This is a genomic window from Pontibacillus salipaludis (genome assembly GCF_014642405.1).
Classification (GTDB): domain Bacteria; phylum Bacillota; class Bacilli; order Bacillales; family BH030062; genus Pontibacillus; species Pontibacillus salipaludis.
The window spans coordinates 57,672-114,537 of the sequence record NZ_BMIN01000009.1 but is presented as its reverse complement, the minus strand read 5'-3'; the positions used below and the strand labels follow the sequence as shown (position 1 = coordinate 114,537).

At 40.2% G+C, this 56,866-nt stretch carries 64 protein-coding genes and 1 riboswitch (2 of these 65 only partly in view); of the genes, 16 read left to right on the top strand and 48 right to left on the bottom strand.

The features are described 5' to 3' along the window. Both IEW76_RS11520 and IEW76_RS11515 read left to right on the top strand, forming a co-directional pair. Positions 1–406: the final stretch of a cytochrome P450 family protein gene (locus IEW76_RS11520; protein WP_188653963.1), read on the top strand. 782 nt of this gene lie to the left of the window's left edge; the window shows 406 of its 1,188 coding nt (coding positions 783–1,188); its start codon lies beyond the left edge, outside the window; its stop codon occupies positions 404–406. A 67-nt stretch (positions 407–473) separates the two neighbouring features. Then, on the top strand, positions 474–1,205 hold the full coding sequence (locus tag IEW76_RS11515; protein WP_188653962.1) for a class I SAM-dependent methyltransferase: 732 nt from the start codon (positions 474–476) through the stop codon (positions 1,203–1,205). Positions 1,206–1,242: 37 nt separating this feature from the next. Here IEW76_RS11515 and IEW76_RS11510 read toward each other — a convergent pair whose 3' ends face one another. From IEW76_RS11510 to IEW76_RS11500, 3 genes are all read right to left on the bottom strand, one after another. Continuing rightward, positions 1,243–2,151, bottom strand: a complete 909-nt coding sequence (locus IEW76_RS11510) for a cupin domain-containing protein (RefSeq protein WP_229721217.1) — start codon at positions 2,149–2,151, stop codon at positions 1,243–1,245. An 88-nt stretch (positions 2,152–2,239) separates the two neighbouring features. After that, the gene (gene nhaC / locus IEW76_RS11505; RefSeq protein ID WP_373285979.1) at positions 2,240–3,661 is read right to left on the bottom strand and encodes a Na+/H+ antiporter NhaC; all 1,422 of its coding nucleotides are present in this window, start codon (positions 3,659–3,661) and stop codon (positions 2,240–2,242) included. A 234-nt stretch (positions 3,662–3,895) separates the two neighbouring features. Then, positions 3,896–4,336 carry a hypothetical protein gene (locus tag IEW76_RS11500; protein ID WP_188653961.1) on the bottom strand — a complete coding sequence of 147 codons (441 nt, stop codon included), beginning with the start codon at positions 4,334–4,336 and terminating at the stop codon, positions 3,896–3,898. A 161-nt stretch (positions 4,337–4,497) separates the two neighbouring features. Here IEW76_RS11500 and IEW76_RS11495 point away from each other — a divergent pair, with 161 nt between their 5' ends. After that, positions 4,498–5,136, top strand: coding sequence for a YczE/YyaS/YitT family protein (locus IEW76_RS11495; protein ID WP_188653960.1), 639 nt, complete (start codon positions 4,498–4,500; stop codon positions 5,134–5,136). Positions 5,137–5,167: 31 nt separating this feature from the next. On the opposite strand, the gene IEW76_RS11490 is transcribed toward IEW76_RS11495, so the two are convergent. After that, complete coding sequence (locus IEW76_RS11490; RefSeq protein ID WP_188653958.1) at positions 5,168–5,710, bottom strand: GNAT family N-acetyltransferase; 543 nt, start codon at positions 5,708–5,710, stop codon at positions 5,168–5,170. Between the two features lie 123 nt (positions 5,711–5,833). Then, positions 5,834–5,948, top strand: a riboswitch (SAM riboswitch). A gap of 94 nt (positions 5,949–6,042) precedes the next feature. Here IEW76_RS11490 and IEW76_RS11485 point away from each other — a divergent pair. Then, the gene (locus IEW76_RS11485; protein WP_188653956.1) at positions 6,043–7,092 is read left to right on the top strand and encodes a homocysteine S-methyltransferase family protein; all 1,050 of its coding nucleotides are present in this window, start codon (positions 6,043–6,045) and stop codon (positions 7,090–7,092) included. A gap of 83 nt (positions 7,093–7,175) precedes the next feature. Here IEW76_RS11485 and IEW76_RS11480 read toward each other — a convergent pair whose 3' ends face one another. The 9 genes from IEW76_RS11480 to IEW76_RS11440 form a co-directional block, all read right to left on the bottom strand. Beyond that, the gene (locus IEW76_RS11480) at positions 7,176–7,547 is read right to left on the bottom strand and encodes a VOC family protein (RefSeq protein WP_188653954.1); all 372 of its coding nucleotides are present in this window, start codon (positions 7,545–7,547) and stop codon (positions 7,176–7,178) included. A gap of 138 nt (positions 7,548–7,685) precedes the next feature. Further along, positions 7,686–8,060 (bottom strand): VOC family protein, encoded by a 375-nt coding sequence (locus tag IEW76_RS11475; RefSeq protein ID WP_188653952.1) that lies wholly within the window; start codon positions 8,058–8,060, stop codon positions 7,686–7,688. Between the two features lie 401 nt (positions 8,061–8,461). Further along, positions 8,462–9,733, bottom strand: a complete 1,272-nt coding sequence (locus IEW76_RS11470; RefSeq protein ID WP_188653950.1) for an L-lactate MFS transporter — start codon at positions 9,731–9,733, stop codon at positions 8,462–8,464. Between the two features lie 494 nt (positions 9,734–10,227). After that, positions 10,228–10,566, bottom strand: a complete 339-nt coding sequence (locus tag IEW76_RS11465) for a hypothetical protein (RefSeq protein ID WP_188653948.1) — start codon at positions 10,564–10,566, stop codon at positions 10,228–10,230. A 106-nt stretch (positions 10,567–10,672) separates the two neighbouring features. Then, positions 10,673–11,113 carry a hypothetical protein gene (locus IEW76_RS11460; protein WP_188653946.1) on the bottom strand — a complete coding sequence of 147 codons (441 nt, stop codon included), beginning with the start codon at positions 11,111–11,113 and terminating at the stop codon, positions 10,673–10,675. Between the two features lie 187 nt (positions 11,114–11,300). Then, positions 11,301–11,570: a 2Fe-2S iron-sulfur cluster-binding protein gene (locus IEW76_RS11455; protein WP_188653944.1), complete on the bottom strand. Its 270-nt coding sequence runs from the start codon at positions 11,568–11,570 to the stop codon at positions 11,301–11,303. 97 nt (positions 11,571–11,667) lie between these two features. Continuing rightward, positions 11,668–13,593: an ATP-dependent DNA helicase gene (locus IEW76_RS11450; RefSeq protein ID WP_188653942.1), complete on the bottom strand. Its 1,926-nt coding sequence runs from the start codon at positions 13,591–13,593 to the stop codon at positions 11,668–11,670. A 75-nt stretch (positions 13,594–13,668) separates the two neighbouring features. Beyond that, complete coding sequence (locus IEW76_RS11445) at positions 13,669–14,472, bottom strand: metallophosphoesterase (RefSeq protein ID WP_188653940.1); 804 nt, start codon at positions 14,470–14,472, stop codon at positions 13,669–13,671. A 151-nt stretch (positions 14,473–14,623) separates the two neighbouring features. Continuing rightward, the gene (locus tag IEW76_RS11440) at positions 14,624–15,577 is read right to left on the bottom strand and encodes an LCP family protein (RefSeq protein ID WP_229721215.1); all 954 of its coding nucleotides are present in this window, start codon (positions 15,575–15,577) and stop codon (positions 14,624–14,626) included. Positions 15,578–15,833: 256 nt separating this feature from the next. Here IEW76_RS11440 and IEW76_RS11435 point away from each other — a divergent pair, with 256 nt between their 5' ends. Next, positions 15,834–16,640 (top strand): cupin domain-containing protein, encoded by an 807-nt coding sequence (locus tag IEW76_RS11435; protein WP_188654063.1) that lies wholly within the window; start codon positions 15,834–15,836, stop codon positions 16,638–16,640. Between the two features lie 138 nt (positions 16,641–16,778). Here IEW76_RS11435 and IEW76_RS11430 read toward each other — a convergent pair whose 3' ends face one another. Together IEW76_RS11430 and IEW76_RS11425 are read right to left on the bottom strand one after the other, a co-directional pair. Further along, positions 16,779–17,669, bottom strand: coding sequence for an RluA family pseudouridine synthase (locus IEW76_RS11430; protein ID WP_188653938.1), 891 nt, complete (start codon positions 17,667–17,669; stop codon positions 16,779–16,781). Positions 17,670–17,689: 20 nt separating this feature from the next. Next, positions 17,690–17,962 carry a hypothetical protein gene (locus tag IEW76_RS11425; protein WP_188653936.1) on the bottom strand — a complete coding sequence of 91 codons (273 nt, stop codon included), beginning with the start codon at positions 17,960–17,962 and terminating at the stop codon, positions 17,690–17,692. A gap of 147 nt (positions 17,963–18,109) precedes the next feature. Here IEW76_RS11425 and IEW76_RS11420 point away from each other — a divergent pair, with 147 nt between their 5' ends. Further along, complete coding sequence (locus tag IEW76_RS11420) at positions 18,110–18,967, top strand: STAS domain-containing protein (protein ID WP_188653934.1); 858 nt, start codon at positions 18,110–18,112, stop codon at positions 18,965–18,967. A gap of 101 nt (positions 18,968–19,068) precedes the next feature. Here IEW76_RS11420 and IEW76_RS11415 read toward each other — a convergent pair whose 3' ends face one another. From IEW76_RS11415 to IEW76_RS11370, 10 genes are all read right to left on the bottom strand, one after another. After that, positions 19,069–20,478, bottom strand: a complete 1,410-nt coding sequence (locus IEW76_RS11415; RefSeq protein WP_188653932.1) for a dihydrolipoyl dehydrogenase family protein — start codon at positions 20,476–20,478, stop codon at positions 19,069–19,071. Then, positions 20,479–21,729 carry a dihydrolipoamide acetyltransferase family protein gene (locus IEW76_RS11410; RefSeq protein ID WP_188653930.1) on the bottom strand — a complete coding sequence of 417 codons (1,251 nt, stop codon included), beginning with the start codon at positions 21,727–21,729 and terminating at the stop codon, positions 20,479–20,481. A 15-nt stretch (positions 21,730–21,744) separates the two neighbouring features. Continuing rightward, positions 21,745–22,740, bottom strand: a complete 996-nt coding sequence (locus IEW76_RS11405; protein WP_188653928.1) for an alpha-ketoacid dehydrogenase subunit beta — start codon at positions 22,738–22,740, stop codon at positions 21,745–21,747. Next, positions 22,740–23,810, bottom strand: a complete 1,071-nt coding sequence (pdhA, locus tag IEW76_RS11400) for a pyruvate dehydrogenase (acetyl-transferring) E1 component subunit alpha (protein ID WP_188653926.1) — start codon at positions 23,808–23,810, stop codon at positions 22,740–22,742. Before pdhA ends, IEW76_RS11405 begins: the two co-directional genes overlap by 1 nt. Before the next feature lie 13 nt (positions 23,811–23,823). After that, the gene (locus IEW76_RS11395; RefSeq protein ID WP_188653924.1) at positions 23,824–24,930 is read right to left on the bottom strand and encodes a Leu/Phe/Val dehydrogenase; all 1,107 of its coding nucleotides are present in this window, start codon (positions 24,928–24,930) and stop codon (positions 23,824–23,826) included. A 50-nt stretch (positions 24,931–24,980) separates the two neighbouring features. Continuing rightward, the gene (locus IEW76_RS11390) at positions 24,981–25,385 is read right to left on the bottom strand and encodes a thioesterase family protein (protein WP_188653922.1); all 405 of its coding nucleotides are present in this window, start codon (positions 25,383–25,385) and stop codon (positions 24,981–24,983) included. Positions 25,386–25,402: 17 nt separating this feature from the next. Continuing rightward, complete coding sequence (locus IEW76_RS11385) at positions 25,403–26,197, bottom strand: ABC transporter ATP-binding protein (RefSeq protein ID WP_188653920.1); 795 nt, start codon at positions 26,195–26,197, stop codon at positions 25,403–25,405. Between the two features lie 2 nt (positions 26,198–26,199). After that, on the bottom strand, positions 26,200–27,153 hold the full coding sequence (locus IEW76_RS11380) for an ABC transporter permease (RefSeq protein WP_373285980.1): 954 nt from the start codon (positions 27,151–27,153) through the stop codon (positions 26,200–26,202). A 134-nt stretch (positions 27,154–27,287) separates the two neighbouring features. Then, positions 27,288–28,328 carry an ABC transporter substrate-binding protein gene (locus IEW76_RS11375; protein WP_188653916.1) on the bottom strand — a complete coding sequence of 347 codons (1,041 nt, stop codon included), beginning with the start codon at positions 28,326–28,328 and terminating at the stop codon, positions 27,288–27,290. 722 nt (positions 28,329–29,050) lie between these two features. Next, complete coding sequence (locus IEW76_RS11370) at positions 29,051–30,022, bottom strand: NAD(P)H-dependent flavin oxidoreductase (protein ID WP_188653914.1); 972 nt, start codon at positions 30,020–30,022, stop codon at positions 29,051–29,053. 68 nt (positions 30,023–30,090) lie between these two features. Here IEW76_RS11370 and IEW76_RS11365 point away from each other — a divergent pair, with 68 nt between their 5' ends. Continuing rightward, positions 30,091–30,600, top strand: a complete 510-nt coding sequence (locus tag IEW76_RS11365) for a gamma carbonic anhydrase family protein (protein ID WP_188653913.1) — start codon at positions 30,091–30,093, stop codon at positions 30,598–30,600. A 76-nt stretch (positions 30,601–30,676) separates the two neighbouring features. Here IEW76_RS11365 and IEW76_RS11360 read toward each other — a convergent pair whose 3' ends face one another. Further along, a complete protein-coding gene (locus IEW76_RS11360; RefSeq protein ID WP_188653911.1) occupies positions 30,677–31,597 on the bottom strand; it encodes a GNAT family N-acetyltransferase in 921 nt (306 codons plus the stop codon). Positions 31,598–31,823: 226 nt separating this feature from the next. Between IEW76_RS11360 and IEW76_RS11355 the strand changes: the two genes are divergently transcribed. Further along, complete coding sequence (locus IEW76_RS11355) at positions 31,824–32,012, top strand: YjzC family protein (protein WP_188653909.1); 189 nt, start codon at positions 31,824–31,826, stop codon at positions 32,010–32,012. A 163-nt stretch (positions 32,013–32,175) separates the two neighbouring features. Further along, positions 32,176–32,364, top strand: coding sequence for a YjzC family protein (locus IEW76_RS11350; RefSeq protein ID WP_188653908.1), 189 nt, complete (start codon positions 32,176–32,178; stop codon positions 32,362–32,364). Positions 32,365–32,613: 249 nt separating this feature from the next. On the opposite strand, the gene IEW76_RS11345 is transcribed toward IEW76_RS11350, so the two are convergent. The 4 genes from IEW76_RS11345 to IEW76_RS11330 all read right to left on the bottom strand — a co-directional run bounded on the left by IEW76_RS11345 (position 32,614) and on the right by IEW76_RS11330 (position 34,557). After that, positions 32,614–33,168, bottom strand: coding sequence for a GNAT family N-acetyltransferase (locus IEW76_RS11345; protein ID WP_188653907.1), 555 nt, complete (start codon positions 33,166–33,168; stop codon positions 32,614–32,616). 24 nt (positions 33,169–33,192) lie between these two features. Beyond that, positions 33,193–33,591 carry a VOC family protein gene (locus IEW76_RS11340; RefSeq protein WP_188653906.1) on the bottom strand — a complete coding sequence of 133 codons (399 nt, stop codon included), beginning with the start codon at positions 33,589–33,591 and terminating at the stop codon, positions 33,193–33,195. Position 33,592: 1 nt separating this feature from the next. Then, entirely contained in the window at positions 33,593–33,949 is a 357-nt protein-coding gene (locus IEW76_RS11335) for a hypothetical protein (RefSeq protein ID WP_188653905.1), read from the bottom strand. Positions 33,950–34,083: 134 nt separating this feature from the next. Beyond that, complete coding sequence (locus tag IEW76_RS11330) at positions 34,084–34,557, bottom strand: hypothetical protein (protein ID WP_188653904.1); 474 nt, start codon at positions 34,555–34,557, stop codon at positions 34,084–34,086. 160 nt (positions 34,558–34,717) lie between these two features. Between IEW76_RS11330 and IEW76_RS11325 the strand changes: the two genes are divergently transcribed. Further along, positions 34,718–35,110 (top strand): hypothetical protein, encoded by a 393-nt coding sequence (locus IEW76_RS11325; RefSeq protein WP_188653903.1) that lies wholly within the window; start codon positions 34,718–34,720, stop codon positions 35,108–35,110. A gap of 13 nt (positions 35,111–35,123) precedes the next feature. Beyond that, positions 35,124–35,591, top strand: a complete 468-nt coding sequence (locus IEW76_RS11320) for a flavodoxin (RefSeq protein ID WP_188653901.1) — start codon at positions 35,124–35,126, stop codon at positions 35,589–35,591. 68 nt (positions 35,592–35,659) lie between these two features. Here IEW76_RS11320 and IEW76_RS11315 read toward each other — a convergent pair whose 3' ends face one another. Then, positions 35,660–35,959 carry a hypothetical protein gene (locus tag IEW76_RS11315; protein ID WP_188653899.1) on the bottom strand — a complete coding sequence of 100 codons (300 nt, stop codon included), beginning with the start codon at positions 35,957–35,959 and terminating at the stop codon, positions 35,660–35,662. Positions 35,960–36,063: 104 nt separating this feature from the next. Here IEW76_RS11315 and IEW76_RS11310 point away from each other — a divergent pair, with 104 nt between their 5' ends. Beyond that, positions 36,064–36,696, top strand: coding sequence for a hypothetical protein (locus IEW76_RS11310; protein ID WP_188653897.1), 633 nt, complete (start codon positions 36,064–36,066; stop codon positions 36,694–36,696). Positions 36,697–36,742: 46 nt separating this feature from the next. Here IEW76_RS11310 and IEW76_RS11305 read toward each other — a convergent pair whose 3' ends face one another. Continuing rightward, positions 36,743–37,762 carry a S66 family peptidase gene (locus tag IEW76_RS11305; protein WP_188653895.1) on the bottom strand — a complete coding sequence of 340 codons (1,020 nt, stop codon included), beginning with the start codon at positions 37,760–37,762 and terminating at the stop codon, positions 36,743–36,745. A gap of 169 nt (positions 37,763–37,931) precedes the next feature. Next, the gene (locus IEW76_RS11300; RefSeq protein WP_229721214.1) at positions 37,932–38,420 is read right to left on the bottom strand and encodes a GyrI-like domain-containing protein; all 489 of its coding nucleotides are present in this window, start codon (positions 38,418–38,420) and stop codon (positions 37,932–37,934) included. A gap of 231 nt (positions 38,421–38,651) precedes the next feature. On the opposite strand from IEW76_RS11300, the gene IEW76_RS11295 reads away from it, so the two are divergent. Next, positions 38,652–39,209, top strand: coding sequence for a hypothetical protein (locus IEW76_RS11295; protein WP_188653893.1), 558 nt, complete (start codon positions 38,652–38,654; stop codon positions 39,207–39,209). Between the two features lie 146 nt (positions 39,210–39,355). On the opposite strand, the gene IEW76_RS11290 is transcribed toward IEW76_RS11295, so the two are convergent. The 8 genes from IEW76_RS11290 to IEW76_RS11255 all read right to left on the bottom strand — a co-directional run bounded on the left by IEW76_RS11290 (position 39,356) and on the right by IEW76_RS11255 (position 46,702). After that, the gene (locus IEW76_RS11290) at positions 39,356–40,114 is read right to left on the bottom strand and encodes a hypothetical protein (RefSeq protein WP_188653891.1); all 759 of its coding nucleotides are present in this window, start codon (positions 40,112–40,114) and stop codon (positions 39,356–39,358) included. 348 nt (positions 40,115–40,462) lie between these two features. After that, on the bottom strand, positions 40,463–40,867 hold the full coding sequence (locus IEW76_RS11285; protein ID WP_188653889.1) for a YhfM domain-containing protein: 405 nt from the start codon (positions 40,865–40,867) through the stop codon (positions 40,463–40,465). A 28-nt stretch (positions 40,868–40,895) separates the two neighbouring features. Continuing rightward, a complete protein-coding gene (locus IEW76_RS11280; RefSeq protein WP_188653887.1) occupies positions 40,896–42,113 on the bottom strand; it encodes an MFS transporter in 1,218 nt (405 codons plus the stop codon). A gap of 13 nt (positions 42,114–42,126) precedes the next feature. Then, on the bottom strand, positions 42,127–42,516 hold the full coding sequence (locus tag IEW76_RS11275; RefSeq protein ID WP_188653885.1) for a VOC family protein: 390 nt from the start codon (positions 42,514–42,516) through the stop codon (positions 42,127–42,129). 138 nt (positions 42,517–42,654) lie between these two features. Beyond that, positions 42,655–43,392 carry an alpha/beta fold hydrolase gene (locus IEW76_RS11270; RefSeq protein WP_229721213.1) on the bottom strand — a complete coding sequence of 246 codons (738 nt, stop codon included), beginning with the start codon at positions 43,390–43,392 and terminating at the stop codon, positions 42,655–42,657. Between the two features lie 71 nt (positions 43,393–43,463). Next, on the bottom strand, positions 43,464–43,925 hold the full coding sequence (locus IEW76_RS11265; RefSeq protein ID WP_188653883.1) for a GNAT family N-acetyltransferase: 462 nt from the start codon (positions 43,923–43,925) through the stop codon (positions 43,464–43,466). Positions 43,926–43,974: 49 nt separating this feature from the next. Then, on the bottom strand, positions 43,975–44,454 hold the full coding sequence (locus IEW76_RS11260; protein ID WP_188653881.1) for a GyrI-like domain-containing protein: 480 nt from the start codon (positions 44,452–44,454) through the stop codon (positions 43,975–43,977). 262 nt (positions 44,455–44,716) lie between these two features. Then, positions 44,717–46,702 (bottom strand): penicillin-binding transpeptidase domain-containing protein, encoded by a 1,986-nt coding sequence (locus IEW76_RS11255; protein ID WP_188653879.1) that lies wholly within the window; start codon positions 46,700–46,702, stop codon positions 44,717–44,719. Between the two features lie 187 nt (positions 46,703–46,889). Here IEW76_RS11255 and rpiA point away from each other — a divergent pair, with 187 nt between their 5' ends. After that, complete coding sequence (gene rpiA / locus IEW76_RS11250) at positions 46,890–47,555, top strand: ribose 5-phosphate isomerase A (protein ID WP_188653877.1); 666 nt, start codon at positions 46,890–46,892, stop codon at positions 47,553–47,555. Between the two features lie 39 nt (positions 47,556–47,594). On the opposite strand, the gene IEW76_RS11245 is transcribed toward rpiA, so the two are convergent. Both IEW76_RS11245 and IEW76_RS11240 read right to left on the bottom strand, forming a co-directional pair. Beyond that, entirely contained in the window at positions 47,595–48,665 is a 1,071-nt protein-coding gene (locus IEW76_RS11245; RefSeq protein ID WP_188653875.1) for a mechanosensitive ion channel family protein, read from the bottom strand. Positions 48,666–49,320: 655 nt separating this feature from the next. Then, the gene (locus IEW76_RS11240; protein ID WP_188653873.1) at positions 49,321–49,656 is read right to left on the bottom strand and encodes a winged helix-turn-helix transcriptional regulator; all 336 of its coding nucleotides are present in this window, start codon (positions 49,654–49,656) and stop codon (positions 49,321–49,323) included. A gap of 131 nt (positions 49,657–49,787) precedes the next feature. Between IEW76_RS11240 and IEW76_RS11235 the strand changes: the two genes are divergently transcribed. Then, complete coding sequence (locus IEW76_RS11235) at positions 49,788–50,186, top strand: DoxX family protein (RefSeq protein ID WP_188653871.1); 399 nt, start codon at positions 49,788–49,790, stop codon at positions 50,184–50,186. Between the two features lie 90 nt (positions 50,187–50,276). Here the strand turns inward: IEW76_RS11235 and IEW76_RS11230 are convergent, their stop codons facing one another. From IEW76_RS11230 to IEW76_RS11215, 4 genes are all read right to left on the bottom strand, one after another. Then, positions 50,277–51,131 (bottom strand): VOC family protein, encoded by an 855-nt coding sequence (locus IEW76_RS11230; RefSeq protein WP_188653868.1) that lies wholly within the window; start codon positions 51,129–51,131, stop codon positions 50,277–50,279. Positions 51,132–51,467: 336 nt separating this feature from the next. Further along, positions 51,468–51,818: a VOC family protein gene (locus IEW76_RS11225; RefSeq protein WP_188653866.1), complete on the bottom strand. Its 351-nt coding sequence runs from the start codon at positions 51,816–51,818 to the stop codon at positions 51,468–51,470. Positions 51,819–52,168: 350 nt separating this feature from the next. Further along, entirely contained in the window at positions 52,169–52,468 is a 300-nt protein-coding gene (locus IEW76_RS11220) for a hypothetical protein (protein WP_229721212.1), read from the bottom strand. Between the two features lie 521 nt (positions 52,469–52,989). Beyond that, positions 52,990–53,892: an FAD-dependent oxidoreductase gene (locus IEW76_RS11215; RefSeq protein ID WP_188653862.1), complete on the bottom strand. Its 903-nt coding sequence runs from the start codon at positions 53,890–53,892 to the stop codon at positions 52,990–52,992. Positions 53,893–54,321: 429 nt separating this feature from the next. On the opposite strand from IEW76_RS11215, the gene IEW76_RS11210 reads away from it, so the two are divergent. Further along, positions 54,322–55,401, top strand: a complete 1,080-nt coding sequence (locus IEW76_RS11210) for an iron-containing alcohol dehydrogenase family protein (RefSeq protein ID WP_188653860.1) — start codon at positions 54,322–54,324, stop codon at positions 55,399–55,401. A 434-nt stretch (positions 55,402–55,835) separates the two neighbouring features. On the opposite strand, the gene amyS is transcribed toward IEW76_RS11210, so the two are convergent. Next, on the bottom strand, positions 55,836–56,866 hold the 3' portion of the coding sequence (amyS, locus tag IEW76_RS11205; protein ID WP_188653858.1) for an alpha-amylase. It continues 505 nt past the right edge of the window; only the last 1,031 of its 1,536 coding nucleotides appear in the window; its start codon lies off the right edge, out of view — the gene reads right to left on this strand; its stop codon occupies positions 55,836–55,838.

Below are 56,866 nucleotides of genomic sequence, written 5' to 3'. Positions count from 1 at the left end.
AGAAGACCACTCTTTGATTGAGAGCGCTATTGAAGAAGGGCTACGTTATTATAGTCCTGTCGACTTCTCAACGGCTCGCTGGGTAGAAGATGACCGTGAATTTCACGGCACGACTTTAAAACAGGGAGATGTGATCTTTGCTTCTTTAAGTTCAGCAAACAGGGATGAACAAAAGTTTGAGAACGCCTGCAGCTTCGACATAACTAGGCCCAATAATCAGCATGTAGCTTTTGGATTTGGGATTCACTTTTGTCTCGGTGCACCCCTTGCTAGATTAGAAGGGAAAATTGCGATTCAACATCTATTAACCGCTTGTCCAAACCTAAAGCTCGCCCCATACACAACCCCTACATGGCGAAAGATGTTTTTATTAAGGGGGTTAGAACAGCTTAACGTAACGTTATAAGCACTTAGAATGAAGTTCAGAGATTACCTGAACTTCTTTTTATGATTAAAACAAATGGAGGGATCGGATGGTTTATAATGGAACCAGCATTTATGATCAAGAATCGTTTTTTAATCAATTTATGGCTAGAAGAAACAGAGAAACAAGTCCCAATAATACAATGGAAACCCCAGTTATAACTGATCTAATAGATGCTGTTGAAGGTAAGCGTATTCTCGATCTCGGTTGTGGGGACGGTCGTTTTGGTTCTACACTGATCCAGCAGGAATGCGCTTTTTATGAAGGTGTTGACCCCTCATTAAACATGGTCCAAAAAGCAAAAGAAAGTTTACCAGAAGAACATTGTACGATTCATCTGTCCTCTATGGAAGATTGGGAGTTTAAAGATGAGCAATTTGAGATTGTCGTTTCACGTATGGCTCTTCACTATGTTGCAAACCTCTCTCCCATTGTTAAAAACATTTATCGATCCTTAAAAAACGGTGGACAATTCTTGTGTAGCGTCCAACACCCCGTTTTAACGTCACCTGTTGAAAGTGCAGCTTCAACTGGAAAACGATCAAACTGGACCGTTGATGACTATTTCAATCAAGGAGAACGTCAAGAACGCTGGATAAACGAACAAGTCATCAAGTACCACCGGACTACCGAAACGTATTTTCAGCTTCTAAAAAAAGCTGGATTTGCAATTGAAGATCTAAAAGAATGCGAGCCACAAAAAGAGCACTTCAAAAATGAAGAGGAATACAAACGAAGAAAACGAATCCCCCTCTTTCTTGTGTTCTCGTGTCGCAAATGAAAATGGTGCAGTGAAACGTCACTGCACCTATCATTATTTACCCTTCTGCTTCTATTGCATCTGCCTTCGTCTTATGCACCGTACCAAATGGATGTTCAGGTGGTGCATAAATAACATAAACCTTCATCGGTATGTCTCCGATATTTTTCACGTTGTGCCACTTTCCTGCTGGTACCATGATGGCAAAGTCATCCCCAACCTTTTGTTCAAACGTAAGCTGGTCTTTCGTGTCTCCCATCTGTACCAGGCCTTCCCCTTGCTCAAGTCGGATGAACTGATCTATATTGGGGTGAACTTCTAATCCAATGTCGCTTCCTGGCTGAATACTCATCAGCGTGACTTGAAAATGTTCTCCCGTCCAAAGAGCTGTACGGAACGTATCGTTTTCAAGAGTTGCCTTATTAATATCAATCACAAAAGGCTCCCCACCGTAATCTTGTAACGTCATTCGTGTTTCATCAAATGATAGTGCATGAAAGCGTTCAGCATTTTCTACCTCGTCATTACAAGCCCTTAAGAATAAATCGTGAACAGGCGAAAGATGAGATTGCTCATAATGTTCACGATACATCTCATAATTTTCAGATTGAATGTCATAGGCTTTACTTAAACCTTCTTCATAGGTACTAAATGAAATACGATTGATCTGATAAGTTGGACGATTCCCCGTAATCTCTGTATACAGATCTGTAAATCGATTCAAATGATCTTGCTCTTTCCTCAACGCGTGAACAATGTTTGTATAATCCGTTTCGCTAGGCGCGGCTTGCGCTAAGCGATTATAGAAGTCAACCGCTGTTGCCTCACCTTTTATTCCTGCTAACAGTGCTTCCGCTACGCGCTGGTTGCTCCGCATCATTTCATTTGTGCCGTATGAAGCATCATCTTGATATGGATCAATGTGAGAACCATAATACACATTCATCATCCCCTTCAAAAAATTCATCACCCCATCCTATGCAAAGTGCCCATAATTTGTACGACATTCGCATAAAAAAGGACTAAACCCTTAAATAGGCTTAGTCCTTATTTCGCTACATTGAAGACGACTGACCTGACTTCGATTCAATCTTATTCTTCACAATGCTAAAACCAATAATCGCAAAAATAATCGACAAAATCGGTGTAATGATATTAAAGAAAGCGTAAGGTGCATAAGAGAGTGTTTGAACACCTAGCGTCCCTGCTACAAAAACACCTCCTGTATTCCAAGGGACAAGCACACTTGTCACTGTCCCCCCATCCTCAACGGCTCGAGATAAATTCTTACGGTGAAGGTTATGCTTAGGATACACTTCTGCATACATACGAGCTGGTATAATAATGGAGATGTATTGCTCTGCCATCGATACATTCGTAAGGAATGATGTGAAAATTGTCGTCGGAATAAGCGCTCTACCGGAACGTATTAAACTGACAATGCCATCCATTAACCTCTCAAGCATCCCCATACCTTCTAATACGCCTCCAAAAATCATGGCTACAAGAGTAAGCGAGATCGTATACATCATGCTGCTTAATCCACCTTTATTAAGCAATTCACGAATCATATCATTATCTGTTTCTAACGAGAAACCATCATAAAGTGTGGTCACAGCAGTTCCCACTTGGTCTCCCTGGATCACAATCTGACAAAGAAATCCAAGAATAACTCCCACACTTAAAGCCGGCAATGCGGGAACTTTAAATAAAACAAGTATAATGACAACAAGAGGAACAAGAAGTAACCACGGAGAAATAAGAAAATGACTCTCTATGCTTGTCATAATCTCCTGTATTCGTCCCTCCTCGAAGCCACTTACAGAAAACTGTCTTCCTAAAAAGAAAAAGATGCAAAACGCAATTAGATAAGCTGGAATCGTAGTATAAAGCATATGTTTAATGTGTTCGAACAAGTTCACGTCTGCGATACCAGAAGCTAGGTTAGTCGTATCTGATAATGGAGACATCTTATCCCCCATGTATGCCCCTGAAATAATAGCCCCAGCGGTCATCGGCTCAGGGATTCCCATACTAATTCCAATACCCATACCTGCAACGCCCACTGTCGCCATTGTCGACCAAGAGCTACCGATTGATAAGGCAACGATTGTACAGAGGAGCATAATGGAGACGAGGAAGAATCCAGGTGATATTAGCTTAAGACCATAATAAATCAAACTTCCTACAATTCCCCCACCGATCCATGAACCAATAATCAGGCCTACTAAAATTAAAATGACGATAGCTGGTAACGATTTATGTATACCTTTATAATAACTATCTTCTATTGCTTCCCATGAATAACCATAAAGTAATGCAATAATAGAAGCTGAAAAAGCTCCTAACAATAAGGGTACATGAGGCGCCCCCTCATACTTAATGATCGTAAATCCCATCCCCACGATCATGATCAGTAACGGCAAAACCGCTACAAAAATCGGCATATCTTTCTTCGCATTTTCCAAACCACCCACTCCCTTCTTTTCATTACAATTTCTGAACTTTCCCTCATTTCCCTTTTAACTAAACTACCCATTTTCAAAATAAGGAAAAGGAACCATCTCAAACATTCATCCTTTTGATAAGAAGATAGTCCGTAAAAAATCGTACATAAAGGAAGGCATAAAGAAGTTAACGACAAATAAAAAAGGAGTGCAACAATTAAGTTACGAACTCCTATAAGTCTAGTTCATTGGCCATATAGCTTATTAAAAATGAGTAGATCTAGGCCCTAGTTGATCTACAAGAATCCCTTTTATTTGATTAAAAGAAACATCCGTTAATTTATCACGATAGATCGTCTCCTCTGACCCATCCATCATATTTAACGTCAGCATATCATTGTTAATCATTACCACATTATGGATCTGATTGTAATTTATTTGTTTGCTTTTTATTAAAGGAATTTGCGCGATTTCAAGACGATCTTCATGAAATTCAATATATGACTTCTTCCTTAGTGAATAATAGTAAAGGGCTTTTACCACACCAATAGTTAAAGTGCCCCCTAATAAAAGCTTATCACTTGAAGTAAGGCCCGATTGGAACAAAAGCAATAGGAACAAACTCACTACACCCAGAGAAGCATAGTAGAACAACACGTTATTACCTTTACGCTTCCAAGCTACACTTGATCCATACGGAAACATGATAACTCCCCCAAATTCGTTCTTTTCGTTATTTTATCAGAAAATTCTATCAAAATCCATAACTCTACTATTGTTTTTAGATTGACCCACTCTTTTTATACGTACTAGAATGGCTCAAGGTTAAAAGAGCCCCGATACTAAAGGAAAGACGAGGGTCAGCAATGGTATATCGCGTAAGTATTTATCTGTTAGGTATGTTGGTTAACTTTTTCGGTGTGGCACTACTTATTAAAGCCACTTTAGGTGCTGGATTTTGGACAGCATTATTTGTAGGTTTATCTGATCAACTCGGATTTACTGTTGGCATATGGTACGCGCTCTTTCAGTTTTTGTTTATCTTTGCCAATGGTTGGCTCATGAAACAAAAACCAGAACCGCGTGCCATAATACCTCTCGTATTAGAAAGCTTAATTCTCGATTTTTGGCTCGAGGTCGTTTTTCACGATTTCACATTGCTTCAAGCACCATTCTTATTGCAAATTGGAGCACTTACGCTTGGAATCACGCTTAGTGCAATTGGGGTTGGAATTTATATCCTCCCGGCTTTACCAAGAGCTCCAGTGGACCAGCTCTTCCTAGCTATCGCAAGCCGATTTACATTAAGCTTACGCCTTAGCCAAACACTTGTAGCGCTTACTACATCAACCTCCGCGCTCTTAATTGGAGGCCCTGTTGGGTTAGGCACTGCGGCTGGTGTACTATTCGCCGGTCCAATTATTCAGCTAACGTACAGTAGAGCATATCCTTATTATTATTTAATTCACCCACGCTATAAAAAGCGATACGAACTTGCTTTATAAAGAAAAGCGTCTGCAATTTGAGCAGGCGCTTTTATAAAAGCTTTTCTAATTGAAGATCTAACGGTTCTTTCTGATAGATTTCTTCGTTCATCTCTTGTGCTAATTTGCAGCCCACAGATTGATAGAAGCGTTGCGTTTCGACTGCAGGATGAGCACCAATATAAATTTTCTCGGCACCCAAATCTTTAGCGATCTCGCAACACTGATAAAATAATTGTTTCCCTATGCCTTCCCCGCGATAAGAATTTGAAACATGAATAAATGGGAGAGGCACATATTGATTCTTTGAACCAAATAAACGATTCTCTACATTTGCAAACCCTACTACTTGGTCTCCTACAAAGGCAGCTACTACACCTCCACCCTCATCGATACACTTTTTTAAATAAAGGGATATGTCTTTTTTCTGATCTACGCTCCAATCATCAATAAAAGAATCAGTCTTTATATTCACATCGGTTTGATTTGTTGTATACCAAACACTTTTAGTTTCTTGAAACCGATTGAATTCTATTAAAAATTTGTCATCGATCTCGTTAGCGCTTACATTCATTACTTGTAGTCTCCTTATCATGATCCATCCCTCCCACCTTATCTTACTACAAAAATAGAATCTTAACATTTTTCTGAAAAAGGATTGACGTTATAATTCTTACCCGTTATAATCCATATCAAGCTTTATTAATTAAATATCAAACTCTTATCCAGAGTGGCGGAGGGACTAGGCCCTGTGACGCCCGGCAACCTTTCAAGGATCGTCTTGAAAAAGGTGCTAATTCCTACAGATCGGTTATTGATCTGGCAGATAAGAGGAGGCCTTGTTACATACACCCTCTTCTTATTCCGGAAGAGGGTTTTCTTATGCCCTTTTCCTTATTACTTACTCCCTGAAAGGATTGATTAAACATGAAACGAACACTCGAACAACGATTACAAGATGGACCGGTTATTTGCGGTGAAGGCTATTTATTCGAATTGGAGCGTCGCGGCTACCTTCAAGCTGGATCCTTCGTACCGGAGGTTGCTCTTGATAACCCACAAGCATTAAAACAAACATACCGCGATTATATGAATGCAGGCTCTGACGTAGTTTTAGCCTTCACCTACAACGCTCATCGCGAGAAGATGCGTATTATCGGAAAAGAAGAGCTTTTAGAACCTCTTAATCGACAAGCAATCCGTCTGGCTAAAGAAGTCGCTCAAGAAAACCCGGTCGAAGAAGCGCTTGTGGCTGGGAATATTTCGAATACAAACCTTTTTGATCCTGAAGATGAGTCCTCAAAACAGGCCGTTCGCACAATGTTTGCCGAGATGATCTCATGGTGTAAAGAAGAGGGAGTAGATTTCGTAAACGGAGAAACATTCTACTACTATGAAGAAGCGCAAATCGCTCTTGAGGAAGTGCTCAAGCAAGACCTTCCTGCAGTTATTACACTGGGGGTTATGGGCGAGAATAAAATGCGTGATGGCTATGAAGTAGAAGAAGCTTGCCGTTTGCTTCAAGAACAAGGGGCTTTAGTCGTTGGGATGAACTGCTTCCGCGGACCTGCTACAATGCAACCTTATGTGGAAAAAATCCGCGAAGCGTGTGACGGATATGTAGCTGCACTACCTGTTCCATACCGCACGTCAGAAGAACACCCAACGTTCTTTAACCTACCAGATGGAGGTTGTGCATGTCACTTACCAACAGAAACCACCTTCCCAACTTCTCTTGACCCGCTTTACTGCAACCGTTACGAGATTGCAAGCTGGGCTAAAGATGCACTAGCTACAGGGGTCAATTACTTTGGGTTATGTTGCGGCGCTTCTCCAAGCATGCTTCGTGAAGTAGCAGAAACAGTAGGCCGCGAAGCGATTAATTCTAAATACTCTCCGGATATGGAAAAACACTTCCTATTCGGTTCAGACGACTCGTTGAAAAAGCATAATCAAACGTATCGTGTGAAAGCATAAGATTGTAAGAAAGGAGGAACAACCCACTTTCGAGTTTGTTCCTCCTTTTATAAGCCCATTGTTATAAATGCTGTTAAAGTCCATTATCTATGTTGATCAATGAGGATAGGATTCCCATCAGGATCTTCAATCGTAAAACTCCCTGGCCCTTCGCTCGTTTCATCTACTTCTGAAAGAATTTTAACTCCATTTTCTTTCAACTGTTTTTGGAGTTCTCTAACATCTGTGAACGAATCAAGTTCTTTAGCATCTTGATCCCATCCAGGATTAAAGGTTAGGATGTTTTTCTCGAACATGCCTTGGAAAAGTCCAATCACACAGTCACCATTCTTCATAATAACCCAATCTTGATCTGGCACCCCTCCAAGAGAATCGAACCCTAACGTTTCATAAAAAGCTTTAGATTTGTTGATGTCTTTTACAGTTAAGCTAATAGAAAATGCACCAAGCTCCATATAATATCCTCCTAATAATAGACTTTCTCCTAATTATCTTCGCCTTAAAAAGACAAAAACCTCTCATTCTATTTCAAAATAAGAGCATTTAAATTTAGGCTCTGTAAGGCCCACCTTTGCCATACAAGGAGGAAACCCTTACCAGTGGGCTTGAAGTTTATTACCATTTGGATCATAAAAGTGAAAATATGCATGACCATGATCTTCTTGTATATCCTCGACCTTAACTCCATTATGAATTAAGTGCAGATGAAATTTAGATAGTTCTGGGCTAGTAAAGCCGATACTAAAAGCTGCATCATTATTAATTGTAAAATGTGCAAATGTTTCATCCTCAGTTGGAACTAATATAAGTAAAAAAGATCCCTCATTTACTTTAAGAATAGCAAATGGATCTTCCGTAATGGTTACCAATTGAAGCCCTACTATATCTCTATACCATTGTGCAGATTGCTCTAAATCTTTTACAGGAATTCTAATATAATGAACTTGTTCAATAAATGAATGACCCATAATCTACCTCTTCCCCATTTTATCTGGTTTATCAAGTAATTCCTTCTTCATATCGATTTGTCCTTCCATTTATTGAAATAACTACTTTAATAAGAACACCCCCCACTCCTTGTAGCACTAAAGCACCTGTTCAACTAAATGATATTATCTTCGCCCTTCAGTCTTTTCACTTCTTTTTCTAAGAAATCAAGCCTCCTATGAACTCTGTAAAACAACGGAAGATAAGCAATCATAACAACAATTAACCATTCCATATGAAGATCACCCCTATTAAACTTTATACTTCCGTTTTATGAAAAAACGACAGCTGCTATTCAACAATCCCATCCCTAAGAAAAAAAGTTGCATCTCGTCGGTAAGACGCGATCCAACTTTACAATGCGGATGCTTTGGTTTCCTAATTAATAATTAACGGCTTCTTCTTGTTGCTGTTGTTTTAGATTCTTCTCAGTCTTTTTAATGTCTAATTTCATAAGAATGGAGACGACAAGCGCTAAGAATATTAAAGCAAGAAAAACGTAAAATACAGCAGTGTAACTATCTGTTCTAGCCCGAATTTGTGAAACAATCATAGGTCCAAATACGCCACCTAGAGACCATGTTGTTAACAAGTACCCATGAATGGCACCGAGTTGTTTCGTTCCAAACAAATCACCAATAAATGCAGGGAGATTAGAGAATCCTCCGCCGTAACAAGTAACAACGAGTAAAATGAGAAGCTGGAATAAGAAGATGTTTGTTGTAATCGGAAGCATGAAAAAAGCAACACTTTGTATTAAGAAAAAGATCATAAAAACATTAGGGCGGCCAATATAGTCTGAAGCTGTTGCCCAGCCAAGACGACCTCCACCATTAAACACACCCATAATTCCGACCATCGTGGCTGCTGCACCGGCTGATAACCCTACAACTTCTTGGGCCATTGGCGAAGCAACTGAAATCATCATAATCCCTGCTGTCGTATTAATAAGCATCATTGTCCATAGCAGCCAGAACCGCTTTGTTTTAACCGCTTCTTTTGAAGTCAATTGTTGTAAATCTTTTTTATAAACTTTATTCCCAGAGGCCATATTTTGTTTCATAGAAGCTGGCATCCAGCCTTCTGGGGGTGGGGCTATGTAAGAAGCACCTAATGTAATAAAAATAAAGTAAGCTGCACCTAATACGTAAAATGTATTAGATATTCCAATTGCGGTCATTAAGTTGGCTGCAACGGGCGCTGTAATGAGAGCTCCTGTACCAAAACCAAGTACCGCTAATCCGGTTGCTAAACCTCTTCGGTCAGGGAACCATTTCACAAGAGTTGATACGGGTGAAATATAACCAATGCCAAGCCCAAGTCCACTTGCTAATCCGTAGGACAATAGGAAAAATGGAAGTGAATCAATCGCGATCGCAACCCCTGAACCGGCTTGTCCTAATCCAAACAAAACACCAGCCAGAATTGCTGATTTTCTTGGACCATTTTTTTCTACAAACTTCCCAAACAATGCTGCGGATGAACCGGCCAATGCCATCATAATAGTAAATGCAATCGTTACTTGAGTTGGGGTCCAGCCCATTTGTTCACTTACGGGGGTGGTATATACGCTATATGCGTAGGCACCTCCGATGGAAAGATGGATGGAAATAGCTGATAAAGCAATTAACCATCTGTTTTTCATTGCTTGCATAGTATGTACCTCCTTCACTCTTTTTTGTAAGCGCATTCACAAAAAGGATACAACGAGTGGCGAAAAAAATCAAACTATTTTAAATTTTCCGACATTAATGAAGGGTAAAGTATAGTATTTAAGAGATGACAAAGTCTTGCTAAACCATGCTTTTATAGTGTGAATGATGGTTTCTTAACATTTTATTTGGTATAAAAACAACCTATAAAAAGGCTATTTGAAGCGTTTAGGTAGATAGTTGCCGACTTTAGGAAAGGGTTTATTCAATTATCGGGCAGTCTTGAGGGATAAAGAGTTTCGGAAATGGTTCCGTTAGAATGGAGGCATGGAAAACAGCTCGCTTTCCGTGGGTAAGATTATTCATAGCCTATAAAACATTGATATAAGATAAAGAATAAACCAAACCCCATGTGGGATTTGGTCTACTGATTAGTATAGTATTCCTTACATTTTCTACACCATAATGGAACCAATTATAAGTTATTGCTTTTCCGCTAATAATCTTTCTTAAAAGCATCCAACATCAAATAACCTAAAACCACTCCTGCAATGGTTGTAAGCGTAGGATGACCTACTAAAATGAGGTCAGGCATTCGCATTCCTTCCCCATATGGGGTGAGAGGCAAAGTGGACCAAACAACGATCACTAGAGCAGGCACTCCAACAGCCAAGCCTCTAATCCAGTCAAACGTCCAAGGCGTTCGTGCCATAACTTCTAAAATAAATTTAGGAAGGCGTAAAAGAACACCGATCCCAACAGGAAAAAGTGCAGCAAATAGCAGTGATGCAGCAGGGCGTTCATACGTAACCTTAAACTCTTCCTGTAAAGCCATTTCATAACTCTTCCCTAAGTAAATAATCAACCCAATCGCAAGCGTCCAAACAAAATAATACCCAAAAAGCTGCTTATTCCGAATACATATCCCCCTCCTCTACCATTTACATCAATCTGGTTCCCCATAGATTATTTAAAAGAATGATATAAAGGGTGAATGCTCCCGTTATGACCATAAACGTACTCGGAATCACTCGTAACGTTTTATTCCTACGCAGGGCTATGACAAAAACTAGGAAGGCACATAAAGCAACCCCATAATAAACAAAAATGATTGAATAATAAGTGAAGGGACCCAGAAAAAGACTAAGAACGAAAAACTGTAAAATAAAAGCAAAAAACGAACCCGCAATCCATTTTCTCTCGTCTTTAATCTCCCAAATGGACTTAATAGACAGAACAAAAACACATAACACAACTGTCCCAAGTAGCCATTCATAAATGAAAAACATCTCTTCGTAGCTCACAGAGAGAAAATAGCCCAATATGAACAAAGGAATCATCGCCACTAATAAGTAAGCCATTCCCTTGAAACTAGCAGTCATTCATAGCTCACCCCTTTATCATCCATATTTTAACACACGAAAATTATGAGTACATCTCATAACCCTTAACGGAAACAGTCTCTCGAATCTTCATTACCCCTCTCTCTATTCTTCAATAAACAAAAAAGAGCACCAGATCTTCTACAATCTGATACTCCCCCTACTTAAACCTATTGTAGTTATGTACCTATTTAAGCGGAACAGTCTGACAAGCTAAGCGATAGCCTTCTTCAAGCTCGCCATCTAGCTTCTCATGTTCCTTTGGTGTTGGCTTGTTTACTACTTCTTCTCCATTAAGTAGCTCTACGCGGCAACGGGTACAGTTTCCTTTTTGGCATTTGTAATCTAGAGGCACATCTTGTTCAAAAGCTGATGCTAAAAGGGATTGTCCCTTTACAGGCTGAATAGAAAATTCCTCATCTTGCTGTTTTACACGAATCATCATTTGATCCATCATAACCTTCCTTTCTATAACACATGTCTCTATTATTGTACGCATAAACACAGAGCATAACAAGAAAAGGAGGGGGAGATTGACTCCCTCCCCCTTTCATTTAGCTCCACTGAATTGGTGTTGGTGCTATGCCTTCAATTTCTTTACCGATTACTTCGTACTGCTCTGGGGTTAGCCATACATGCACAGAACCCTGATCTTCATGCCCACGAATTAAGCGCCCGATTCCCTGACGCATACGTAGAAGCATGTACGGAAGATCGACTTCTTGCATCGCATCCGCTGCGTGGTTACGCTTCGCATCAAAGACAGGGTCTTTTGGTGGGAATGGTAGAGACGAGATCATAACCTGAGAAAGCGCCTCACCTGGTACATCCAAACCTTCCCAAAGGTGATAAGAGCATAAGACTGTCGCGTGATCTTGCTGGAACGTCTGGACCGTTTCACTTATCTCCCTGTCTCCTTCATATAGCATAGGGAAAGAGAAGGATTGACGATCTGCCCAAGCTCTGAAACGATTCATTTCTTCTAGAGAAGAGAACAATATTAACGTCTTTCCTGCCTGGTGCTCTAAATGAGCCTTCATGTTCTCCCACTTCTCTTCTTCCCCTTGGTCAAGATGGCCGTTCATCTTCATTTGTTCCTCGTAATCAAACGGCGATTCCACCGTGAAGGAGAGATAATTCTTGATACCGAGACTTCCTGCGATATAAGAGAAGTCTTTCTGACGAGAAAGAGTGGCAGATGAGAATAAGAATGGAATGTTCTGACTAAACACTTCTTTCTCTAAAACATCTTCAACAAGGCGTGGCATAATGACTAATGAACTGTCTTCATGGTTTGTCTCAAGCCAGAAGATCCCTTTATTATCTTTTAGTAGAATCGCTAATCCATAAGAGAAGAACTCCAAGTATTCTTCTATAATCTTCACATTATAGTCATCCATTAAGAAGAGTTCGGAATCAAAGACGAGCTGTTCAAGCAAGCTGTGCACTTTCTTGTTCATCTGTTCTGCCAAATCAATCATTTCTTTCGAACGAGGAACTTCATGTCGGTTTGAACCTTCTACTTCAGAACTCGTGTCGCGAAGAATGTCAAACCACTTGTCGTGCATTTCTAGAATATCTTCAATCAAAAGAAGGGATTCTTCCCGAATATCCTGATTTAAGTATTCCGTTAGAACACTTGTAAGAGTCTTCGAGTTAAAGCGATACGTTAACGCCTTTTGAGCAGCAAACTCAAGTAAGTGCCCTTCGTCAAATATCACGCTACTTGCTTCTGGTAAGAGTGGAAGCTGCCCTTCACGCTTTCTAGAATCCTTCGTCCATACATGCTCCATATAGAAATCATGTGAACAGATAATTAGGTCAGACGAATGACGATAGTATTGACGATTTAACGTTTGACCACAGCGGTGACGCCAATCACACGTTGAACACTGCTGAAGAGGATCCCAGGAGATAGCTTCCCATTTCTCATTCGATACCCACGGATATTCTTTTCGATCTCCGTACCGTTCGAACTTCTGCATAGAAGCATCACCACCGAAAACAAATTCAGGAATAGAATCATACACATCCAGAATATCTTCGTCCTCTGTAGTTTCCTCAAGCTTATCTAGCTTCTTCACACAAACGTATTGTTCGCGTGCTTTCGCAAGACGCACATCTACATTTAATCCAAGTGCTTCTTCTAGCTTCTCAATGTCTCCGCCTTTTTTGACAAGTTGTTCAATCAGCGTTTCATCCGCACATGAAATAATAGCCGGCTTATTCATATAACGGGCATAGCAAATCGCATAAAGCAAGTATACAAACGTTTTTCCCGTTCCTACTCCCGCTTCTGCGAAGATGGTTTGCTTATTCTTGAAGGCCTGTTCTACCTGGAACGCCATATAAATTTGTTCGTCCCGAAGTTCATAACCTTGATCTGGTAATATGTCGTAAAAAACATCTCCAATATAATCACCTAACACATCAAAGAATGTATCTTCCTTGGAGATTTCAAATGGAAGGGTTTGTGTCATCGTATTCTCCTCTTACCCTTTTTAGAGGGTGAAAATTTATTGCAGCATTCCTTATCATATCAGTTTTTTTGCTGCTCATGAATATTTTTTTACTGAACGAAGGGTATGGACCGTCACTTCGCTCCGTACAAAGAAGCGAATATTCCACCTTGACTGGCCAATTCCTTTAGAAATATAAAAAGAACCATGCTCATGATCATGCTTGCCTTGATATATCCCTTGTTTAGCTAGTTGTCCCATATTCTTAATCTTAAAAAAGTATGGAATGTTAACCTGTTTCCCGTGTAAATGTCCGCATACAAGCATCGTAAACGAGTGCTTTACTTTAAGCAACACATCAGGATCATGGGTGAGGACCAGTACATCTTTCTTATCATTTCCTAAAAAGGAGAAACTTTTCTCAGGATCGTGGTATCCTTGGGCATGATCATCCACTCCGACAATCACAACGTCATCTTTTTCGACAAATTCATTCTTCAATAAGTGAATCCCGTGTTGGTTAATTAGATCTTCAAGACCTTTAACATCATCTATATCACGGTCGTGATTACCAAGGACTGCATATGTTTCAACACCTGATTCCTCTATAAGTTGCAAGAACGGTTTAAGAGTTTCGAATTCTTTCTCAGATTGATCAATATAATCTCCTGTTAAGAATATATAATCAGGTTGTTCAGCATGAATAAGAGCCTTAATATTAGCAAGAGAAACACGCATGTGTCGAATATGTAAATCACTTATTTGCAAAATCTTCTTATTCGTATTCCCTTCCCAATCTACCCGCTCAACTTTCAACCATTTCGTTGGTAAGATGAAAAAAACTTCCCATGCAAGCAGAAAGAAGATTACACCAGCTAGTATCCAGGTTATCAAAGTCATCCTCCGCACCTCTTTTGCTTTAAGATTACTAATTCCCCATCCCTTCCCTCATTTCCTTTCTTCTATAGAATATTTTATGTAGGAAGTTAAGAGCAATCACGAAAAAGATGCCCGCCGGAAACGGACATCTTCTTTCTATACCCTATTTGAGCTATTCCAAAAACGACTGTAATGCTTCTCTCGTTTTCTCTTCATCATGGGACAAAACCGCACCTTCTCCTGGCACACGCAAATTTGAATATCCTACATCTTTTGGAATGGTCAGCGTCTCAAAATCATCCGGAGTGTTCAATAGAAAGTCCGTTCCAAACCCTAATATCGAAGTTGTACCCATATTCGTCTTGACGTATGGTTGAATCGCCCCAAGTGCTCGTGGCAATCGTGCTAAGCCGGTGAACGAAACAAATTCCTCCTTGAGCGCTTTCAAGACCTTCTGCTGGCGCTCAACTCTCATTAAATCTCCATAAGAGTCATTACGGAACCGAGCATAACCAAGCAATTCCTTCCCATCTAGGGTCTGTTCCCCCGCTTTTAGATCTATCGTTTGAACACCGTCTTTATAATACATATCCTTCTCAACAGTAATCGGTACACCATCAGGAGCAATTGTATTAACGATGCTGACAAATCCGTTGAAATCAATAATAGAATAGTATTCAAGATCTACCCCGAAATTCTCTTGAATCGTCTGCCTCATCAACTCAGGACCACCTATCGCAAAGGCAGCATTAAGCTTTTTATATCCATAACCTGGGATGTTCACATATGTGTCCCTCATTAAAGAAACAAGCTTTAACTGATTATTATCAGTATCATATTGGCCGATCATAATTGTATCTGAACGAGTTGTTTCTTCTCCACGCTGATCAATGCCTAATAAAAGCACATTCGTCTTTCCTTCTGGACTCTCTGTTCCTTCAAAGGGTTCATCCCCATAACTTTCATTCATACCAGGAGCATCTTCATTTGCTCCCCTCAGCCCAGCTGTATATTCATATAAGATATAAGCACCTATTAGGACGAAGAAAATAAAAAAACCTAACACGATTCTCCTCGTCCGTTTTCTGCGCTTCGCTCTTCTCGTAGTAAAACGTTTCTCTTCCACCCATGACTCCCCTTCCGCCCATTCAGCAGAATAGTATAGTAGGATTGATGTCTAATATGTACAAGTTCTCTCTTAATCCTATTTTCTATCTAGTGGCATTATACCATAATGAAAAAAATCGCAAATCAACTATTTCATCAAGGGCTACCTCAGTTTCTTTTCGATGACTTGTTACTTATCTCGAAAAACAATACAAAGTACATATTTCTCCTAAGCGCATAGGATATTCGTATATCTTGCGGAGGTGTTTGTGAATATGTACTATAACCCTAACCCGTATCCTTATTACGGGCCCTATTATGTGAGTGCCCCTCAGTATTATGGAAGACAGCCCACGGTGTTCCCCAATGAAGGATACCTCAATAGAGTGCATTCACCTAACAATCTTGTTTTAAAAGATTACGGACCAAATCCATATGTTGTAAATATCAATGATGCTACCTTACAAAATAATACGTTCCGGACTGCTTTATGGACTGGAGAAAATTTGCAGGTAACTTTAATGAGTATTGATGTTGGCGATGATATCGGTTTAGAAATTCATCCAAATGTTGATCAATTTTTACGTATTGAAGAAGGGCAAGGACTTGTTCAAATGGGAAAGAATAAAGATAATTTAACCTTTGAGAAAATGGCCTATGATGATTTCGCAATAATGATTCCTGCAGGTACATGGCATAATGTTACGAACACGGGGAATACCCCGTTAAAACTCTATTCGATCTACGCCCCGCCTAATCATCCATTTGGTACTGTTCATAATACGAAAGCCGATGCCATGGCTATGGAGCAGGGTAACGGTTCTGAAAATGGAAGCGGAACAACAATGATTTCAGGGAAAACTCCTGATGAGTGGATTCAGCATACAGAGTATCTCGTGAACGAAGGATTAGAGGATGTAAAAAGAGGAATTAATGCTCTCCATATTCTTCAAGAATTTATACTAATGGGCGTTCTGGTTGGAAAAGGGTATTCACCTGAGGAAGCCTATGAAACAGTAGAAGAATGGGAACGCGCAGGAGAATCTAAACTTTTACAACAGAGCAAAGCAATGCGATGGTAAGAATGACATACTTGTTATCTCCGTAAAGAAAATCATCATTTAACTAAATCATTCAAACAAAAAAGTATGTAGTGTAGGTTACTTAAAAACCTACACCACATACTTTATTTACGTACATTTTCTTATCACTACAAAAATTCACTCAAAGATAGGCGGTTCATCTATAAATGGCGCTTCGCTTGTAATCGTTTCGCCTGTAAATGGATGAGGGAACGTAAGTGAAGCTGCATGCAATGCCTGGCGTGGTGCTGCATTCTTCTTCCCTCCATATAGGGAATCGCCTAGAAGCGGATGACCAATGTGACTCATATGAACACGTATTTGGTGGGTTCTTCCGGTTTTCAAGAAAAGCTTTACAAGTGTCGCATTCTTTTCTTTTAGATAGCCATGCACTTCGTAATCCGTAACTGCAGATTGCCCTTTAGGAGAAACGCGTTTTCTAGTTGCATGGTGACGGTCTTTTCCAATAGCTTGATCAATCGTCCCTTTTTTCTTAGAAACCAAGCCATGAACAAGAGCAAGATAAGCACGTTTAACTTTTCGTTCTTCTAGCAAACGGTCCATAATGGAACCTGCTATTCTGTGCTTCGCAAACAATACCGCACCCGTTGTGTCACGATCTAGACGGTGAATATGGCGAACATTGGTATGAGGACCACAGTGATGAGTAACCGCATTTAATAAGGTACCTGTCTGTCCCTTTTCATTAGGATGAGTATCCACCCCTGCTGGTTTGTTAGCTACTAAAATATGGTCGTCTTCAAACAAGATCTGTACATTCTTCTTGTCTGGGATTACATCAGATTCTTCATGGATGAAAACTTGAGCCTCTAAATAATCTCCTTCTGCAAGTGTCTCACTCCAACGTTTTTGCTCGTTGTTAACGAGGACCCCTTTGTTCATACGAATCTGATGAAGCTGCTTTTTGGGGATTTCCCATACGTCTCGTAACAAGGCTTCAATTGTGTAACCGTTCCATTTTGATGGAACTTCAAGTCCCATCCAATTCTCTCTTTTGTCTAGTTGCATTGTATATTCCTCGCAATGATTTATTTTAACGAATGAAAGGTTTGTATCAATTCGTCAGGTGCATGCTTCACGTTATAAGAGAAGACTCCTTTGTTCGTGTGTAAATATAAAAACCCGTACAACTCAGCCGTACTTCTGTAAGACATATCGAAAACATGTTGTAAGTCAAACACATTTTGATTAGTTGTTATCTTGTCTTCTGATAGTTCAAGATAACACTCTTCTTCCTGATAGAGCTGCTGTCCATTTTCGATAGACCGGGTCACGCAATAATAGGGATGACGATAGAGCATAATTCCTCCTCTTGAAACTGCACTTTGTCCCGATTGTACCACAATAAGAACGACCGCTCTAATTTCCTTACGTAATGAGAGTTTAGAATTGCGTATAGCCACCTATTGAATTACGATAAAGGTAATAAGCTTTAGGAGATGATGAAGATGAGACAAGAGCTTGAATATATTAGAGAGAAAATTTTAAACAATAAAACAGAGCTCGCTCACGCTATTGAAGCTTTAGAAGCAGATGACTTTGTAAATTCATTAAAATCAGTAGACTTACCATACGATGAATTCATGACAATGCGAGAAGAACTATTTGAAATAATAGCTGATTCCCTTATAGAAGATTCAGAGCATTCATTAAAGCGATCAAAAGAATGGGCAGAAAGAGTCGGACACCAATGTCTTGAAATTGGTGTGCCCCTAAATGAGTCAATACGTAGCATGGCCTTTTTCCGCACAGTCATTTGGAACGCATTTGAAAGTGATTTGGAAGAACAGAAATTCTCAGCTATTACGATACTTGATGTGAGCAAATACATTAACCCCTTATTAGACGAAGTAAGTTACACTTTTAGTAGATTGATCGTCCAAGATCACCAGAAAACAATGAATATAGCTCAACTTGCAATGGAAGAACTATCTGTACCAGTCGTGCCCATAACAAAAGGCGTAGCCATTCTCCCATTAATAGGCGAGATCGATACTCATCGTGCTAAGTTAATCATGGAATCCACACTGAAACATAGTACAGACGATCAGCTCGATTACTTAATTATTGATGTATCTGGCGTCCCAATGATTGATACTATGGTAGCCAATAACATTTTTAGTATCATTCAAGCGTTAACGATTATGGGAGTTGAAGCTAGTATAACGGGAATGAGACCAGAGATCGCTCAAACTGTTATTAGCCTCGGTATCAACTTTAAAGACATTAACAGCTATGCCAATATGCAACAAGCACTTGAGAAGATCGGATTCACCCACGAAAGCCAATTACAAACGAAAACATAATAGTTGTAGAAATAAAAACGGGTACCTGCCTTTCTTTCCTCAATGAACGAAAGAAGACAAGCACCCGTTTTATTTTTCTGTAACAAGAGTAGAGAGAATTTCTATTTAACATTCGCTTCCTTTGCTCGTTTAATCTCCGTTTCAATCATTGTTATAGACTCATTGTAGCTAGGATGCGGATAATGAGGGAAAAAAAGATCCTCATCACGAGCTGCCATCTCTAATGCCACAGTTCCCGTTGATATTAACTCAACTGCACCAGCACCAAAGGCATGAAAACCTAAAACAACATCGGTATCATCCTGTATAATGAGTTTAATAAAGCCTTCACGTTTTCCATGGATCGTTGCATATCCATTTCCTCCATAACCAAACTGACCAACGCGAACGTTTAAATCCTTTTCCAATGCTTCTTGTTCTGTCATCCCTACTGAAGCAATTGGCGGAAGAGTATGGGCTACTAAAGGAATGAAGGTAGGGTCAAACTCAGCAGGGATCCCTCCCATTGTCTTAGCTACCACCTCTGCTTGCTTAATGGCTTTGACAGCAAGAGACGGACCAGTTGTTACATCACCAATCGCATAGATGTTTTCTATGGATGTACGCATCCCGGCATCTGTAGAGAGAAACCCCTTTTCCATTTTCATTCTTAAACGATCTACACCTAGATCACTCAGGTTCGGCTCAATTCCAAAAGAAATGAACGCATGAGTCGCTTCGATGTGAACGTCTTCTCCTTTTTGTCGGAGCATCCCGACCACTTTCTCACCATCAACATCAATGCTTTTTAAAGAAGCTTCCGTGTAAACTTTGACCTTCTGTTTCTTAAGAACTCGTTTTAACTCTCGGTTAATAGAAGAATCATACACAAAGTCAGACTTCTCTTCTTCTAGAACAAGGGATACGCTGGCTCCAAACTGCCTAAATGTCATCGCAGCTTCAAGAGCAATATAGTCACTACCATATATGAGAAGGTGTTTAGGCACTTCTTCTAACCGATAGAGGGAGTGGCCTGTCAGGATACGCTTTCCGTCAGCTTTTATTTCATTAGGGATAAAGGGACGACCACCTGTGGCAATAACAGCGTGATTAAAATGATAGACATCGAATTGATGACCATGGTCAACCCCAATACGGTCCTCTGATAAGAAAGAAGCGTGCCCTTCTATAATCTCAACTTTGTTGGCTTTACATAAAGCTTCTACCCCTTTACGTAGATTGCCAACAACCTTCCCCCTGTAAGATTGAAGCCCGTTTAGATCGAAGGACGCCTCCCCCATTTGTATCCCGTAGTTACTCATAGTAGCAACTTCTGATAGCTTCGTTGCACTAGTTGAGAACAGCTTAGAAGGTATGCAACCTTCGTTCAGGCAGATACCTCCAAGATTTCCTTTTTCGATTAGGGTGACGTGGAAGCCTTGTTTAGCCGCATGAATAGCAGCATTATATCCTCCTGGGCCTCCCCCGATAATCACAACATCTCGTTGTTCTGCAATTTCCCCGACTACCATTTATACCAGCTCCAACATTAGTGTATTCGGATGTTCCATTAGCTGCACCAAACGGTTTGAGAATGCTACGGCTGTGCCTCCATCTGCCACACGATGGTCGAATGTGAACGATAGATTCATCATTGAACGAATGACGATCTCGTCGTTCACAACAGCTGGACGCTTCTTCGTTTTATGAAGGGCAAGAAGACCTGTTTCAGGGTGATTTATGATAGGTGTGGCACCTGTACTCCCTTTAAGAGGGCCTACATTACTAATCGTAAATGTACCACCAGAAATATCAGCCATCGTTAATTGATTAGAAAGAGCCTTTTCCGTTAGTACTTTCATTTCCCTATGAATCTCTGTAATCGATTTTGACTCAACGTTACGCAATACAGGTACAATTAACCCATCTTCTGTATCTACTGCAAGTCCAATATTGTGAGTATCTTTCAACTCAATTACTTCTTCTTGCTCGTTTAACGTCGCGTTAAAGATCGGGAAATCCTTTAGCGCTACAGACACAGCCTTAATATAAAACGCCGCTATTGAAAAGGACTCTCCTTGCTCTTTACACTCCGCCCTCCATTCCATTGCGTTTGTCACATCTACTTCTTCAAACTGTGTGCAATGAGCAATAGTATGCAAAGAGTGAGTCATCTTCTTGGCAATTTGTTTCCGGCGACCTTTAAATGGAATAGTTTGCTGTGAAGAAGGGGCTGTCACTTCTCCTGATTGCGCCTCTTCTACTTTTTTCTCCGGTGCAGCATCAGCTACTGCTAAGGCCTGTTTAGAAGTCTCTCCGTTCATATAACTCATCACATCTTCATCCAAAATACGGCCACCTGGTCCTGTACCTTCTACCTGATCAATATCCACCCCATTATCCCGAGCGATCTTTCTCGTATAAGGAGCAGCCAGGACACGATCACTGCGTTTTGGTATGTGGAATGTATGTGTTTCTTGCTTATTTGATTGCTCAGATTTCTCAGATTTCTCTATTTTATTTTCCTTTTTACCTTTCGATGGGGCTCCCGCTAACTCTATTTCCAAAACCGTTGTTCCAACTTTAATGGTTTCCCCTAACTCGACAAGAATTTTACCAACTGTTCCTGCACCAGGAGATGGTATCTCAGCCGTCATCTTATCGGTTTGCACTTCTACAAGCGGCTCATCCGAAGTGACTGTATCACCTGGCTTAACAAAGAAGTGAAGGACCTCTGCTTCTGTCATTCCTTCACCAATATCGTGTAACTTTACTTCGACCATGCATAGTCCCTCCTTTTAGAACGAAATAACTTTTTCGATAGATTTTATAACCCGTTCAGGGGTAGGTAAGTAATGATCTTCATAAGCAAAGAATGGTACAGGCGTGTCAAAACCTGTCACCCGTTCGATCGGTGCTTTCTGATAAAGGAAAGAGGTATCATTAATTACAGAGATGACATCGTTTGCTACACCACTAGTGGCGTGTGCTTCTTGAACAATCACAGTACGCCCTGTTTTTTGAACGGATTCTGCGATAAGGTCTTGATCAAGGGGATAAAGGGTCCTAAGATCGATTAAATCACAATATACACCCTTCCCTTCCATCTGCTTCACAGCTTTCTCAGCAACAGGAACCATGGCTCCCCAGGCAATGACAGTTACATCCTCACCTTCTGCTAGACGCTTTCCTTTCCCAATCTCCACGGTATATTTATCCTCAGGCACTTCTTCACGGGACGAACGATAATTTCGCATTGGTTCCATAAATAAAACCGGATCAGGATCTTCAATGCTCGCAATTAAGAGCCCTTTCGCATCATAAGGGGATGAAGGACAAACGACTTTAATACCTGGCATATGAGTAAATAATGCTTCTACTGAATCAGAGTGAATCTCAGGTGCTCTTACACCCGCCCCGTACGGAGCACGTATGACCATCGGCACAGAGTAATGGCCCATTGTACGCGCCCTTATCCTTGAAGCATGGGTCATAATTTGTTCATAAGCAGGGTAAACAAAGCCAAGGAATTGAATTTCTACTATTGGAAGGAAACCGTTAATGGCCATACCGATTGCTGCACCTGTAAAACCCGCTTCACTTAGAGGGGTATCTATGACACGGTCTTCACCAAATTCAGCTTGCAACCCATCTGTCGCTCGGAATACACCGCCATTCTTCCCTACGTCTTCTCCCATGACAAGTACTTCTTCTTTCTCACGAAGCATGGTACGCATGCCATCCGTAACCGCCTGGACAAGTGTCAACGTATTCGTTCCTACAGTTGTCTGCATTATTGATCCCCTCTTTCCATATGTGCAACATAGTCCTTCTTCTGCTTCTCGATTGTCCACGTCGGACTTTCAAATACATAATCAAAAATAACGTTCACATCAGCCGGAGGGAGGTTTTCCATATCCTCAATAGCTAGATCAATCTCCTGTGCCACCTCTTCTTTAATACCCGTCACCCATTCCTCATCCCAGAGGCCAGCTTGCTTCATATATAATTCAAGCCTTGCAACAGGGTCTTTAGAAGCCCTGCGATCTTCACTTTCCTGTTGTTCACGATATTTCGTCGGATCATCAGCTGTTGTATGAGCACCATATCGCCATGTCACCGCTTCGATTAACGTTGGACCTTCTCCATTTCTCGCTCGATCAATGGCACGATTCATTTCTGTATAGACGGCGATAATATCATTTCCATCTACACGAACTCCCGGTATATCATAGCTCACTGACTTTTGAGCAATGGTTTTTGAGTTCATTTGTTTATGAATCGGAACAGAAATGGCATAATTATTATTTTGATTAAAGAACACCACTGGCGACTTTAGGACACTCGCCACATTTAAGCCTTCATGAAAGTCACCTTCAGAGGTAGCCCCATCTCCGAAATAGGCAACGGCAATGTTGTCCGTTCCTTTTCGCTTCTCGGCATAAGCTGCTCCAGCTGCATGAGGTAAATGCGTGGCAATAGGGACACTTGGTGGAAAGATATGCAACCCTTCAGGTGGCACACATCCTTCATTTCGACCATTCCAATACGTTAGAATCGTCTTCAATGAATGACCGAACGTCATCGTAGCCCCGTGGTCACGGTAGGTCGGGAACAACCAATCCGTCTTTCGTAAAGACATGGCACTCCCTACTTGAGCAGCTTCCTGGCCTTCAAATGGAGCATAAGTACCGATTCGCCCCTGTCGCTGCAAACTAATAGCTTTTCGGTCAAAGGTTCTAATCCTCACCATATTTCTGTACATGTTACGTATGACATCTTCCGTTATGAGTTCTTGGTCAATTTCCTTCACAAGATTTCCTTTCTCATCAATCCATTGAATCATTGGAAATTGTTCTTCCATGTCTCTCTCCTCCTTATGTACGTACATTCCATTTTGGACGCTTACCATGTGAGAAAAAGCTGTTTCTTCTAGTCCTTGCTTCCATTCGTTCTCTGCAGAACAAGTCGGCTGCTTCTGAGGTTGGAATATGATGAAGTTCAGCGTTCTGGTAGATTGATAGCAATGAATTATAGATACTCTTCGTCTTCTGTAAGACTCGCTCTTTATTTGGTTCATACAACTCATCGGCTACTTGTATTAAACCACCACTGTTCACAATGTAATCCGGTGCATAGAGAATCCCTTTTTGATGTAACACTTGGCCATGCCGTTCTTCTAAAAGCTGATTGTTAGCAGAACCCACAATTCCTTTAAATTTAAAGCTTTCAATCGTTGAGTCATTAATAATTCCACCAAACGCGCAAGGTACGAAGAGGTCAGCATCAACACGGTAGATGTCTTCTCCCCTGACAACTTGAACAGTAGCATTATGTTTGTTTGCTTTCTCAACCAAATCAGCAATGGCTTGTTGATTAATATCAGATACGTATAAATGAGCACCTTCTTCAATCAGGCGAGCAGCTACTTTACTACCTACTTTACCAAGGCCTTGAATGGCGTATGTTTTACCTGTTAAATCCTCTGTACCAAAGAGCGCTCGATTCGTAGCCTGAAGTCCGTATATAACTCCAAGAGCTGTTGGAACAGAAGAGTCACCGCTCCCACCATACTCTTCTGGCACACCTACAATGCAGTTCGTTTCTTTTAAGGAATGAATAAAATCTTCCGGCAATGTCCCCATATCGGTTCCAGTGTAAAACCTACCATTCAAGGACTCTACAAACTGGCCAAATGCTCGGAACAGTTCAGGTGATTTATCTTTCTCGGGATCACCTATTATGACGGACTTTCCTCCACCAAAATCTACGTCTGAAGCTGCACATTTATAGGTCATGCCTTTCGATAAACGGAGGACATCTTGAAGGGCATCATCGACACTTTCGTATGGTTGCATGCGGCATCCTCCAAGCGCTGGACCAAGCGTTGTGTCGTGAATGGCGATAATGGCTTTTAAGCCAGTTGCGGGATCATTACAAAAGACGACTTGTTCGTGCTCAGTGAACTTCTCAAACAAATCCATCTCTCCCACCCCTTTTTCTCTCTTATCTAATTCAGAAAACGTTTTCATTTTTATGCGTTCGACACTAGGCTTGCTTCTATTCGCTCCTTTATTTGTTCTTTAGGTAGAATCGCCTGTGTCACTTCCCCCTTTCCGATCAATCCTTTTTCATTACGAGCTTCAACCTCCGTGATTACTAAATGATTCTTTAACGCCGTAACGGTTGCTTTCACAGTTATTGTTGTATCTACTGCGGTAGGCGCAACGTGCTTCACGGTTACAGAGGCCCCAATCCCTTCTTCATGATCTTCTAAGTATGGTAGAATAATCTGCCTTGCAGCCCACTCCATGTGATAAACCATAGAGACGGTGGAATAGGCAGGGTGCACAACACGCCCTTCAAATTGAGCAACCATGTCTGATGTAACAGTGTCTGTTATTTCAGCCGTTTGCCCAATGGATAAACCTTCCTTCATGGTTCCTCCCCCCTTTCTTAAGATAATAGAGCGCGGTCATTCACCATTTGTTCTCCGCGAATCTTCTGGAATTCTTCAAGGAGCGTCTCAATGGTTAACTCTTTCTTCTCTTCCTCTGAAACTTCTAAAATGATTTGCCCCTTATCCATCATGATAAGACGATTGCCAAGATCAAGAGCCTGCTGCATGTTATGGGTTACCATTAATGTAGTTAGATGATATTTTTCAACAATTTCGCTGGTTAGATTGGTAATGAGTTCAGCTCTTGATGGGTCTAAGGCTGCTGTATGCTCATCCAGGAGAAGAATAGATGGTTCTGTAAACGTAGCCATAAGTAAAGACAACGCCTGACGTTCCCCACCTGATAGAAGGCCTACCTTTGCATTCAAACGATCTTCCAGACCTAGATGAAGACTTTCGAGAGATTCTTTAAAAAACGCCTTCCGCTTCTTCGTCACACCCCTCTTTAAGGTTCGCTTCTTATTCCTGGCATAGGCAATAGCAAGATTCTCTTCAATCGTCATTTCAGGCGCTGTACCAGCCATTGGATCCTGAAAAACTCGGCCGATCAGTTTTGATCGTTTGTATTCTGGAAAAGGAGTCACGTTTGTATCTTGGATCGTTACTGTTCCGATATCAGGTGAAAGAGCGCCAGAAATTACATTCATCAATGTCGATTTTCCAGCACCGTTACTTCCAATTACAGTGACAAAATCTCCAGGTTTTAAGGACAGATCAATATGTTCTAGAGCTATTTTCTCGTCAAGTGTGCCTTCATTAAAAACTTTATGGACATGATTTAATTCAAGCAACGTTACTCATCCTTTCCGGCTGATGCCATTTGGACTGTGGCCATACGTTCGGCATTTTTCTTTTTCTTAAGCTGGCGCGCTTTCTGGTTATCTATGATCTTAGGTAATACAAGCGCAATAATGACAATACTTGCTGTAATAAGCTTCATATCACTTGTTTTTAAGAAATCAGCACGTAGAGCAAGGGTAACGACAATACGATACACAATCGCTCCACCAATAACAGCTAAAGTCGTTCTAGCAATCGACTTTGTACCAAATAACGCTTCTCCGATAATAACGGATGCAAGTCCGATAATAATCATCCCAATCCCCATGCCGACATCAGCAAAAGAAGTCAATTGAGCGATTAATGCTCCTGAAAAAGCAACTAGAGCGTTTGATAGACCAAGTCCTAAAATGATGAACAAATCCGTATTTGCTGAGAAGCTTCGAATCATTTTCTTGTTGTTACCGGTAGCACGAATGGCAAGACCTACTTCTGTTTTTAAGAAGCGATCGGTTAACCATTTAATAAAGAACGTAACCACAATCATAAAGAAGAAAATGCCCCACGTTTTTGGTAAGAACTCTCCCCAACCAACCATATTAAATAAAGCATTAAACGGAGCATTTAAACCAAGGCTATCCCACCATCCTGAAACAATGTCTAGCCCAGATTCTTGATTCAACAAAGCTACGTTTGATTTACCCATGATTCGAATATTGATTGAATAAAGCGCAATCATCATTAAGATTCCTGATAATAAGGGATTAATTTTTCCTTTTGTATGTAACAATCCTGTTACACAACCAGCAATGAACCCAGCTATAAACGCTATAATCGTTGCTAAGAATGGATTGTATCCATTAAAGATTAGAATGGCGGCTACTGCAGCCCCCGTTACAAAGCTTCCATCAACAGTCAGATCAGGAAAGTCTAACACGCGGAAGGATAAGTACACTCCAAGCGCCATAATCGCATAAATAATTCCAGATTCAAAAGCACCAAATATCGCAAATGGCACGACCTTCACCCTCTCTCCATTTTCATAAAAGGGCCCAGTGCGCTAGTTTAAGTTAGTTCACTGGGCCCATCCCAAATCAAATGTTACTCTACAAATTCAGCCTTCTCTTCCCATTCAGGTTTAATCTCAACACCTTGCTCCTCTGCTGCTGTTTTGTTCATAACAAGCTTTAAGTTCCCAGGCACTTCAGGTGCAATGGAAGAAATCTCAGCTTCACCTTTGAGCACTTTAGCAGCCATTTCGCCTGATTGGTAGCCAATGTCATAATAATCAAACCCATATGCTGCAAGAGCTCCACGCTCAACAGAGTCAAACTCTCCAGCCACAACAGGAATATCTTGATCATTCGCGACAGAAATAACTGACTCAAGGGCAGATACAACCGTGTTATCCGTAATTATATAGAAGACGTCTGCTTTTCCTACAAGCGCTTCAGCTGCTTGCTGTACTTCAGCTGATGTAGAAACAGAACGCTCTACAATTTCAAGGTCTGTACCTTCCATTGCTTTCTTAACAAGGTCAATCTGGGCAATAGAGTTTTGCTCTCCAGAGTTATAAATCATTCCTACTTTCTTAGCACCAAGCTCGTTACTAATAAAGTCCACTGTGCTCGGAATGGCTTCAGGATGGTTATCAGTTGTACCTGTAATATTCCCTCCTGCTTCATCCATAGATGGGACGAGTTCAGCTCCAACCGGATCAGAAACAGATGTAAAGATGATCGGAATATCAGGCGTCGCATTTAGCGCTCCTTGCGCACTCGGAGTAGAGTTTGCAAAGATCAGATCCATTTGATCCCCGACAAAATTTGTCGCGATTGTTTGGTTATTGGACTGATCCCCTTGAGCTATTTGAACATCATATTCTGCATTAACACCAGCGTCATCCATTGCTGTCTTAAACCCTTCAAAAGCTGCATCAAGAGATGGGTGTTCTACAATTTGTGTAACACCAATCTGATACGTCTCTCCATCAGAAGTCGCATCACCGGAAGTTTCTTCTGTATCTGTTGTGTCTTCCGTTTCCCCAGAGTCACTTTCTGTCTCTTCATCTGACCCGCAAGCGGCTAAAACGAGTAAACTCCCTAACATCATGAGCATCAACAACCAACTTATCTTTTTCATTGAACTCCCCTTCCCATTAGTCCCTTAATATTTATGTAAGACTTAGATGTTTTGAAACCGTTTACATTTTAATCGAGAAAAAAAGTTGTCTTGAAATCATATGATAAACAACACAGACAACGTATTTATAACGTAATAGTATCGGACCCCCGTTAATTTGTCAATAAATTTTCAAAAAATTAAAATTACTCTTATAATTCAACGTAATAAAGGATTTTTCTTCTACCTCAAAGATTTTAGAGTCTAATTTTATAACCACCAACAAACGCTAAAACTATCATTTGTAATACCATTTCAATCTGTAGCAGTATGAAGTTGAGAGCATGATGTTTCCGTTTGCTCATATTGAGAATAAGGTGGTTGGAGTCTCCCAGTTTCCGGGCCCACCTTTTCCCTTATTAGGGTGAGCGGAAACAAGCCATGTATGAAGAAACAAGATTACTTAGCGGGCCCTCGACCATTAACCTAATTAACAAAAGGACTTGCTCGGGGAGTGCGTGACTCCCGCGGGAAAAGGAGCCTAAGGGAGACCCCACAGAGAGCGTCACGAGCGAGGAGACTTCCCAGCTCCCCTCAGGAAAGCAAGTTGTCCCCGAGCAAGGCCAACCACTCATCAAACATAACGGTCCATTCCGGTTAAAGCAACGCAACTTCTAATCTCTCCCTATTCTTGAAGATTACTAAAAACAAAAAAAAACAGATAAGCTAATGGCTCATCTGTTTTACGTCGTTTCTCGTTTAGTTAGGGGATAAGCGGCAGAAAGATTGTGAAAGCGAGCGGTTGCTTCTTCCATCATAGTTACAAAGAGATCCTCTACGGTTGGAAGGTGGTGAATCATCCCTGATACTTGCCCTCCGTTAATGAACCCTTGATCAAGCTTCCCTTCTAAGGCGCCTATTTTATGATAATGCTCGGAGGTGAGACGTTTAAAGTCTTCCTCTTCAATACCTTTCTCCTCAAGAGAAAGTAATTGACCTGCGTACGGCGTTTTCATTACACGTCGAACCTTTCCAATACTCCGTCCTACAATTACTGTCTGTAGATCATCGGCACCTAAAAGTGTCTCTTTATAGGCTTTATGCATAGGAGAGTCAGCAGTGGCAATGAGTCTTGTCCCCATTTGCACACCACTAGCCCCAAGAGTAAGCATAGCTGCTAACCCACGCCCATCCCCTATGCCTCCTGCTGCAACCACAGGTACAGAAACCGCGTCAACGATTTGAGGAATTAAGGTAAGTGTAGTCGTTTCAAAATTTGAGTTAATGCCCGCAGCTTCGTAACCTTCTGCCACGATGACATCTGCTCCTGCTGCTTCTGCTTTAAGAGCTTGCCGCACAGACGCAACAACTGCGATCACCTTCACACCATGTTCATGAAAGTAAGGGATAAAAGGAGCAGGGTTTCCAGCTGAGAGTGATACTATAGAGAGCTTCTCTTTAACGACTAATTCAATCATTTCATCTCTATAAGGGGTTACATTTAATGGGATGTTTAAAGCAATAGGTCGTTTTGTGATCGCTTTCAAATCTTGCAAGATCTTCTTAACTTCTGACAGCTCCATCGTACCAACTCCAACAGTACCTAACCCACCAGCTTCACTTACTGCAGCAGATAGCGGAGCATTACTTACATTGCCCATCCCTCCTTGAAGAATAGGATATTGGATATTTAATAAACGACAAAGATCATTCATCTCATTTTCACCTCGTTACAAAAATGTTATACTTTTCATAAAGTTAACACAATTTGAGGAGGAATGGAATGCTTTATAAATACCTAAACGATTTCCCTAAAGTTGATCGTAGTGTATTTGTAGCCCCTGGTGCTCACATTATAGGAGATGTAGAAATCGAAGAAGAATCAAGCATTTGGTTTAATGCAGTCTTAAGAGGAGATGAAGCTCCTATTCGCATTGGGAAGCGAACGAGTATACAAGACAATTCTACATGTCACCTATATGAAGGTTCCCCCTTAACGGTTGGTGATGAAGTTACTGTTGGTCACAATGTCGTCCTCCACGGTTGTACCATCGGCAATCGATCAATTGTTGGTATGGGCTCTACCATTTTAGATGGTGCAGAGATTGGAGAAGAATGTATCATTGGTGCGAATTCCTTAGTACCTCCCGGAAAAACCTACCCTCCCCGTTCGCTAATTATAGGCTCACCCGCTAAAGTCATTCGCGAGCTAAACGAAGAAGACCTTAAACTCATACAGCTCTCAATTGATTCGTATGTTGAAAAAGGGAAGCAATATAAGTACCAAATGTAACCTTTAAATAGAACTCCCCTACATTCTGAAGGCTTTCTACTTTAAATAGTTTACCTCCAGGGGAGTTGAACCTACTTTAGGTGTGTTTATTTTCTTTATTGCGCCTCTCCTCATAAACAGTCAGTAAGTCATCTACTCTTATCCCGTTTATAGTCATACCATCTAACTGGCTATCGACAATTTTCAAATCTCTTAAATCAGATTGTTCAATCGTACCTTCTCTTAAATCACATTTCTTGAAGGAAATGGACATACCTCCCTCGCCTAAATCTGTACTATTAAAATGAACACCGCCTAATGAAACAAATTCAAACTTACTACGAGCTAAATTCAAATCAGCAAACGATGCTTGTGTGAAGTTGATATTTTGAAATTCAGCTTGTCCCATGTTGCAGTTTGTGTAATGGATCTGTTCTAGATTACTATTACTAATAGAAGCCTTCGCAAGGTTAGCTCCATAGACTACTGCGCCTTGCAATTCAAGGTGTTCATATAGTTTGTTAAGATTAGAGGTTTCTTCAGCAGCTACTCGTTTCTCATAACAACATTCATTGTCTGCTTCAAATACTCGCTTATAACCATGACTCTCATAAAATTGCAAATTACCCTTTTGCCTGCTGGAAGTTTCTAACTCCCATATACGTATTCCTTTGTACTCCTCTTCTATAAATCTCATAACCTTGGAACCGATGCCTTGTCCTTGTAGAAGTGGTGTAATAAATATACGGTCTACTCTTCCAAACGTTTGTCTTGTTATAGTCAGGATCACTCCACCTTGTATCGAGCCATCTACTATTACTTTATAAGTCTGTAACTTTTCTATTGAGTAGCGCATTCTTTCTACTGATGTATAGCCCGGTGGTTGGATATTGAAGTCAATTGTTTCCTTTTCCTTTGATAGCCATCTCCTTGCCTCTTCATCAAAAGTTCGCTTCATAACTTCTGTTAAACAACTCGCGTCTTCCAATGTCGCCTTTACTACTTTAACCTCTTTCATTTCATATCTCCCCACATAACTAAAATAATTACTTCCTATTATTTCAAAGTAAAACTAAAAAGCAATAGGATTAGTTGAAAACTAGCGTACTGTACCCCTATACGTTCCTTCTTTCCTATATTTTATAAAAATAGCAATTAAATGTGTTTTTCTTGTTTATAGTTGGATGATTCTGGCTATATACTAGTGTAACCATAATTACCAATAAAAAGGAGATGAGAAATGAATGGCTGATCGTTACAAGACAGGAGAAAAGGTACCAGAGAACGGTACTTACGAATTTGATGGACTTGCTGACACGAACGGAAACGGCGCTCCTACTGAAGAAGAAAAGCACGTTAGTCTAGAAAGTGGAGAAACATTCCCTCCATTACGTTCTAGTAAAGAAGCTGCTTACTGGAAGAAGTCTAACTAAGAAATAGTTGCTCGTTTGCTAATTTGAAAAGACTTGCCTATTTTGTTTGAAGTACATGAATATTATTCCGGAATATTAAACCACACCTTCAACTGTAAGGCGTGTTCAGAAGAGGATCGAGCACCCTATGGTTGCAATAAATATTCTTAAAGGAGAGATTCAAATGGCTAACCGTTACAAGACAGGAGAAAAAGTACCTGAGAATGGAACTTACAAATTCGATGGACTGACAGATGGTCGTAAGAACGCAAACCCAACTGAGGATGAGAAACATATTAGTTTAGAAAGCGGACAAACGTTCCCTCCACTAAGCTCAAGCAACGCTGCAGCTTACTGGACAAAATCTAATTAAGAATACACAACAAACCCTGCCTAAAATTAGGCAGGGTTTTCTTTTTTATCCTTAGTTTTTGACTATCTTCGATTTTTGGTATATAAATAGTCAGTGTTTTTATGTGTGAAGAACTCCGAAACGTTGTAGAAGATAAATAGAAAAACGACTCCCAATACTCCAGCTACTTTATAATACCCTGTATATAAAAGGACTAAAGTCGTTAGTAAAAGTCCTAACCATAAGCCCCAAAATACGACCCTTACGGCTTTATGCATGTATATCTCCCCTTTTTACTTCTTCAAGTAAAAGGCCATACATATAAGTATCATGAGCAACGCCATTCTGAACCATATATTTTCTTAACACGCCTTCTTTTTGGAAACCTAGTTTCTCTAGCAATTGATTAGAAGGTTCATTTTCCAAGAAAACTACTGCTCCAATTCGGTTTAGATTCATCTTCTCAAACCCGTATGTGATTATACTATTTATAGCCTCTGTCATGTAGCCCTGGTGCCAGAAATCCGGATGGAGCTCATAGCCAATTTCAGCTCGCTGATATTGAGGTAACCACGCATTATATCCAATTGTGCCGATTAGCCCAGGAGAATCCTTACGTTCAATCCCCCACCTTATTCCACGCTTGGACTTAAAATTTGTAGCAAATAGCTCTACTAATCGCTGTGCCTGCTCAATACTCGCCATGTTATCCTGACCATAGAACTGAGTAACTTTATCTTTAGAGAAGCAGTCGAACAACGCTTGGCTATCCTTGTCTTCAATCTCTCTTAACCGAAGTCGGTCTGTTTCAATTGCAGGGAACATCCCTTCACCTCATATTAGATTATTCTATTCTGGAGCAACTAGCTCTACTTTTATCCGATCTGGGTCTTCAAAGTAAACCGCATAATAATCTTCTCCCCCAGCATAGGGATGTTTATCTTCATAGAGAATCGAAATACCCTTTTCACGCAAATTTATTGTCATACGATCTACTTGTTCTTTAGAAGTAGCATGAAAAGCAAGGTGGTTTAGTCCTACTCGACACCTGTGGTAAGGAATATCCTTGTAACGCTCTTCCGCCTGCACAAACACAAGGTATGTATCACCGAGTTTATAACTCTGGCCGCTATCCCAATTTTGATAAATTTCATACCCTAACTCCCCAAGGAACCATCCCCAGAACTTTTTAGAATCTTCGAGGTTAGATACATAGAGTTCAATATGATGGAGCAATCCCTTTTTCAAATTACATCACCTCCCGATCTCGTTTCGCATGCCAAAATGTATCAACAAGTGAGATTACAACCACAACCCACAAAAAGGGATCATAGAATGATAGGCCACTTGCTGATTGTCCACCTATACTAGTGAAAAATGCTAGAAGAGCAACAATGTATACCGTAAACCCAACTTCCCACACATTATTGCTCCTTTTATTCCGTTCCCCTTTCCTCATGAAGAGGCTAATCACAATTAACATGCTATAACTAACAAGTAGCAACCACTTAACCCATAAGAATCCAACCTCATTTGACAGGAAGAAATCATAGGTAAGTAATCCGGTCAGAATGAAAATAAACGTCAACTCGATTACTCGATTCACTTTCCACTCCCCTTTACACTAAATTAGCTACTATACTAATTTCTACTGATCTCACTAAACACCTTCCAAACTATGACAAATTTAGATAAAAATGAAGTCACCCTATGTATAGAGTGACTTCGTTCTTATTTCAATTAGGCAACATGTAGAATATGGTGCTCTCCTGTTGTCAGATTTACGTATTCCACACTTGTGGGTTTGGCCTGAAACATATGCTCACTGCACAAAATGGCTTTCTGAGCATAGTCTTCGAGAGCATGAGAACTACATTCTACGAAGAATTTCCTAAACCTTACCTGTTTATTCTCATGGCTAATGACGGTATGATCCAATCGAAACGTCTTTCTATTGCTTGGATTTACCCCTTTCCATAAAGGACAATACCACGCATGTTTATCCTGATAAAAATCGGTTTGCTGCAATAAATGATCAATAATTTGAGCAAAAGCAATATAATCACAGCCAGACTTAAAGAAGGTATTCTTTCCTATTTCTTGCTGCTTTTCGTGCACTATATGTAATATCGAAGAAGTCGTTCTTTGATTAACAGGAAGCAGGTATATTTCATAGATGATGTGGTTAACAAATTTCTGGTACTCCAGTGTCATTCGTCCCACTCCTCTCATTTTTAGCTTTATTATGTCATAATTGAAAATAATTATCAATATCAATTAAGTGTTGACGATGAGAATTGCTTTCATTTATACTCAGTTTAATAAGTGATAACCATTATCATTTAACTATACCCTTTTTGAAAGGAGTTCCAATATGGAATCTACATTTCTTGTAACGAAGTCATTTAAACATAAAGTAGATTGTTTTTGCTCCTCCAAACATCACAAGAATACGATCCCTTTTCAACGCGGCGACCGTATAGAACTCACAGAAGATATTAAAAACGTAGAGCCACTTGGTTGGTATGTGCGCATCGTTGTAAATGAATCTTACCAAGTTTATGTACATATTGATGATCTTGAAGAGTTTCACGACCAAAAGCTGATCCGTTCTGAAATGGATCTTGAACTAGAATATAACTACTACTCATATAAAGTGAATGCATCCTTGGATCATAAAGATCAAGAACGGTTCATGTACTATGTCCAAAAGCTAGAAGACGTAAACTATGTGCTAACCAAAACGTTAGCCAAAACTTCATCTTAAAGGAGCTGTGAATATGGCATCCATTTTAATTGCATATGCCAGTATGTCTGGTAACACTGAAGAAATAGCCGATCATATTATGAGCGTGTTCGAGGATTATGAACACTCCGTAACGCTCGATGAAATGGAAGAACTTGAACCTCAAGATCTATTAAATTATGATGCTGTCTTGTTAGGTTCTTACACATGGGGAGATGGTGACCTTCCTTATGAAGTAGAAGAATTCTATGAAGAAATGGAAGAACTTGATTTAGCAGGCCTTCCTGCTGCATCTTTCGGATCTGGGGATACCTCTTATCCTAAGTTCTGTGAGGCTGTAAATTTATTTGAAAATCGGCTTCAGGATTGTGGAGCTCGCATCGTTCAGGAAGGATTCAAAATAGAAATGGCGTTAAATGTTAAAGAGGATTATGAACGGTGTACAGCTTTTGCCCGTACATTTCTCGATAACATGAATAGTCCAAATCGTATAGCTACCTAAAAAAAGCGCAATGCTTCTTTTAAATGTCCTTTATAAAGGCACATTAAACCTTAAGCATTGCGCATCTTCTAGAAGTATTTCTTACATGTAGCACAATATGGGTCCCCATTTCCGCGCTTTTGTTTCCCGGAGCATGTCGGGCACTGAATGTAAAAACTATTAGCATTTGCTACACTAGCAAAACCGCCTCGGAAAAAGTTCTTCATCCCACCCTCTATTTTTCCAAAAAGGAGAAATGGAATTCCAATCGAACATCCTAACAAGATACAAATAAGTAAGATCGCCATGCTTTCTTCTTCCCTCCCCACGGTTTGTAAGCGCATTCTCACCTCAATCATATCATTTAACTTCCATTTTTTACTATGCATTAGTTTCAATAAATCCTATATGACTTCAAAAAAACGAAAGAAAATAAAAGAAATGTTTTCCTCTTCTACGTTTGTGAAACACCTATTAATAAAGGAGGAAAAATATGAAAAAGGTAGTAGCTTTATTGGTACTTGCGCTTCCGTTGATAGGGTGTGCAGCAAATGAAGAAGAAGGACAGAAGGAAAGCACACAAATGTCAGAAGAGCACCAGGCAAATAAGGAGAAGAAAGAAACGATTAGCTCACAAGATGATACGGAAAACACTAGTAAAGAGAACGCATCAAAAAACACAAACGATAGCGGCTCATCAGAAAGTAATACTAGTGATCAGCCTACCCTTTCTAAAAAGGAAGCTAAACAAGTAGCACTCGATTATGAAGAAGCCATTACACATACGATTAAGGTCATGGAAGATGACAATGAGGAGAACGACTATACATCTACGTCAGAAATTACATCCTATTATAAAGAAACGATGGCAGAAGAATTAGCTACGTCTAATGCAGAGGAATTGTTTTGGACCAGGGATGGGAAGTTCCAAGTAAAGCCTAGAGACGGAGGGTTAACACTGCAACCCGAACAACCATTTACGCTCAATGAACTCGGAGATCAAACTTATGAAATTGTGCAAGAAAGAAATAATGAACTAATCGGCCATATAAAGGCGCATTTCAAACTAACCCACAATGGGAATCGGTGGGTCATGCAAGAGGTTACTCGAGAAGAACTCCAATAAAGCTAGCACAAGGTGTGCTAGCTTTTGTAAACATGAGGAATGCAAGCTATGGTTTGAATGTCTGAATAATAGTGCCCGCTCCACTCTGAACACTAACTTTCGCATAGGCTCCATTCACAAGGGTCAATTGAGGCGGAACGTGCCCACAGTCTATATCATAGATAACAGGAACATCTAACTCGTCAGCCAACTCCTGATACACATCTAGGACCTCATAATTCCCTACAGGGTGATTAGCAGGACTTCTCCCAAAAAGAATACCAGATATACGATTAAACCAGCCCGCTAGCTTCATTTGAGTAAGCGTTCTTCGTAGATCTGTCGTGGAAAGCTGACAATTCTCAAAATACCAAAGAATCGGCTCAGAACCGATTAGCTCTTGTTGGAAGTACTCTACTTTATCAAATGGAGTTCCCACTAAGTGACGTACAACATCGATACAGCCACCTAGTAACCGCCCCTCCACTTTGACCGGAGTACCGGTTACTGTTTTCCATTCTGTAGATTCCGTTAAATGAAAAATATGTGGAGTTGGATTTTCGAAATCCCACTCTTTCTGATAGTAATCAGAAGAATACTGTGTAACGGATCCTCCCTTTTCAGTCGTTAACACGTCAATCCATCTGCTAGTGGTAGGGTCTGACTCTTCCCCTCGCAAATCAACAAGATTCGTTCCATGAGCTGTTGCGACCCCTGTTTTCAACGTAATCGCTAATAAAAGAAGGCTTGTGTCTGAGTAGCCAAGCATCCATTTTGATGGTAACCCCTCAAACTGAATGTACTCGAGCGTTTCGATTAAGAGTTCCCCTCCCCAAGGCGGGATGATCACATCCACGCTATCGTCTCTGATCATAGCATTAAATTCTTGCGACCTTTCTACTGCAGAGGCTGATCGCGCCTTATCCTGTGTCCAGGCCGTTTGGCCAAAGACCATTGTTTTACCGTTTTTCTTCATCTTTTCTTCTGCTTGTTGTAAAAGGGGATGAAGCTCTTCTGGCACACCTGAAGATGGTGCAGTCACTCCAATTGTATATGTATCCTCGGTTAGATGTGGATATGAGATCATGTGGAACCCTCTCTTCCATTTTTAGCTAATACTAACAGAAGATTGATAGAGGATCTAGTAAAAGCTTATAACGTAATAGGGGCCTGGTTCCCTGGCCCTTTCTTATGATAGCCGATACTATCTTTCATTAAATCAATCTCCATATTCATCGGTTACCTCCTTCCTCTACTTATTGTAGCCGAATCGGTACCCATACCTCTTCTTCAGCTTCAGCATCCTCCGGGTGATAACCTTCTTGCAAACGTTCAAAATGAGGTCTGTCATCAATCACATAAGGAGACTCAGGCAACCACGTTTCATAGATGTAAGTTAATGTTCTCATAAATGTGCTGGCTGGACCTTTGTGAATAAAAACAGCATACTTCCCTTCAGGAAGCGTGAAGACTTCCATAGAAGAAGGAATATGTTTAAGTTCTGAAACTTCAACTAATGTATATTTCGTAAAATTCGTATCAGGATCCACATCGCTGAACGAGAAAAGAAACGGATACACTTGGAGTGAGTAAAAACATGGATCAATTCGGTTGTGTATTTGATGTCTTTCAGGCATAAACGAACGCCATAACTCTGCAGTGCGATCCTCCTGGAACGACATGATCATGCTTTTGCCTACTAAATGTTTCTTTTTAATATCAAGTATTTTCGGTTCTATGTGCATTTCCTCCTTAGAACCATGTTTCTGATAGTAACTATCTCTTGTTAAACATGGGACTTCACTTAAATCGTTTCCCTAAAAAAAATTTACGATCAACTTCTATAAAAGTTCCAGTCTTTTTATTCATGAAGAGCTTCTGGTTAGCAAAATGTTTTTAATAGATTACAAAGCACATAAATTCATTGGAATTATATGTTAATATAAGATGATACAACTAAATAAGGGGATGAGATAGTGAGATTAGGAACTGGCATTCTGTTTATGACCTTCATGTTACTGCTTAGCGCCTGTTCTTCACAATCAAGTGGAGTTACGGATTCTTTTGACGAGCAAGTAAATGAAGAACTTGGGACTGAAGTATTTATACCTGAATATAAAGAGTACCCCATTACATCAGCACAAATTGTTTCTGCGCCAACTGGTGATGCTAAAAATCTAGCTGTGGTTTACTCTAGAAACAAAGGGACATTGATGGATGAGGAATTTATTGATGATTACGAAAAAGATATGGGGTCAAACGTAGTATATGGCTTATACGATGGAGAGCCTTGGCTATTTAGAATAACGTATAGTAACGTTAAAACAACAATCAGCACCGATGATACCGAAATGAAGAATATAAATGGAGTAGATGTTCGATTTAGTGAAAGTAAGGTTAAGGATGAAGAGGTAGTACTCATGTTTTTTAACGTAGAGGAAGGATCTTATTCCATTGAGTTTGTATTGAGAGAAGGATTAACGAAAGATAAAGCATTTGGAATTGCTGAATCCATAATCAAGAAAACAACGTAAAGTTCGAGCACTCAGCCCAACAAGTGGTCTGGACATCTATAATAGAATCATAAAAAAGAGGCTAATTCCTATACGAATGGCCTCTTTTGATTATAGAATTGTATTCCCGTCATTCACGAACCCTCTGTTACAAGATACGGCTTTTCTTATACTTGCTCAGGCTCTGACTCGTGAGAAAAGAATAGATAAAGAGCAGCAAGTGTTATAAAAGTGAGCAATATATATTGAATAGAAGCAATAACTAATCCTACTCCCACAAAGGTAATCAGACTATAAGAAATCGCTCGCTTCTGACGCGCAGTGCCCGTTCTATACCCATGAATAATAGCCAGTATAGCAGTTATAGCAATTAAAGTCCCTCCAAGAATGAAGGTTCCATCCTTGTGCGTGACATCCATTACAGTAATGATCCCAATCATAAACCCAGTAATGTCAAAAGTTGAAGTACTCTCGGTACCAAACGCATAATGAGTGCTCATAATCGATAAGAATAAAAGTCCAGTAAACATCACCACATATGCGTGACCCAAAGAGACCGCAATCATTAACATGACCAACAGAACTCCAGAAATTACTTTTGTACCATTAGTTGAAATTTTATTTGCCATGTGAACCGCAGACATTACAAATAAGAACCATATAATTGTTAATGGAATCGTAACAAATTGTAATGACAGCTCCTCATTTAATAGAGGGAAAAACATATAATCTAGTTGAATATTTCCGAATATAGATACAATTAAAATAGCCGCTATTCGCCCGAACGTTCTACCTACTTCGCCGATCCATAAGGAATTGGACCCATAATCCGTTACAATAAGGACGAGCCCTCCTACTATAATAGGAACCGAATAAAAACCTTCCGAGCCAATAAGGAGTAGCCCCATTGTAAAACTTAGCCACATGACAACACTACTCGTTACCCTCGGCGTATTCAAAAACCTATCATTATAAGAAACCCTAGAAATTTGTTTACAAATAAATGGGATTAAACAGCATAACACTACCGCCAGATTCAACTCCGCACCACCTTCTCAAAAGATTTTGATTACAGATCTTTATCCTTAACTGGTACTTAATAACTATGTACCTCTATTGTAACCGGAAACCTTTTAAGAAGTCTTGCATTCTTTGTAAATTTAATTTAAATTTTCTGTTAATTTACCAATTTTTTGATGGGATGGAGGGACAGGTACCTAGTCCCTCGTGGCGAGCTACTATTTCGGGACGCGAAGGGACGAGGTACCTGTCCCCTAATCCCTGAGAATATCATCGAGCTTATTTACATCTGAAGTGCTTATTTCAGCGAAACGTGAAGTTTTTTCCATGATAACTCCACTCCCAAGGTCTTGATTTAACCATAAAGAATAAGGAATGGTAACTCCGTTATCAAGAGAAAAATCTAACCGATAATCAGGAGGAGGCAAATCCATACGGTCATCTTGCTCCTTTACATCTTGAGCGAATTTAATAAGAACTTTAGCTTCTTCAGTATTCTCATTTATTTCTTTCAACAGCTCATATGAATCTTCTGATTGATATTCGTAAATCAGAACTTTTTCTGGTTTATTCCCATTCCATGTTGCATGACAACCTGTGAGTCCAATTATAACGAATAGAGAAAGTATTATGATTGCCTCATACTTAAACCTCCTCAAACTTTCCACTCTCCTCTACACGTATCACTCATAAAGATACATGATGATTAGAAAAATCGTTGTGCTCTGATGGAACAAAGACCTTGAATAGCAGTAAAAGAGCCATTACCGTTCCAACTCCCGCAAAGATCAGACTGACCACCTGCAACGTAAACCATTGAGCAAACAGTCCAAGAAGGGTTGTTAACAAAATTTGAATAAGCCCTTGAATCATATTTGCCACACTTCCAAAGCGCCCCATAAGATCAACAGGTACTGTATTTTGAAAGTAGGTGGCGTAACCAGTATTCGCAAACGCCATAAAAAAGCCTAAAAAAATAAAGGCCGCTGTTGCCGTTAGCATATTATAGGAAGAATAAAAGAACACATAGCCTAAAGACGAAAGCAAAATGCCACCAGCCAAGTAGAGTCTTGTAGAAAGTTTGTTAGCAAAAATAGCAGCCATACTTCCTCCTGTTAATGACCCCACTGCTGTTACACTTACAATCAAACCATAATGTTGATCGGAAAGGTTAAGGTGTTGTTTAATGTAAGTTACTTCTTGTGAATCTAATGCAAACCCCATAATCATAGCGCCCTGGAACAATAGATAAACCGTTATAAAGAAGGGCGTCTTTCCAGCGAACCCTTTTAATACGATCCAATCATTCATAACCCCTTTCCACGTCATTGGTTCACGAACTTTTCCTGACTGATCACCTGCGTCAGGAAGAAGGAAGATGAGGAAAGCACATAAGAGAAAAGTCATTGCATTAATAATAATACATAATTCGGTACCTACCATCATAATTAACACACCAGCTAAACCTGGTCCGATTAGGAATGCTCCTGAATTCGCCATACTCAAAAACGAATTAAACCGCTTCCGTTTCGTTTGAGGCACGAGTTTCGTTATGTACACAGATGAAGCGGGACCGAAAAACGCTCCAATCATATTAATTACAAGAATTAAAGAATAGATCCCCCATAGAGATGATAGAAAAGGAATACATAAAACGAGTGCACCTCTAATGATATCAACAAACACCATAAGCTTTCTCTCATTCACCCGGTCTACGACACTCCCCGACCACACGTTCATCAATAAAACTGCGATGGGCTTCAACACATAAAGGCCAGCTACAGCAGCTGCTGAACCCGTTATGTCTAATATCATAAGATTAATCGCAATTAAGTAGATCCAGTTCCCAAGAAAAGAGATACCAACGCCTGATAGTAATAAAATCGGATTCTTCCAGGTACTCATTTTTTTACCCCCCTTATTCAGAAGTGATCCGAATTAAATTTCCATCTGGATCAGCAATTTTGAAACCTCTCATATCCCATGGGTAAGATTCGATCCCAACAACCATTGGATAGCCAACTTGCTGAACTCGTTCATACACAACTTCAAGGCTATCGACGACGATGATCATTTCTGCTCCGTTTCCCTTCCCTTGAGCCATGCCATTTTGATCGAAATAGGCGCGTTCTTTCTCTTTATTATTCAATAGTTGCTCCGAAGTCAAAAGGAGCGAGAAACAGTCGTAATTGAACCTAGCTGCACGTTCATTTCTCCCATATAACTCAAGTCCTACTAGGTTTTCGTAAAAATCCAAGGATGCTTCTATATCTTTTACGTAGTATTCCATTCTAAATAGGATACTCATTCCATCGTCCTCTCTACTTTATTTCTATTATTCTTCTAACCTTTAACGATAGGCAAACTGAATAAACTGATCTATCATCTTATCAAACTTCATCTCTTCTTCTAAAAAAGGGAAATGATTGCTCTCTTTAAATATGTATTATTCGGAGTGAGGTAAACCCTTATGAATAGCTTCTGAGAATTCAACAGGACATTGCGTATCGTGCTGACCGCAAAAAACGAACGTTGGGACATGAATACAGTTAAGCTCTTCCGTCAGATTAAAGTGTGGTAGTTCTTTAAACGAGTAATAATCCAAGCGCCTTGGGACAACCTTACCGCTACTTGGCCTTTTGAAATACTCTGCTCTTTGTGCAGGTCGATATAGCGACAGATCCGTCCAAGCTCTATTCGCCTCTCGTTTTTCTTCAGGTGAAGCTTCATCTGATTTAATAATGATAAACAGTTCTTTTAATCTCTTATTTAAAGGACTATTCCTCGCATACATACTCCCTTCATGCCGCATGTACGCGTTCGATGCCGCAGCTCCTCCGACAACCATTTTTGTGAGGGATTCAGGAAATGAGTGTGCATAAACAAGACCAAGCATTCCGCCTGTCGAATGACCTGCAAAAACCCACCGGTTATATCCTAGCGCTTCTCGTATCGCTTCAAGATCCCTCACTGACTCTTTCATACTAAGTTGTTCATTTTCTGTTGCTTTGACGGATTGGCCAGCCTCTCTTAAGTTAACAAGATAAACTCTAAACCGACTCGTAAACGGATCTGCGAAATAGGTGCCTCGTTCGTTAAATTCACTATATAAGTGCGTCACACAAAGAGGTTCACCTTCCCCTGCTACAAAACATTCAAATGTACCTCTGCTGGTTTGAATCATTTGGCGTCCCCACACTACACGTTCACCCTTTCTAGTATTCGAATTCTTGGCGTCTTACCCATAACCTAATATTAAATAGGGAAATACTCCAAAGGCTCTGAACAGTGTGTGTACCCATTTTTCTCATAATAAGGAATAGACTCATCACTAGGCCATACAATGACAAATTCATAATGTTTCTCTTTAACCCATTCATGTATCGCCTTAAGCATCTTACTCCCAATCCCTTTATCCCGACTTTCTGGCACTGTATATACATTAGTCATATAAGCGAAAGGATACGTTGTTCTACCAGGCCGAGGGACCTTTTGGATTAACTCTATGTAGATATGTGAAAGAACTCTTCCGTTCTCCTCTGCCACCCATATAAACCAGTTTTCATTTTGAATTGCTTGTTCTAAAAAAACGCGGCATTCTCTTTCAAAATCATGAAAGGATGCGCTTCTTTTCGTTTCATCATCTTCGATTGTAAAGTCCCATCTCATTCTTATTAATTGCTCAATATCTTTTAATTCAGCAAACCTTATGTTCACGATGAACTTCCCCCTCAAATAGTCGCTTAGTTATTCGCAATCTTTATGCTTACATTACCGGATCACAAAGTTCCACATCATTCTCATGCTCAGACCATTTCGAATACACTTCTAATGACCACTTTGCTGGTACCCTTTTATATCCTTGCTCCCCTATCCATTGGTGTAAATCATCATAAACCTTATAGATCCTTGAAGCTGGGCCTGTGAAATTTAAAACCGCATACTTCTGCGCGGGAATAACCAGCGACACCATCCCTTCAGGAATATCCTCAAAATCATGCACTTCATAACAAACCCAGTAGCCATCATCTTCTGGTGAGGTTTCTGAAGCTTTAAATGCGCCAATAAGCCTACTCGGCACAACTAGATGATGTATTTCACCTTTACGGCTTTCAATTCGATCAAAGGTTTTCGGTATCTCAACACCATATTCCTCTGGCCCCTCACAAACTAGACGAAACCCGACTAATTTCTTTTGGTTAACATTTTTAATCCCACGTATTGAATTGCTTGAATGTACACCCATATCTACTCCCCCCTCATAATCTATAAAGGTATCATTACTCACTTCTATAAAAGGATATTTTTCCCTCCATTCTTTTTAAAGGAGAGAAAGGCCCTCTTCCCTTTGGGTTTACGAACAGTAGTCAAAAATAATGCAACATATGACTTAATAAACAGGACACTAGGGACAATGTACCTGTCCCTAGTGTCCCGTTAAAGAACGATTGCCCCACTCGTCTATGATAGTGGGGCAATCGCGTTTCTCCTTATTTAATTAAGATCAATTATCTAAGCTGATCAAGTATATTTTTTACTTTCGGGACTACCTCATGACTGCCATCCTCTGCATCTTCAATCATCATCGATACAAGAAGATGATTAGAGTCCGTGTTCCAGGCGACGAACCAGCCGTTCACCTGACCATCTTCTTCCCCAGCCTTTTTCAACTCTGCTGAGCCTGTTTTTCCAGCTATGTTCAATCCTTCCAAAACGGGATTATAAGCCGTTCCTGCAGCGTCATGCACAACTGCTTTTAACCTTTCAGTGATAAGAGATGCTGTTTCTTGACTTATCACATTCTTATGCCAGGCTTGACCTGTTTCTTCATCCGCTAACAAAGTTGGCTTCAACAGCGTTCCACCTGTCACAAATGACGTATACGTCATCGCTAAGTGCAAGGAGCTCATCTCCACTTCGCCTTGTCCATAACCTGTAGCTGCTAGCAATGATTCATTGCCAATCTTGTTTTCATTGGCCAATTGCGACTTCTGAATCGAATAAGGGAAAGGAAGCTTTTCATTAAAGCCAAACTTGCGCGCCTGCTCTTGGAAAGAATCAACCCCCACTTCTACAATCTTACGTGCAAAGTAGATATTATCCGATCGAACAAGTGCATCGCGTAAGTCTACCTGCGTATCAACCGCAGCACTTGGAACTCTTGTTACACTGTAACCTGCTTTAGCCTTATAGGTTTCTCCATTGATCGTCATTTCCTCATCAGGTTTAATCGTTCCTGTTTCTATACCAATCGATGCCGTGATCGGTTTAAAAGTAGAACCTGGTGAATAGGTTTTTGTAAACTTATTAAGGGTTGGGCCCTCTGAGCTTAGTCCCAAACTTAACGCATTCGGATCATAAGCAGGTGTACTCACCAACGCCTTTACTTCTCCAGTAGATGGATTGATAGCAGAAGCTGTTCCAGAATCATCTTTCATCTCTTTATAAACCGTCTCCTGCACACTTTTTTCAATCGTTAACGTTAGATCTTTCCCGTTCTCAACAGGTTTTTCTGTAAGTACAATATTCTCTGCTTCTTCTGCTTTCTTCGTTATAGATACTTTAAATCCAGGGGTCCCTCTCAGTTGTTCTTCATAAACCAGCTCAAGACCTGACTTGCCAATTCGATCAGTCGAAGAATAGCCTTCTCCGTCACGCTCCTCCAGCTCTTCTGCTGTAATGTTACCAACGTATCCGGTTAGATGAGCCGCCGCTTCCCCTAACGGATAAACGCGAGCCTTTTTCCCTGAAATCACCTTGTAACCTCGGGGTAGGTCCCCTTTTAAAATAGCATCCAATCGCTTTTTATCCGTATCTGCTACCATTGCTAACGGAACAAAAAGATCATCTTTTACCCAGGACTGATTTAGTTTCTGATCTATTTTTTCTACAGATAGACCCAGAATTTCAGATAATCGCTTCTTTAACTCCTCTTCATTTTCCATTACACCAGGAACAATACCCACTTCCAGAACAGGCCCCTTCACAGCGAGTCCTTCTCTGTTCACATCATATATTTCACCACGCTCAGGAGAAACGGTGTCAACCTGGACCGTATCGCCTTCTTCCATCTCTAAGAAAAGCATGGAATAAGCCCACTTCATTGCCCAGCGATCCGTTTCTTCCCCTTCTTCATAGATAAGTTCAGCCTTATGACTAAAGTCAATTTTTCCACCAATGGTTTCCATCGTCACGTCAAAATCAAAAACAGGCGAGGATTCTTTATCGTGGTTTTGTTCTTCAGACAGCCCGTATGTAACCTCCAGATTCTCCATAGACATTTTCTCATAGCTGTTCGTATACAATTCTGTAAACTCTCCTTTCGTTATCCCTTCTTTAGCACCCTCACTAAGAAGTTCGTACATTTCTCCATATTCACCTTTCTCCCATGCATCCATATAAGAGGTAAATGTATCCTCTGGTTTCGGCTGCTCAGAACAAGCTACAAGCGTCACTAAGGCCAAAGATAATAAAAACCCTTTCCAAGACTTCATCTTCTCTCTCCTTTGCTGTCATCCTTAGACAAAAGAATAATCCTAAAAGATCAGGTCGCCACGGACAAGATACCTGTCCCTTTAGAAACTATTCAAAAAGGAGTACCATTATACATAAGGGAGCCTCTTTAAGAATGATTTCCCTTATCTTAAATAACAAGCTGTACATAAGGAGAGGAAAAACTTCATGGATTTGAAACGAAAGATTGCGAAACGAGCATTAGATGAGATAGAAGAGGATACGATCGTGGGGCTGGGCGGAGGAAGTACGATTAAACACCTCGTCTATCTATTGAAAGATAGCGGACGCTCCGTTAAGGTCGTCACCCCATCATGGGAAACGAAACAACATTGTAAGGAAGTTGGATTAGACGTGGTATCGATTGAAGATGTCTCCTCTATCGATATCGCTTTTGATGGGTGCGATCAAGTTGATGAAAGTCTTTGCGCGTTGAAAAGCGGAGGTGGTATTCATACTGCAGAGAAGATTGTGGCTCGTTTGGCCAATGAATACGTCCTTCTTGTAGATGAATCGAAGCTCGTCTCGACTTTGACGTACGATCACCCAATCGTCCTCGAAGTGCTGCCTCAAGCTATGGAAGTAGTACGTCGTCAATTGGAAACATACCAAATCAACTACTCAGAAATTCGTAAAAGCGAAAAGAAAGACGGTGCCGTTGTCACAGAATTCAGCAACCATCTACTTGATGTGTATATGGAACCTCGAACTGATCACTTGACCCTTGAAACCGAGCTTACAGCCCTCACCGGCGTAGTGGAGGTCTCATTATTTACCTCTGTCATAACGAAAGCATTCGTAGGGAGCGAAGGTGGGATTCGAGAACTTACATAGGGTGTGTCAGGGACAATGTACCTGTCCCTGACGTCCCTATCACTCCTCATGTTCAGCGATAGGATAACCGGACTTAATATGCAAATCTCTTTGAGGAAATGGAATCTCGACATCGTTTTTGTTAAGTTGTTCATAGATTCGAAAGTTCAGATCACTCTTGATTCGGATGACTTCTTCAGGGTTAGAAATCCATATGAATAGTTCAAAATCTAGTGATGAGTCTCCGAATCCAGTAAAGTTCACAAATGGTTCCGGTGAATGTATGATTATAGGATTGTCTGCTCTTGCTTCTCTTGCAACAGACAGAAGGATCTCCTTTACAAGATAAACATCCGTTCCATAAGCTACCCCAATCGGGAGAGTTAGGCGCAGCCTAGGGTCTGAAAAGGATCGGTTGATGACCTTTTCTTCTAGAAAGTAAGAGTTTGGTATGATGATATGTTCGTTTTCTAAAGTTCTAACGACCGTTGCGCGCATACTAATTCTCACTACGTCACCGATCACTTCATCAATAATGACACGGTCCCCTACTTTAATCGGACGTTCAAAGAGCAAGATGAGTCCGGAGATAAAATTTGAGGCTATATTCTGCATACCAAAACCAATACCAACCCCCAAAACACCAGCAAATACCGTTAGGGCGCTTAAATCAATCCCAACAGTTGTTAGGCTTACAAAAACGGCAATGACCATAATAACGTAATGGATTATGCGTTCCATTGTAAATTGGAGCCCTTTATCCAATTGATGGCGTTCGTAAAAGAATGGAAGTATGTAGTTGTTAAGTATTCTTGAGAGTCGACTAGCTAATGTGATAATTAACACAGCAATGAGGATTAAAAATAAGGTAACTTCTACTTCTCCTATCGTTAACAGGTTATAAAACAGCCATTTTGAATCGGAGAAATAAATGATCAGGAAAACGAGAATACCGTTATAAGTCAACCAATTAATAAGAGAGAGAAGTGCTTTTTCAACACCATCTTTATTTCTAAACAGCCGCTTTATGAGAAACGAAAAGCTTAAGCGGAGCAGTAAAATAACGACTACAAATACGGATACTCGTATAATATCTCCCCACTGCCACAAGCTGAGTGAGTCTAACAACATGTTGGAACCTCCTTATGGGATACAAAGTCTCTTCTAATGAAAAAGAAAAAGATGCTATATGATGGTGGGGTGAAAGAAACCAGCCTAGCTCAATAGAATTAAAGCAGCAACGGCATATGGTTGCTATTTCATTACTATTCAGCGCATCCATATTCATGAGTAGCAGAGCTTTCTTTAGGCTATGATTACAATTCACAAACTAAAGACTCTCCCTTCTCAGCTTCTCCATTACCCTCTACAATCTCAATCACTTCAACAGGACAATCAAACAATAACTTTTGTATCCATCCGTTTACACTCAACGAACAGTTCCTCTGAATAATCTGGTTCTTGCAATAAAATCCTCCCTATTGCCCATAACCCAGTTATCAAGTTCGTCCTTGTTAAAATATATGACTCTAGTTGGAATACTAATCTTCATATCTAATCTCCTTACATGGAATGAAAAATCAACGCCTTTCTCTCAATTCGACAAATCGTTCGTATACCCTTCCTGTGGCAGAGGGACAGGTACCTCGTCCCTTCGCGTGTCTAAACAAATAAACTAATCTTGTTGAGATTATCTCTAAATCTGTTAGTGTAAGAATAATTCAAACCACGAACATACTAAAACGGACATGAAGAGCCCTCTCTTCATGTCCGTTTTTTCTGGACCCTAAGGGACAATGTACCTGTCCCCATTGTCCCTTTTAGCATGTTGGTCTCCCCATTCATGGAGTGTTTCCATAATGGGTTTTAGTTCTTTTCCATAGTCCGTTAAGGTATATTCTACCTTGGGAGGGACAGATGGATAAATCTTTCGACTAATAATTTGGTTATGCTCGAATTCTCTTAAATGAGTAGTGAGCATTTTTTTAGTTATATTCGGAATCAGCTTTTGCAATTCACTAAATCGAAGCGTTTCGTGCTCCATAATATGATATAAAATGATATGCTTCCACTTCCCCGTTAAGAGCTCAAGAACTTCATTTGCTTTACAAGGTATAGACATCTTCTCGCCCCTTCCTCTTCCTAAAGTATCTTTTGGTAAACCTAGATACAATAAAGTGCCTTCTTATCCTTTCTAAACAATTCTGATAGCTTAAAAGATGAAAGAAATAAAATAAGGAGTTGATTGGTACAATGAAAACTGAAATAGGAGCAACCATTATAAGAATTACTTTAGGCTTCATATTCTTCTTCCATGGTTTAGCCAAGTTTCAAGGTGGTATTCAAAACACAGCTGGTTGGTTTGATAGCATTGGTTTGCCTGAATTCACCGCTTATATTGTCGCTTCAATAGAACTAGCAGGAGGAATCCTTTTAATCCTTGGGTTAGCCACGAGAATTTTTGCTGGTTTGTTTGCACTCATCATGATTGGCGCAATTTTAAAAGTAAAACTCAGTGCAGGACTAATGGGAAATGGGCAATCTTCAGGCTTTGAGCTAGACCTTGCACTACTTGCGATGGCTTTATTCATTTCCATTAAGGATCATAATCAAAAGTATTCTTTAGATGCGTTACTTTTCACTGATAAATAATTTTTACTTTACCTATAACGTTACTACCAACAAGTAATGAATTCAAATTAAAAATCCCGACGAGCATTCTTGTCGGGATTTCTATTAAACTCATATCTCTAATTTGATTGTATTACCTGTCGGATCATAAGTAATCACCATGTTCTCATCTTCAAGTACACGATAACCTAGTTCCCTCAAGCGAGTGATGGCTTTTTGCCTGGCTTCTTTTCCAGGGAAGATAAGTGAATAGAACTGCAGCCCGACCCTTTTAGTAGAAGGTTCTTTAGCCCTTTCGCCTTTCCAGGTATTTAATCCAATATGATGATGATACCCGGATGTTGATAAAAACAAGGCTTTGTCTAATCGATCAAACGTCACTTCAAAACCAAGCCCCACACAGTAAAATTCTCTCGCTGCTTGTAAATCACGGACGTGTAAATGGATGTGACCAATAATGGTGCCTAATGGCATCCCACTCCATCTATCACCATTTAATTCTGACAAAATAGAATCTCCATCCAGTGGATCCACCGTCATAACAATTTGATCATTTACACGTTGCCATTGAGATGATGGTCGATCCTGATAAACCTCAATTCCGTTACCATCAGGATCCTCAAAATATAAGGCTTCGCTAACCAGATGATCCGCAGCCCCCATATGAATGCCCTGCTCGGTCAGATGATAAATGAAAGAAGCTAAATCTTTCCGAGTCGGCAAAAGAATAGCAAAATGATAAAGGCCTGCTTCTCTCCTATCCTTAGCTTCTATTGATTTAGGTTGCTCAAGGATCACCAATGGGTTCTTCCCATCGGCAGATAACACTGCTTTTCCACCCTCTTCTTCCATTACTTTTAAACCTAGTATATTTGTATAAAATGCTTTTGATTTAGGTAAAACTTGAACCTTTAAAGACACAACTCCAACTCGAACCGCAGGGTCTTGAAAAAAAGTACGCTCCATAAAATTCATCCCTTCATAAAGGTTTAAACAACTTCAATATATCTCCTATTATAGGTCGGGACAAGAAGGTACTTTATCCTTCCCTGGTTTCATAAAGGATACCTTTGAAGATGGGCCGGAGGGACAGGTACCTCGTCCCTTCCTTTTTTAAATCTGTTATAGATGTGAAAATATATTACATACCTCGAACTTACTAAAACGGACATGAAGAACCTTCTCTTTATGCCCGTTTCTATTCATACACGTTAAAACTCTATTACAAGTAACCATCACACTCTGTGTAAATAATAAACCCAAGAATATATTTCTAAACCCTAAGGGACAATGTACTTGTCCCTATTTCTCCCAAAGCTCGATTCGTCTTCCTTCTGGATCTTCAATCCATATAAACTTCCCGTACTGGTTTACCGTCTTTTCCATCACAAGGGTTATCCCAATTTGTTGAAGATGTTTTATACTCTCGTCAATATTTTCAACCTGAAAGTTTAACATGACTTGCTGTTCTTCCGGGAAATACGTGTCACTCTCTGAAAAGAAAGAGAAGACAGTTTCATTTCCTGGTTGTGGTATAAGGACGGTCCCATTCCAATCTTCTAATTCAATCTTTAATACATCGCTATACCATTTCTTCAAGCTTTCTAATTTCTTAGTTCTCCAAAAAACTCCACCAAATCCTTTGATATTCATAAAAGTCACCTGCCTGTTTCATCACTTCGACACTAATTTCTAAACCCCTTCTGAAATACCCGATTCTTTTGTTGTGAAGATCTTCTGCAATATATAACGTTTACTATTCGGAGTTGCTACTAAGTATATATGATTTTACCTTTCCTTTTACTAACTCCTCAATAACGAGATCAATACCTTCCCCGGCCCCAACTGTAAAAAGGTCACAGATCAGGTGATGCCCACACTCTATGCATGATCGGGACAAGGTACCTGTCCCTCCGGACCGGACCTTGGTTGAACAATTACTACGTGAATAAAAATGAGCGATTGCTGTTGATCAGCATCGCTCTCGCCTTCTAAAAAACTACCTATAAATCCATAAAGAATTCTCTCAAATCTTCCGGCAATTCTTTAACTGTAAGGATTTTCAACCTTTCAGTCCCTGGTGATGTCATAATGACATAAGACTTCTCGTTATATTCAAATAAAGTAAATTGACTGATTTGATCTACTGGATTATTCGTAATAAATTTAAAATCCTCTTCTGTTAAATTATCTTCATAGCCTTCTAGTATAAGTTCTTTTGCTTTCTTAATATCTTCTGAAAAATGCAATTGCTGATACAATTCCATTGAATTTTTAGGCGTAAAGAAATATACGTAATACAACAATCCTCCCGTAATGATGAAGACTAAACTAAGAAGATAAGCTATTCTTTTTCCCTTCTTTTGATAATGTCCCATTTTATCCCCATTCCTATTTATCTAAACTGCTTTTTAGGTTTTTAGCAAAAGGACTGTAAATTCTATACTATTTCTTATCTTGTTTTTGCTTGTTCTTCTTTTGTCCCGCATAAGTTCCGCCAAATATCGCAACGAACATACTTGCGAATAATGCAACCCAACCCCAGGTAGCCATAATTATCCCCCTTTACTGTTAAGATCTATTTCAAATTGGTAAATGATGATCGATCATTTATAATCTTAACTTATAGTTCAACATCATTTTTCCATTCACCTTCCAAATAGTTTGTAAATATTTATCGACTAGATTATTCTGATGGTTTTTGAACAAAAATAGGGTGCAAATCGCATACGATTTGCACCCCTTCATAAAGACTTCTTCCATCTCATACGACTAGAGTAATCATTTCTCATCAATGATTGGAAATAATGTCTTATCCCCTCTCCTACCAGTCATTCACTGCCATTTCATGATTTAAGGCAACGGCCAGTTCATACCCTTCACTGGCTGCTTTCAATAGTCCAGAAAATCCATGCCTTGAATCACCAATCACATATAGCCCTTCTACAAGCGTTTCACAGCCTTCCTTTGTGTAATACCCTCCCATTTCAGTAAATTCGATATTAAAGTATTCATGAAGGGGGAAGGACTGGGTTTCACTTGTATCTAAAATAAACCCACCGGAACGTTGGTAGACGTCGCCAGATTCTGCAACTACTTTCTTGAGATTCCCGTTTTCCGATACTAACTCACGAACTGGCTCTTCTATTAGTTTCACATTATGGAGGGATAAGTCTTCTTTTTCTTCAGTCGTTATTTCTGCAGGTCCATTTGTGAAGACGATCAAATCCTTACTCCAGTGATAGATCAATTTCACATAATCCATTATCCCTGGGTCGTTGCCAAAAATCGCTAACGGCTCTTCCCTGCGCTCCCATCCATCACAATAAGGACAGTGAAATACCGTTGTACCGTATACATTCTGCATTCCCTTGATGTCCGGTAACACGTCTTTCATGCCTGTGGCAACAACCACACGTTCGGCTGTATAATGGCGTTCATCACTATGAATATGGAAAAGCCCCTCTTCTTTATGAAGCGAAGTCACTTTACTCTCTATATACGTAACACTCGGATAAGCTTCAATTTCACTAATTCCTATTTCCTTAAATTCCTCTGGCTTCACACCGTCGCGAGTAAGATAACCATGGGAAGCTTTTGTAACGTTATTGCGGGCCTTGTTTTCGTCCAAAACAAGTACCTTCCTCTTTGATCTTCCTAAGACAAGGGCTGCATTCAATCCTGCCGCTCCTCCTCCAATAACTACTACTTCATACTGCTCACTCATGGTTAATTCTCCTTTTTACGCTTTTAAACTTGCTTTATCATTCCCACTTGAGACTCGCCTCAATCACCATGTCTAAGACCAAATCAAGATTTTAAACAAGGATTTTGGCATTTTATCATTGGATTAGTCCCTTTCCTTTTCTCAACAAGATATAAACGAAATAGTGCTCTCCTTTCAGCGGGACTAGTGTTTGAAAAGCCCAACCACAGCGATGCCTCCTAAGAATATGGTCAAAACACATATTTTGGTCTATAAGCTAATACAAAATACTATCTATAAAAATATTTGATAATTCTAAATCATCTTAAAAGATGTTATAGTGACAATACCTCGTTTCAAAGTATACTAAGCATACCTAAATTCACCAGGCTCATTCACGTCCTCTGAATTTAGGTCTTTTTCTATAATTTCCATGAAGGAGCGTAATGAATGACAAAATCAGATGAAGTGGTTAGAAGTGGACCGAATCAATATATTTGTGAAGACGGGATCTTTAAAGACCTTGCTACTTTTACAGAAACGTTTCAAACCCCTGTCGTTGTAACTGGATATAAATCATTTGAAGCTTTTCAAGACTATGCCCCCCTTCCTCCTAAGGTGAAGGTTTACCAGCATGACGGATATTGTTCAGATGAAGCAATCCGTTCAATCTCTGAGTTTGCGAGTGATTCCGATGTCATTATTGGAATCGGAGGAGGGGTTGTACTCGATACAGCCAAATCTGTCGCGGATCACTTAGGTGTTGAAGTCATTACCCTCCCAACTGTGGCAGGTACATGTGCTGCCGCTACTCCCTTAAGTGTGATGTATGACGATACTGGTGCCTTTGTGCGTGTCGATTACCACACTCGTACCATCCACGTGGCTCTAGTCGATCCTACCTTTCTACTCTCTTCCCCAATGGAATATGCCAAAAGTGGGATTAGTGATTCCCTGGCAAAATGGTATGAAGCAGAACCGATTATTCACAACGATCAGCATGCAGACCTGTCCATTATGGTGAAAGTAGCACTGGACCATGCTTCCTACATAAAAGATATTCTATTAGACGAAAGTCGAGCAGCAATCGAAAGCATGGAGTCGTCTACGATGAGCCCTTCATTCAAAAACGTAGTAGAAGCAATCATCCCATTATCCGGAACAGTTGGAGGTTATGGAGGAAAGTACGGCAGAACCGCTGGGGCCCACGCCATCCATAATGGGTTAAGTTTTATTGATGAAACTCATACGGTTTTACACGGTCACAAAGTGGCTTATGGAATACTTGTTCAGCTCGTACTTGAGGGGAAATTAGATGAAGTAAAAAACCTTCTTCCCTTCTATCATGATCTTGGATTTCCTTCGAGTTTAGAAGGATTAAACATTGTTGATAGTAAAGACCAAGCCATGAAGACTGTTGCAGCTCATGCTGTTAAACCGGATGAGACGTTGCAGCTCATTTCTTCTTTCACTGAGAGTGATGTTGTGGAGGCGATGAAGGATTTGGAGAATGCATTGGTTAAGAGATAATGAAATATGAATGAAAGACATGATGTGTATGCATCATGTCTTTTTAGTTTGAAGGCATCACAGACATGGGTTCACGGGCTTTCACCATGTATTTGCTCTAATTTTATGGTGTTTATTTGATTTGGAGTTGCTACTAAGTATAAGCTGGATCTTGAACTTACAAAAATCAGTGACCTTTTCTGCTCAAATGGCCGGAAAAGGTCACTGATTTTTAGCATCTCTTACCTTGCCTGAGCTTTCAGCTTCGAAAAGGTTACTGATAGAGCGCTTCTCTTCCCTTTTCGCCACTTTTGTATATAAAATGGTCACTGATTTGGGCTTTCTCTTCCCTTATAAAAACTAATCACTGCTAAAGGGTCACTGATAGCTCAGTGGGAACTCTGAATCAAGCAGAGGGACCCGTCCTTTGGGTATAAAAGCAGGTCATCATCGATCTACTGAGTATACACAGAAACAGAACCACCATTTACATAGAAGTTCCCCCAACCATCCTGATTGATTGTAATAATATCAGAACGATTGCCTGTGATGTCCCTCCATTGTTCTCCGGCATTTTGTTTCCCTACATACATCCACTTGCTACCCCCTGAGCCGTCCGTAATCAAGGTAGCCAGTCCTGAATTAGAGTGTTCACTGTCTCCTTCTCGAGTCCAACCGATTATATCCTGATGGTTAATATAATCATGCTGAGTACCATATGCATATTCTTTACGCGCTTCAAGAAGTGGATCGATTTTCTTTTTTAGAGAAGGGATTTCATAAGAGGTTGTCCCATTCGTTCCATAATAATCACCATAAAATACAGAAGGATACCCTTGTGATCTTGTAAGAATAAAAGCATAGGCAAGAGGCTTGAACCATGGTTGAACAACTGATTCTAGTGATTGGCCCGGCTGGGAATCATGGTTTTCTACTAATGTAACAGCTTTTGTTGGATTCGTAGAAACTAAGGTTCCATTTAAAATATTCCTCATATCAAAATACCCTCCACTACTTGAAGCCTCATGAAAATTGTAGTGAAGAGGTGCATCGAATGCGGAATGAGTGTATTCCGTCTTTGATAAGTAATTTTGAATAGCCGTTAAGTCATTTTGCCAATACTCCGCTACAGTGAACATTTCTTCACCAGTATTTGACCGGACACTCCTCACCCAATCTCGCAAAAAAGAATGCTTAATGTGCTTAACTGCATCTAAACGAAATCCATCGAGATTTAACTCATTTGCATACCAAGTTCCCCAGGACTTCATTTCATTGACGACATCGGGATGACCATAATCGATATCAGCAAACATTAGGTAATCGTAATTCCCATTCTCTGAAGATACTTCCCAGTCCCAAGCTTTCCCCGTACCTCGGAACTTATAAATTCGACTAAGATTCCTAGATTGATCCCAGTCCGTTCCATCAAAATAATACCATTGCCAATCAAAGCTTGAGTATTGATCATTTCGTCCAGGAAAAT

What these genes read in the sequence shown, in the direction of transcription:
- IEW76_RS11515 (WP_188653962.1), top strand. Translation starts at nt 474, where the DNA reads ATGGTTTATAATGGAACCAGCATTTATGATCAAGAATCGTTTTTTAAT.
- IEW76_RS11510 (WP_229721217.1), bottom strand. Translation starts at nt 2,151, where the DNA reads ATGAATTTTTTGAAGGGGATGATGAATGTGTATTATGGTTCTCACATT.
- IEW76_RS11500 (WP_188653961.1), bottom strand. Translation starts at nt 4,336, where the DNA reads ATGTTTCCGTATGGATCAAGTGTAGCTTGGAAGCGTAAAGGTAATAAC.
- IEW76_RS11495 (WP_188653960.1), top strand. Translation starts at nt 4,498, where the DNA reads ATGGTATATCGCGTAAGTATTTATCTGTTAGGTATGTTGGTTAACTTT.
- IEW76_RS11490 (WP_188653958.1), bottom strand. Translation starts at nt 5,710, where the DNA reads ATGATAAGGAGACTACAAGTAATGAATGTAAGCGCTAACGAGATCGAT.
- IEW76_RS11485 (WP_188653956.1), top strand. Translation starts at nt 6,043, where the DNA reads ATGAAACGAACACTCGAACAACGATTACAAGATGGACCGGTTATTTGC.
- IEW76_RS11480 (WP_188653954.1), bottom strand. Translation starts at nt 7,547, where the DNA reads ATGGAGCTTGGTGCATTTTCTATTAGCTTAACTGTAAAAGACATCAAC.
- IEW76_RS11475 (WP_188653952.1), bottom strand. Translation starts at nt 8,060, where the DNA reads ATGGGTCATTCATTTATTGAACAAGTTCATTATATTAGAATTCCTGTA.
- IEW76_RS11470 (WP_188653950.1), bottom strand. Translation starts at nt 9,733, where the DNA reads ATGCAAGCAATGAAAAACAGATGGTTAATTGCTTTATCAGCTATTTCC.
- IEW76_RS11465 (WP_188653948.1), bottom strand. Translation starts at nt 10,566, where the DNA reads ATGGCTTTACAGGAAGAGTTTAAGGTTACGTATGAACGCCCTGCTGCA.
- IEW76_RS11460 (WP_188653946.1), bottom strand. Translation starts at nt 11,113, where the DNA reads ATGACTGCTAGTTTCAAGGGAATGGCTTACTTATTAGTGGCGATGATT.
- IEW76_RS11455 (WP_188653944.1), bottom strand. Translation starts at nt 11,570, where the DNA reads ATGATGGATCAAATGATGATTCGTGTAAAACAGCAAGATGAGGAATTT.
- IEW76_RS11450 (WP_188653942.1), bottom strand. Translation starts at nt 13,593, where the DNA reads ATGACACAAACCCTTCCATTTGAAATCTCCAAGGAAGATACATTCTTT.
- IEW76_RS11445 (WP_188653940.1), bottom strand. Translation starts at nt 14,472, where the DNA reads ATGACTTTGATAACCTGGATACTAGCTGGTGTAATCTTCTTTCTGCTT.
- IEW76_RS11435 (WP_188654063.1), top strand. Translation starts at nt 15,834, where the DNA reads ATGTACTATAACCCTAACCCGTATCCTTATTACGGGCCCTATTATGTG.
- IEW76_RS11430 (WP_188653938.1), bottom strand. Translation starts at nt 17,669, where the DNA reads ATGCAACTAGACAAAAGAGAGAATTGGATGGGACTTGAAGTTCCATCA.
- IEW76_RS11425 (WP_188653936.1), bottom strand. Translation starts at nt 17,962, where the DNA reads ATGCTCTATCGTCATCCCTATTATTGCGTGACCCGGTCTATCGAAAAT.
- IEW76_RS11420 (WP_188653934.1), top strand. Translation starts at nt 18,110, where the DNA reads ATGAGACAAGAGCTTGAATATATTAGAGAGAAAATTTTAAACAATAAA.
- IEW76_RS11415 (WP_188653932.1), bottom strand. Translation starts at nt 20,478, where the DNA reads ATGGTAGTCGGGGAAATTGCAGAACAACGAGATGTTGTGATTATCGGG.
- IEW76_RS11410 (WP_188653930.1), bottom strand. Translation starts at nt 21,729, where the DNA reads ATGGTCGAAGTAAAGTTACACGATATTGGTGAAGGAATGACAGAAGCA.
- IEW76_RS11405 (WP_188653928.1), bottom strand. Translation starts at nt 22,740, where the DNA reads ATGCAGACAACTGTAGGAACGAATACGTTGACACTTGTCCAGGCGGTT.
- pdhA (WP_188653926.1), bottom strand. Translation starts at nt 23,810, where the DNA reads ATGGAAGAACAATTTCCAATGATTCAATGGATTGATGAGAAAGGAAAT.
- IEW76_RS11395 (WP_188653924.1), bottom strand. Translation starts at nt 24,930, where the DNA reads ATGGATTTGTTTGAGAAGTTCACTGAGCACGAACAAGTCGTCTTTTGT.
- IEW76_RS11390 (WP_188653922.1), bottom strand. Translation starts at nt 25,385, where the DNA reads ATGAAGGAAGGTTTATCCATTGGGCAAACGGCTGAAATAACAGACACT.
- IEW76_RS11380 (WP_373285980.1), bottom strand. Translation starts at nt 27,153, where the DNA reads ATGGCGCTTGGAGTGTACTTATCCTTCCGCGTGTTAGACTTTCCTGAT.
- IEW76_RS11375 (WP_188653916.1), bottom strand. Translation starts at nt 28,328, where the DNA reads ATGAAAAAGATAAGTTGGTTGTTGATGCTCATGATGTTAGGGAGTTTA.
- IEW76_RS11370 (WP_188653914.1), bottom strand. Translation starts at nt 30,022, where the DNA reads ATGAATGATCTTTGTCGTTTATTAAATATCCAATATCCTATTCTTCAA.
- IEW76_RS11365 (WP_188653913.1), top strand. Translation starts at nt 30,091, where the DNA reads ATGCTTTATAAATACCTAAACGATTTCCCTAAAGTTGATCGTAGTGTA.
- IEW76_RS11360 (WP_188653911.1), bottom strand. Translation starts at nt 31,597, where the DNA reads ATGAAAGAGGTTAAAGTAGTAAAGGCGACATTGGAAGACGCGAGTTGT.
- IEW76_RS11355 (WP_188653909.1), top strand. Translation starts at nt 31,824, where the DNA reads ATGGCTGATCGTTACAAGACAGGAGAAAAGGTACCAGAGAACGGTACT.
- IEW76_RS11350 (WP_188653908.1), top strand. Translation starts at nt 32,176, where the DNA reads ATGGCTAACCGTTACAAGACAGGAGAAAAAGTACCTGAGAATGGAACT.
- IEW76_RS11345 (WP_188653907.1), bottom strand. Translation starts at nt 33,168, where the DNA reads ATGTTCCCTGCAATTGAAACAGACCGACTTCGGTTAAGAGAGATTGAA.
- IEW76_RS11330 (WP_188653904.1), bottom strand. Translation starts at nt 34,557, where the DNA reads ATGACACTGGAGTACCAGAAATTTGTTAACCACATCATCTATGAAATA.
- IEW76_RS11325 (WP_188653903.1), top strand. Translation starts at nt 34,718, where the DNA reads ATGGAATCTACATTTCTTGTAACGAAGTCATTTAAACATAAAGTAGAT.
- IEW76_RS11320 (WP_188653901.1), top strand. Translation starts at nt 35,124, where the DNA reads ATGGCATCCATTTTAATTGCATATGCCAGTATGTCTGGTAACACTGAA.
- IEW76_RS11315 (WP_188653899.1), bottom strand. Translation starts at nt 35,959, where the DNA reads ATGCATAGTAAAAAATGGAAGTTAAATGATATGATTGAGGTGAGAATG.
- IEW76_RS11310 (WP_188653897.1), top strand. Translation starts at nt 36,064, where the DNA reads ATGAAAAAGGTAGTAGCTTTATTGGTACTTGCGCTTCCGTTGATAGGG.
- IEW76_RS11305 (WP_188653895.1), bottom strand. Translation starts at nt 37,762, where the DNA reads ATGATCTCATATCCACATCTAACCGAGGATACATATACAATTGGAGTG.
- IEW76_RS11300 (WP_229721214.1), bottom strand. Translation starts at nt 38,420, where the DNA reads ATGCACATAGAACCGAAAATACTTGATATTAAAAAGAAACATTTAGTA.
- IEW76_RS11290 (WP_188653891.1), bottom strand. Translation starts at nt 40,114, where the DNA reads ATGTGGCTAAGTTTTACAATGGGGCTACTCCTTATTGGCTCGGAAGGT.
- IEW76_RS11280 (WP_188653887.1), bottom strand. Translation starts at nt 42,113, where the DNA reads ATGAGTACCTGGAAGAATCCGATTTTATTACTATCAGGCGTTGGTATC.
- IEW76_RS11275 (WP_188653885.1), bottom strand. Translation starts at nt 42,516, where the DNA reads ATGAGTATCCTATTTAGAATGGAATACTACGTAAAAGATATAGAAGCA.
- IEW76_RS11270 (WP_229721213.1), bottom strand. Translation starts at nt 43,392, where the DNA reads ATGATTCAAACCAGCAGAGGTACATTTGAATGTTTTGTAGCAGGGGAA.
- IEW76_RS11260 (WP_188653881.1), bottom strand. Translation starts at nt 44,454, where the DNA reads ATGGGTGTACATTCAAGCAATTCAATACGTGGGATTAAAAATGTTAAC.
- IEW76_RS11255 (WP_188653879.1), bottom strand. Translation starts at nt 46,702, where the DNA reads ATGAAGTCTTGGAAAGGGTTTTTATTATCTTTGGCCTTAGTGACGCTT.
- rpiA (WP_188653877.1), top strand. Translation starts at nt 46,890, where the DNA reads ATGGATTTGAAACGAAAGATTGCGAAACGAGCATTAGATGAGATAGAA.
- IEW76_RS11245 (WP_188653875.1), bottom strand. Translation starts at nt 48,665, where the DNA reads ATGTTGTTAGACTCACTCAGCTTGTGGCAGTGGGGAGATATTATACGA.
- IEW76_RS11240 (WP_188653873.1), bottom strand. Translation starts at nt 49,656, where the DNA reads ATGTCTATACCTTGTAAAGCAAATGAAGTTCTTGAGCTCTTAACGGGG.
- IEW76_RS11235 (WP_188653871.1), top strand. Translation starts at nt 49,788, where the DNA reads ATGAAAACTGAAATAGGAGCAACCATTATAAGAATTACTTTAGGCTTC.
- IEW76_RS11230 (WP_188653868.1), bottom strand. Translation starts at nt 51,131, where the DNA reads ATGGAGCGTACTTTTTTTCAAGACCCTGCGGTTCGAGTTGGAGTTGTG.
- IEW76_RS11225 (WP_188653866.1), bottom strand. Translation starts at nt 51,818, where the DNA reads ATGAATATCAAAGGATTTGGTGGAGTTTTTTGGAGAACTAAGAAATTA.
- IEW76_RS11215 (WP_188653862.1), bottom strand. Translation starts at nt 53,892, where the DNA reads ATGAGTGAGCAGTATGAAGTAGTAGTTATTGGAGGAGGAGCGGCAGGA.
- IEW76_RS11210 (WP_188653860.1), top strand. Translation starts at nt 54,322, where the DNA reads ATGACAAAATCAGATGAAGTGGTTAGAAGTGGACCGAATCAATATATT.